This window comes from Paractinoplanes brasiliensis (assembly GCF_004362215.1).
In the GTDB taxonomy this organism is placed as follows: Bacteria; Actinomycetota; Actinomycetes; order Mycobacteriales; family Micromonosporaceae; genus Actinoplanes; species Actinoplanes brasiliensis.
The window spans coordinates 6348271-6405941 of sequence record NZ_SNWR01000001.1; the positions used below are offsets into that span (position 1 = coordinate 6348271).

Annotated in this window: 26 protein-coding genes and 1 pseudogene (1 of these 27 running past the window's edge); 15 read left to right on the forward strand and 12 right to left on the reverse strand. The window is 72.2% G+C overall.

Annotated features, from left to right (window positions below; translation table 11 throughout):
- The 5 genes in view from C8E87_RS28730 to C8E87_RS28750 are tightly spaced (at most 43 nt apart) and all read left to right on the forward strand, a layout consistent with a single transcriptional unit that may run on beyond the window.
- On the forward strand, nucleotides 1-4776 hold the final stretch of the coding sequence (locus C8E87_RS28730) for a non-ribosomal peptide synthetase (protein WP_133875962.1). It extends 6195 nt beyond the left edge of the window; 4776 of the gene's 10971 nt are visible here — the last part of the coding sequence; the start codon falls outside the window, past its left edge; its stop codon occupies nucleotides 4774-4776.
- Nucleotides 4777-4780: 4 nt separating this feature from the next.
- Nucleotides 4781-17377 (forward strand): non-ribosomal peptide synthetase, encoded by a 12597-nt coding sequence (locus C8E87_RS28735; protein ID WP_133875963.1) that lies wholly within the window; start codon nucleotides 4781-4783, stop codon nucleotides 17375-17377.
- A gap of 43 nt (nucleotides 17378-17420) precedes the next feature.
- Nucleotides 17421-18713, forward strand: coding sequence for an MFS transporter (locus tag C8E87_RS28740; RefSeq protein ID WP_133875964.1), 1293 nt, complete (start codon nucleotides 17421-17423; stop codon nucleotides 18711-18713).
- A complete protein-coding gene (locus tag C8E87_RS28745; protein ID WP_133875965.1) occupies nucleotides 18710-19750 on the forward strand; it encodes a MupA/Atu3671 family FMN-dependent luciferase-like monooxygenase in 1041 nt (346 codons plus the stop codon). The genes C8E87_RS28740 and C8E87_RS28745 overlap by 4 nt, the downstream gene beginning before the upstream one ends.
- Nucleotides 19751-19771: 21 nt before the next feature.
- Nucleotides 19772-20716, forward strand: a complete 945-nt coding sequence (locus tag C8E87_RS28750) for a TauD/TfdA family dioxygenase (protein WP_133875966.1) — start codon at nucleotides 19772-19774, stop codon at nucleotides 20714-20716.
- Between the two features lie 57 nt (nucleotides 20717-20773).
- Here the strand turns inward: C8E87_RS28750 and C8E87_RS28755 are convergent, their stop codons facing one another.
- The 5 genes and pseudogenes from C8E87_RS28755 to C8E87_RS46830 all read right to left on the reverse strand — a co-directional run.
- Complete coding sequence (locus C8E87_RS28755; RefSeq protein ID WP_133875967.1) at nucleotides 20774-22498, reverse strand: AfsR/SARP family transcriptional regulator; 1725 nt, start codon at nucleotides 22496-22498, stop codon at nucleotides 20774-20776.
- A gap of 345 nt (nucleotides 22499-22843) precedes the next feature.
- Nucleotides 22844-23626, reverse strand: coding sequence for a thioesterase II family protein (locus C8E87_RS28760; RefSeq protein WP_133875968.1), 783 nt, complete (start codon nucleotides 23624-23626; stop codon nucleotides 22844-22846).
- Nucleotides 23619-24839 carry a cytochrome P450 gene (locus tag C8E87_RS28765; protein ID WP_133875969.1) on the reverse strand — a complete coding sequence of 407 codons (1221 nt, stop codon included), beginning with the start codon at nucleotides 24837-24839 and terminating at the stop codon, nucleotides 23619-23621. The genes C8E87_RS28760 and C8E87_RS28765 overlap by 8 nt, the downstream gene beginning before the upstream one ends.
- Nucleotides 24836-26518, reverse strand: a complete 1683-nt coding sequence (locus tag C8E87_RS28770; protein WP_166661274.1) for a non-ribosomal peptide synthetase — start codon at nucleotides 26516-26518, stop codon at nucleotides 24836-24838. The genes C8E87_RS28765 and C8E87_RS28770 overlap by 4 nt, the downstream gene beginning before the upstream one ends.
- Nucleotides 26519-26639: 121 nt before the next feature.
- A pseudogene (locus C8E87_RS46830) lies at nucleotides 26640-26807 on the reverse strand (MbtH family NRPS accessory protein); the annotation flags it as partial.
- Between the two features lie 188 nt (nucleotides 26808-26995).
- Between C8E87_RS46830 and C8E87_RS28780 the strand changes: the two are divergent.
- Both C8E87_RS28780 and purU read left to right on the forward strand, forming a co-directional pair.
- Nucleotides 26996-27217 carry an MbtH family protein gene (locus tag C8E87_RS28780; RefSeq protein ID WP_133875971.1) on the forward strand — a complete coding sequence of 74 codons (222 nt, stop codon included), beginning with the start codon at nucleotides 26996-26998 and terminating at the stop codon, nucleotides 27215-27217.
- A complete protein-coding gene (gene purU, locus C8E87_RS28785) occupies nucleotides 27217-28080 on the forward strand; it encodes a formyltetrahydrofolate deformylase (protein WP_133875972.1) in 864 nt (287 codons plus the stop codon). Before C8E87_RS28780 ends, purU begins: the two co-directional genes overlap by 1 nt.
- Nucleotides 28081-28130: 50 nt before the next feature.
- Here the strand turns inward: purU and C8E87_RS28790 are convergent, their stop codons facing one another.
- The 3 genes from C8E87_RS28790 to C8E87_RS28800 form a co-directional block, all read right to left on the reverse strand.
- Nucleotides 28131-29591: a glycosyltransferase family 39 protein gene (locus C8E87_RS28790; protein ID WP_133875973.1), complete on the reverse strand. Its 1461-nt coding sequence runs from the start codon at nucleotides 29589-29591 to the stop codon at nucleotides 28131-28133.
- A gap of 122 nt (nucleotides 29592-29713) precedes the next feature.
- Nucleotides 29714-30862: a pyridoxal phosphate-dependent aminotransferase gene (locus C8E87_RS28795; RefSeq protein ID WP_133875974.1), complete on the reverse strand. Its 1149-nt coding sequence runs from the start codon at nucleotides 30860-30862 to the stop codon at nucleotides 29714-29716.
- Nucleotides 30859-40941, reverse strand: coding sequence for a non-ribosomal peptide synthetase (locus C8E87_RS28800; protein WP_166661275.1), 10083 nt, complete (start codon nucleotides 40939-40941; stop codon nucleotides 30859-30861). Before C8E87_RS28800 ends, C8E87_RS28795 begins: the two co-directional genes overlap by 4 nt.
- Before the next feature lie 219 nt (nucleotides 40942-41160).
- On the opposite strand from C8E87_RS28800, the gene C8E87_RS28805 reads away from it, so the two are divergent.
- Genes C8E87_RS28805 through C8E87_RS28820 form a run of 4 tightly spaced genes read left to right on the forward strand, consistent with a single transcriptional unit; the run spans nucleotide 41161 to nucleotide 44701 of the window.
- Nucleotides 41161-41991: an aspartyl/asparaginyl beta-hydroxylase domain-containing protein gene (locus C8E87_RS28805; RefSeq protein WP_133875976.1), complete on the forward strand. Its 831-nt coding sequence runs from the start codon at nucleotides 41161-41163 to the stop codon at nucleotides 41989-41991.
- A gap of 28 nt (nucleotides 41992-42019) precedes the next feature.
- A complete protein-coding gene (locus tag C8E87_RS28810; RefSeq protein WP_133875977.1) occupies nucleotides 42020-42793 on the forward strand; it encodes a hypothetical protein in 774 nt (257 codons plus the stop codon).
- A complete protein-coding gene (locus tag C8E87_RS28815; RefSeq protein WP_133875978.1) occupies nucleotides 42790-43530 on the forward strand; it encodes an SDR family NAD(P)-dependent oxidoreductase in 741 nt (246 codons plus the stop codon). The genes C8E87_RS28810 and C8E87_RS28815 overlap by 4 nt, the downstream gene beginning before the upstream one ends.
- Nucleotides 43531-43570: 40 nt before the next feature.
- On the forward strand, nucleotides 43571-44701 hold the full coding sequence (locus tag C8E87_RS28820) for an SIS domain-containing protein (protein ID WP_166661276.1): 1131 nt from the start codon (nucleotides 43571-43573) through the stop codon (nucleotides 44699-44701).
- Between the two features lie 99 nt (nucleotides 44702-44800).
- Here the strand turns inward: C8E87_RS28820 and C8E87_RS28825 are convergent, their stop codons facing one another.
- Nucleotides 44801-45841, reverse strand: coding sequence for a glycosyltransferase family 2 protein (locus tag C8E87_RS28825; RefSeq protein ID WP_133875980.1), 1041 nt, complete (start codon nucleotides 45839-45841; stop codon nucleotides 44801-44803).
- 337 nt (nucleotides 45842-46178) lie between these two features.
- Between C8E87_RS28825 and C8E87_RS28830 the strand changes: the two genes are divergently transcribed.
- The 4 genes from C8E87_RS28830 (at nucleotide 46179) to C8E87_RS28845 (ending at nucleotide 54948) form a co-directional block, all read left to right on the forward strand.
- On the forward strand, nucleotides 46179-46529 hold the full coding sequence (locus C8E87_RS28830) for a hypothetical protein (protein WP_133875981.1): 351 nt from the start codon (nucleotides 46179-46181) through the stop codon (nucleotides 46527-46529).
- Between the two features lie 294 nt (nucleotides 46530-46823).
- A complete protein-coding gene (locus C8E87_RS28835; protein WP_133875982.1) occupies nucleotides 46824-50981 on the forward strand; it encodes an nSTAND1 domain-containing NTPase in 4158 nt (1385 codons plus the stop codon).
- Between the two features lie 123 nt (nucleotides 50982-51104).
- On the forward strand, nucleotides 51105-52274 hold the full coding sequence (locus tag C8E87_RS28840; protein WP_133875983.1) for an FIST signal transduction protein: 1170 nt from the start codon (nucleotides 51105-51107) through the stop codon (nucleotides 52272-52274).
- A gap of 13 nt (nucleotides 52275-52287) precedes the next feature.
- The gene (locus tag C8E87_RS28845) at nucleotides 52288-54948 is read left to right on the forward strand and encodes a putative bifunctional diguanylate cyclase/phosphodiesterase (RefSeq protein ID WP_133875984.1); all 2661 of its coding nucleotides are present in this window, start codon (nucleotides 52288-52290) and stop codon (nucleotides 54946-54948) included.
- A 184-nt stretch (nucleotides 54949-55132) separates the two neighbouring features.
- Here C8E87_RS28845 and C8E87_RS46455 read toward each other — a convergent pair whose 3' ends face one another.
- The 3 genes from C8E87_RS46455 to C8E87_RS28860 are packed head-to-tail and all read right to left on the reverse strand — an operon-like array spanning nucleotide 55133 to nucleotide 57533.
- The gene (locus C8E87_RS46455; RefSeq protein WP_275409175.1) at nucleotides 55133-55708 is read right to left on the reverse strand and encodes a TetR/AcrR family transcriptional regulator; all 576 of its coding nucleotides are present in this window, start codon (nucleotides 55706-55708) and stop codon (nucleotides 55133-55135) included.
- Nucleotides 55709-55731: 23 nt separating this feature from the next.
- On the reverse strand, nucleotides 55732-56667 hold the full coding sequence (locus C8E87_RS28855) for a hypothetical protein (protein WP_133875985.1): 936 nt from the start codon (nucleotides 56665-56667) through the stop codon (nucleotides 55732-55734).
- A complete protein-coding gene (locus tag C8E87_RS28860) occupies nucleotides 56664-57533 on the reverse strand; it encodes an NAD(P)H-binding protein (protein WP_133875986.1) in 870 nt (289 codons plus the stop codon). The genes C8E87_RS28855 and C8E87_RS28860 overlap by 4 nt, the downstream gene beginning before the upstream one ends.
- Nucleotides 57534-57671: the final 138 nt, after the last annotated feature.

Genomic DNA, 57671 nt, shown 5'->3' on the forward strand with positions numbered 1-57671 from the left:
TCCGTGCTGGGTGTGGAGCTCGGGGTCCGGGACCTGTTCGAGGCCCCGACGGTCGCCGCGCTGGCCGAGCGGGTCGCCGGCGCGCCCGGCGCACCGGCCCTCGCCCTGCCGCTGCCGCGTCCCGAGCGGCTGCCGTTGTCGTACGCGCAGCAGCGCCTGTGGTTGATCCACCAGATGGCCGGTCCGGACGCGACCTACAACATCCCGATCGTGCTGCGGCTGAGCGGCGACCTCGACGTGGCCGCGCTGCGGTCCGCGGTCCGCGACGTGATCGAGCGCCACGAGAGCCTGCACACCGTGATCGGGCACGACGGCGGCGGCACGGACGGCCGGCTGATCGTCCGGCGCGACGCGGAGGCCGGTCTGACAGTGGCGCCGGTGGCCCCGGACGAGCTCGAACCCGCTCTGGGCGAGGCCGCTCGGGCCGGGTTCGACCTCACCACCGACCTGCCGGCGCGGTTCCACCTGTTCACTCTCGCGCCCGACGAGCAGGTCCTGCTCATCGTGCTGCACCACATCGCGGGCGACGGCGAGTCGCTGCCGATCCTCGCCGGTGACCTCGCGGCGGCGTACCGGGCGCGGCTCGCCGGTGACGCTCCCGGGTGGCCGGAGCTGACCGTGCAGTACGCCGATTTCGCGGTGTGGCAACGCGAACGGCTGGGTGTGGAGTCCGACCCGGAGTCCGAACTGGGCCGTCAGCTGGCCTTCTGGCAGGAGTCCCTGGCCGGCCTGCCGGACGAGCTGGTGCTTCCCGCGGACCGCCCGCGGCCGCTGGGGGCCCTGCACCGGGCCGGGCGAATCTCGTTCACTGTGCCCGCCGCCGTGCACGACCGGATCGTGGCGCTGGCCCGCGAGTGCCGGGCTACGCCCTTCATGGTGGTGCAGGCCGCGCTGGCGGTGCTGCTGTCCCGGCTCGGCGGGGGAGCCGACGTGCCGATCGGGTCGCCGGTCGCCGGGCGGCGCCACGACGCGCTGGCCGGCGTGGTCGGGTTCTTCGTCAACACGCTGGTGCTGCGCACCGACGTGTCCGGCGATCCGGCCTTCGCCGACCTGGTGGCGCGGGTGCGGGAGTTCGACCTGGCGGCGTTCGAGCACCAGGACGTCCCGTTCGACCGGCTCGTCGAGGCGATGCGGCCGCAGCGCTCGGTGTCCCGGCACCCGCTCTTCCAGGTGGTCCTCACGTTCGACGAGGCCGGCGGCGACGCGCTCGCCGCGGTCTCCGGCATGCCCGGCGTCACGGTGCGGCCGGGCGAGGTCGAGCTGGGGGTGGCCAAGTTCGACCTGACCTTCGCCCTCACCGAGCAGCACGACGACGACGGCCGCCCGGCCGGCTGCGCCGGATCCCTGGAGTACAGCGCCGACCGGTTCGACCCGCTGACCGCCGAGCGCCTGGCCAAGCGTCTGGTGCTGCTGCTCGAGCAGACGACGGGCCGGCCGGGCAGCCGGGTGTCCTCGTTCGACCTGCTGGTCGACGACGAGCGGACGAACCTGCTGGAAACCTGGGCCGCCGCCGAACTGCCGGTCCCGATCGCGTCGGTGCCCGAACTGGTTGCCCGCCACGCGGCCGAGCGTCCGGAATCGGCGGCTGTGCGGTTCGACGGCCGCACCCTGTCCCATGGGGAGCTGAACACGCGGGCGAACCGGCTCGCCCACCGGCTGCTTCGCCTCGGGGTCGGCCCGGAGTCCCGCGTGGCCGTGCTGATGGACCGTTCGGAGCACCTGGTGCCGACCCTGCTCGGGATCGTCAAGACCGGCGCCGCGTACGTGCCCCTCAGCGCGGCCAACCCCGACGGTCGCCTGGAGTGGCTGCTGAGCAGCGTCGGAGCGGGCTTCCTGCTGGTCGACGAGCCGAACCGGGCCCGGGCGGAGGGGCTGAACACCGATGTCACCGTGCTGTCCGCCGACGTCGAGCCCGCCGCGTCGCTGCCGGACACCGATCCGGCCGTCGCGATCTCACCCCGGTGCCTCGCGTACGTGATGTTCACGTCCGGCTCCAGCGGTCAGCCCAAGGGCGTCGCGATCACCCACCTCGACATCGCGGCGATGGCCGGCGACCGGTACTGGGACGACGTCTCGCAGCGGGTGGCGATGCAGTCCCCGCACGCCTGGGACGGCTCGGTCCTGGAGATGTGGGTTCCGTTGATCCGCGGCGGATGCGTGGTCGTGGCCCCGCCCGGCGACGTGGACGTCGACGTGATGGCGAGGCTCATCCGCGAGAACGACGTCACCTCGATGTTCATGACCACCGGCCTGTTCCGGGTGATCGCCGAGGAACAGCCGGAGGCCTTCGCCATGGTGCGCCAGGTGGCGGCCGGCGGCGACGCGCTGCCCGCCGCCGCGGTGCGCCGGGTCCTCGAGCACGCGCCCGCGGCCCGGGTGGTCAACGCGTACGGGCCGACGGAGGCGACGGCCATGTGCCTGGCCTACACCGCCGCTCCGGAGCTGTCGGGCACCTGGCCGGCCGCGGTGCCGATCGGCCGGTCCGCCGACAACATGCGCAACTACCTGCTCGACGAGGGGCTGCGCCTGGTCCCGCCGGGCGCGGTGGGCGAGATCTACACCGCCGGGGCCGGGGTCGGCCGCGGCTACTGGGGCCGCCCCGATCTGACGGCCGAGCGGTTCGTCGCCGACCCGTACGGCCCTCCCGGTGAGCGAATGTACCGGTCCGGAGACCTGGCCCGGTGGAACGCCCAGGGGCAGATGGAGTTCATCGGCCGCGCCGACGACCAGGTGAAGGTGCGGGGCTTCCGGATCGAGCTGGGGGAGATCGAGGCGGTCGTCGCGGCCGCGCCGGGCGTGGTGTCCTGCGTCGTCGTGGTGCGGGAGGACCGGCCTGGCGAGAAGCGGATCGTCGCCTACGTGGTGCCCGGACCGGGCTACGACGTCGGCCGGCTGCGCACGATGATCGTGCGCAACCTGCCCGACTACATGGCGCCGGCCGCGATCGTCGAGCTCACCGAGCTGCCGATGAGCGGGATCGGCAAGCTCGACCGCCGTGCCCTGCCGGCGCCGCAGTTCGGCTCGGAGGCCGGCCGGGCACCCGAGACCGCCGCCGAGCGGCTGCTCGTTCCGTTGTTCGCGCAGGTCCTGGGCCTGGACGAGGCGGCTGTGGACGTCGACGCGGCCTTCTTCGACCTGGGCGGCGACAGCATCATGGCGATCCAGCTGGTCGCCGCGGCCCGCCGGGCCGGTCTGGAGATCACCGCGACCGACGTCTTCACCTATCGGACGGTGGCGGAGCTGGCGGTCGTCGCCCTCCCGGCCGGCACGGCCGAGGCCGAGCCGGTGGCGGAGGCGATCGGTGAGTTCCCCGCCTCCCCGGTCATGCACTGGCTGGCCGAGCGCCGGGCGCCGATCCGGCGGTTCAACCAGTCCACCCTGCTCTGGTCGCCACCGGCGGTGACCCTGGAGGCGCTGGAGGCCACGGTCGCCGCGGTGCTGCGGCGGCACGACAGCCTGCGGATGCGGGTCCGCATCGCCGATCCGGGCGACGCGAACACCTGGACCTGCGTCGTCCCCGAGCCGGACAGGGAACCGTCCGGCCCGCACGTCACCCGCGTGGACGCCACCGCGTTCGGCGACGACGACCTCGACGCCGCGCTCCGCGAGCACGGCACGGCCGCGCTGGAGCGCCTGTCGCCCGAGGACGGCATGCTGCTGCAGGTCGTCTGGTTCGACCGCGGGAACCGGCCCGGCCTGGTCCTGGTGGTGGCCAACCACCTCGCCGTCGACGGGGTGTCCTGGCGGGTCCTGCTGCCCGACCTGGTCGAGGCGTGGCAGGCCGTCACGCGCGGGCGGGAACCGGTGCTCGATCGCGCCGGCAACTCGCTGCGCCGCTGGTCGCGGGCCTCCGCCGAGCTGGCGGCGACGCCCGCGACGCGGGCCGAACTGGAGCACTGGCTCGGTGTGCTGCGCGGCGGCGCCCCGCTCGGCTCGCGCCCGCTGCAAGCCGGCGCCGACACCGTGGGCACGGCCGGCGTGCTCGAGCGGGACCTCCCGGTCGAGGTGACCCGGCACGTCCTCACCACGGTGCCTGCCGTGGTGGGCACGGGGGTGAACGACGTCCTGCTGGCCGCCCTCGCGATGGCGATGGCGCGCCGGGACAACGACCGCGGGGCGCCGCTGCTGGTCGAGGTGGAGGGACACGGGCGGACGGATCCCGCGTTGCCCGGGATGGACCTGTCCCGGACGACCGGCTGGTTCACCGCCCTGCACCCGGTGCTCCTCGACACCGGCGGGGTGAACCTGACCGAGGCGTACGCCGGTGGGGTGGCCGCGGGCTCGGTGCTCAAGCACGTCAAGGAGCAACTCCGCGGCGTGCCCGGCAACGGCCTGGGCTACGGCCGGCTCCGGTACCTGCGGCCGGACACCGCGGCCGCGTTCGCCGGGGCCGGGCACCCGCCGATCGGGTTCAACTACCTCGGCCGTTTCCTGGCCGACGAGACCGGCGACTGGTCGGTCGCCACCGGGCTGCCCCGCCCGCCGGGCGAGGAGGCGGACACGCCGCTCGCCCACGTCATCGAGATCAACGCGTCGGTGACGGAGACCGCGGACGGCCCCCGGCTGACCGCCTCGTGGAGCTGGGCCGCCGCCGTCCTGCCGGAGTCCGCCGTCCGTGAGCTCGCCGACGGCTGGATCGCGGCGCTGACCGCACTGGCCGAGTACGCCCAGCGGCCCGACGCGGGTGGCCTGACGCCGCACGACCTCGCCGTGCCGGGCCTGACACAGACCGAGATCGAAGAGTTCGAGGACGCCCTCGCACCGGACTGGGAGTAACGACGTGACCCGACAGACCCGTACGGTCGACGACATCCTGCCGCTCTCCCCGCTGCAGGGGGGTCTGCTGTTCCACAGTGTCTTCGACGAGTCGGCGCCGGACATCTACACGGTCCAGTCGACCTTCCACCTGACCGGCCCGCTCGACGCGGACCGGGCCGCCCGAGCCGCCGACGCCCTGCTGCAGCGCCACGCCAACCTGCGGGTGGCGTTCCGCCAGCGGGCCAACGGCGAATGGGTGCAGCTGGTCGCCACCCGGGTGCGGCGGCCGTGGACGGAACTGGACCTGAGTCACCTCGCCGCGGAACAGGCCGACGCCGAGGCGCGCGCGGCAGCGGTGGCCGACCGGGAGCGCCGCTTCGACACCGGGCGCCCGCCGCTGATCCGGTTCCTGCTGATCCGGCTCGGCGACCTGAGTCACCGCCTGGTCCTGACCGTCCACCACACCCTGCTGGACGGCTGGTCGCTGCCGACCCTGCTCCAGGAGTTCTATGCCCTCTACCTGTCCGGCGGGGACCCGCGCGGGCTGCCCCCGGTTGTGCCCTACCGGAGCTACCTGGAATGGCTCGGGCGGCAGGACACCGGCGCCGTCCAGGCCGCGTGGGACGACATGCTGTCCGGTCTGGCCGCACCCACCCGGGCGGCGGCCGGCCGGGCCTTCACCCCCCGGGATCCGGGCCGGGCCCAGTTCGGCCTCTCCCCGGCCGCGACCGCGGCGCTGACCGCCCGGGCCCGCGCGGCCGGGGTCACCGTCAACACGGTCGTCCAGACCGCCTGGGCGCTGGTCCTGAGCGGGATGACCGGCCGCGACGACCTGGTGTTCGGCGTGACGGTCAACGGCCGTCCGGCCGAGCTGCCCGGCGTCGAGTCGATGGTCGGCCTGTTCATCAACACGCTGCCGCTGCGGGTCCGGATCCGGCCCGGACAGACCGTCGGCGACCTGCTCACCGAGGTGCACCGGCAGCAGGTCCGGCTGACCGAGCACCAGCACGTCGGGTTGTCGGAGATCCAGCACCGCGCCGGCCTCGGGCCGCTGTTCGACACCTCCGTCGTCTTCGAGAACTTCCCGTTCGACGACTCGACCGGCCTGGCCGCGGACGCCGACGCGCTGCGGGTGACCGGGGCGGAGAGCCATTCCGCCAACCACTTCCCGCTGAGCCTGGTCGCCATGCCGCAGGACACCTTGCGGTTCAAGCTGTTCCACCAGCGGGAGCTGTTCGACGACGCGGCGGTCGCCGTCATCATCGACCGGTTCCGCCGGGTGCTGGACGAGGTGGTGAACCGGCCCGGCCAACCGACCGGCCGGGTCGAGCTGATCACGGCCGCCGAGCGGGAGGAGTCGCTGTCGTACGCGATCGGCCCCGTGCCGCGGACGAGCGGCGGCACCCTGCCGGAGCTGTTCACCGCCCAGGCGCGCCGGACCCCGGACGCCCCCGCGGTGCTGGCCGGCGGCCGCTCGCTGACGTACCGCGAGCTCGACGCGCGGGCCAGTCACCTCGCCGGTGAGCTGATCCGCCGGGGGATCGGGCCCGGCCGTACGGTCGCTGTGCTCCTGCCACGCGGCGTCGAGCTGGTGGTGGCGCTGCTGGCGGTGGCCAAGTCGGGTGGCGCCTACGTTCCCGTCGACCCGGCGTACCCGGCCGGCCGCATCGCCGCGATCCTGCAGGGGGCGGCCCCGCGGCTCGCCGTCGCCGAGCCCGGCACGGTTCCCGAGGGCCTCGACACGCTGGCGGTCACCGACGCCGAGGCCGGCTCGTTCACCGTCGCGCCCCGCCCCCACGACCCCGCTTATCTGATCTTCACCTCCGGGTCGACCGGAAAGCCGAAGGGCGTCGTGGTCGAGCACCGGTCGCTCGGCGCCTACCTGACCCGCGGCCGCACGGCGTACCCGGACGCGGCCGGAACCGCCCTCGTCCACTCGTCGGTGGCCTTCGACCTGACCGTCACCGGGCTGTTCATCCCGCTGGTCAGCGGGGGTTGCGTGCACGTGGCCGAGCTCCCGGACGCGACCGGCGGGCCCCGGCCCACCCTCCTCAAGGGCACGCCCAGCCACCTCGCGCTGCTGGACACCCTGCCGGACACGGTCTCACCGTCCGGCACGCTGATCCTGGGCGGTGAGGCGCTGCGCGGCGAGGCGGTGCGCGGCTGGCGCGAGGCGCACCCCGAGGCGCAGGTCATCAACGCGTACGGGCCCACCGAGGCGACCGTGAACTGCCTGGAGCACCGGATTCCCGCCGGCGCCGAGGTGGCGGACGGACCTGTGCCGATCGGCCGGCCCTTCGCCGGCGCCCGCACCTACGTGCTCGACGCCGCGCTCCGGCCGGTCGCATCGGGCGTGCCGGGCGAGCTGTACGTCGCCGGCGTGGTGCTCGCCCGTGGTTACGCCGAGCGTCCCGACCTGACCGCCGAGCGGTTCGTCGCCGATCCGTTCGGCCCCGCCGGCGAGCGGATGTACCGCACCGGCGACCTGGTGCGGTGGCTCCCCGAGGGTGCGCTGGAGTACGTCGGCCGCGCCGACGACCAGGTGAAGCTGCGCGGCTTCCGGATCGAGCCGGGCGAGATCGAGGCGGTCGCGGCGGCCTCTCCCGGGGTGACCCGGGCGGTGGTCGTCGTCCGCGGGGAGGGGGCGGACCAGCAACTGGTCGCCTACCTGACCCCGGGCACGGTGGGCGCCGACGCGGTGCGCGCGCACCTCGCCGCGGCCCTGCCGGAGTACATGGTGCCGGCCGCGATCGTGGTCCTCGGCGAGCTCCCGCTGACCCCGAACGGGAAGGTCGACCGCGCGGCCCTGCCGGCCCCCGAGGAGATCGTCCGGATGGCGCCGGTGCGGCGCGGCCCACGGGACCCCCGCGAGGAACTGATCGGCGAGTTGTTCGCCGGGGTCCTCGGCCGTGCCGCGGTCGGCCCGGACGACGATTTCTTCGCGCTGGGCGGCCACTCGCTGCTCGCCATCCGCCTGGTGAGCCGGCTGCGCTCGGCGCTGGGCACCGAGATCGGCGTACGCCACGTCTTCCAGAACCCCACCCCGGCCGCGCTGGCCCGCTCGATGGGCGAGGGCGGCCAGGCCCGCCCGGCGCTGCGAGCCGGCGCCCGCCCCACCAGGGTGCCGCTCTCCTACGGTCAGCAGCGCTTGTGGTTCCTGCACCGGCTGGAGGGCCCGAGCCCGGTCTACAACCTGGCCTCGATCATCCGCCTGGACGGCCCCCTGCGGATCGACGCGCTGCGGGCGGCGTACGGCGACGTGATGCGCCGGCACGAAAGCCTGCGTACGGTCATCGAGCAGGACGACAGCGGCGCGTTCCAGGTGGTGCGACCGGCCGGCGAGCCGGACCTGCCGGTGCTGCGGGTCACGGAGGAGGAGCTGGACCAGGCCCTCGCCGAGCACGCCCGGTACGCCTTCGACCTGGCCCACGAGTGTCCACTGCGGCTGACCCTGTTCGAGCTCGCCCCCGACCGGCACGAACTGCTGGTCCTGCTGCACCACATCGCCGGCGACGGCTGGTCGACGCCGTTGCTGGCCCGCGACCTGACCCGGGCGTACACCGCGCGGGTGGCCGGGCACGAACCCGGCTGGGCCGCCCTGCCCGTCCAGTACGCCGACTACACGCTCTGGCAACGCGAGCTGCTCGGCGCCGAGGACGACGAGTCCAGCGTGGCCGCCCAGCAGCTCGGCTACTGGACGAAGGCCCTGGCCGGCCTGCCCGAGGAGCTGGATCTGCCGTTCGACCGGCCGCGCCCGGCCGTCGCGTCGTACCGCGGTGGCGACGTGCCCCTGCGGCTGCCGGCCGATGTGCACCGGCGGGTGGCCGAGCTGGCCCGGACCCGCAACGTGACCACGTTCATGGTCGTGCAGGCCGCGCTCGCGGTGCTGCTGTCCCGGCTCGGCGCGGGCGCCGACATCCCGCTCGGCACACCGGTCGCCGGGCGGCTCGACGAGGCGCTGGACGACCTGGTCGGCGACTTCGTCAACACCCTCGTGCTGCGCACCGACCTGTCGGGCGATCCGACGTTCGCCGAACTGCTGACCCGGGTACGCGAAGCCGACCTGGCCGCGTACGCCCATCAGGACCTGCCGTTCGAGCGGCTGGTCGAACTCCTCAACCCGGTGCGCTCGCGGTCGCGTTCGCCGCTGTTCCAGACGATGCTGGCGTTCAACAACAACAGCCAGCAGGGCAATGCCGAGGCGATCGCCCAGCTCGCCGACCTCACCGTCACCACCCGCGGCGTGGGCAGCGGCGCGGCCAAGTTCGACCTGGCCTTCAACCTCCGCGAGCAGTTCGCGGCGGACGGCACGCCCGACGGCATGACCGGCATCCTGGAGTTCGCCACCGACCTGTTCGACCGCGGCTCGGCCGAGCGGCTGGTGGCCCGGTTCGGTCACGTCCTGGCCCGGCTGGCCGCCGATCCCGAGCTGCGGGTCGGCCACGTCGACGTGCTGCTCGACGAGGAACGCACAACGGTGCTGGAGGGCTGGAACGCCACGGAGACGCCGCTCGCCGCCCGCTGGCTGCTGGACCGGATCGAGCAGCAGGCCGCCCGGCGCCCCGGCGCGCCGGCGGTCGAGGCCGCGGACGGAACCCTCAGCTACGCCGAGCTCAACGGGCGGGCGAACGCCTTCGCGCGGTTGCTGCGAGAGCGCGGGGCCGGGCCGGACAGGTTCGTGGCGGTGGCCCTGCCGCGCACGGCCGACCTGGTTGTCACCCTGCTCGCGGTGCAGAAGGCGGGGGCCGCCTACCTGCCGATCGACCTGGGCTACCCGCCCGAGCGGGTGCGCCTGATGCTGGCCGCGGCGGCGCCGGTGACGATCGTGACCACCACCGGGCTGCGGCCCGGGTTGCCCGGCACCGACGTGCCGGTGATCCTCCTGGACCGGGAGGACACCACCGGCCACGCCCGTGACGACCTCGACGTGCGTACGCCGGGCGGGTGTGCCGCGTACGTCATCTTCACGTCCGGATCGACCGGCGTGCCCAAGGGCGTCGTGGTGAGCCGGACGGCGCTGGACAACTTCCTCGCGGCCATGGCGGCTCGCACCCGGATGGGCGAGGACGACCGGCTGCTGGCGGTCACCACCGTCGGGTTCGACATCGCCGGCCTGGAGCTTTATCTGCCGCTCGCGACCGGCGGGACGGTGCTGGTGGCGACCCGCGAGGACGTCCTCGACACCGACGCGCTCCGGGCCGCGCTCACCGGCCGCGGGGCAACCGTCGTGCAGGCGACACCCACGCTCTGGCAGGCGGTCGCCGGGCGGGACGCGTCCGTGCCGGCCGGGCTGCGGGTGCTGGTCGGCGGGGAGCCCCTGCCGCCGTCGCTGGCGGTGACCCTGTCCCGGCACGCCGCGAGTGTCCTGAACGTCTACGGCCCCACCGAGACCACGATCTGGTCGACCGCGGCCACTGTCGACGGCCCGACGCCCGGCATCGGGCAGCCGATCGACAACACCCGGGTCTACGTGCTCGACGCCGCGCTGCGCCCCGTGCCGCCCGGTGTCGTGGGCGAGCTCTACATCGCCGGCTCGGGGCTGGCGCGCGGCTATCAGGGCCGGTCGGCGTTGACGGCGGAACGGTTCGTCGCGGCCCCGTACGGACCGCCGGGAACCCTGATGTACCGCACCGGCGACGCGGTGCGCTGGACCGCCGACGGCCGGCTCACCTTCGTGGCGCGCACCGACAGCCAGGTGAAGGTGCGCGGCTTCCGGATCGAGATCGGCGAGATCGAGTCGGTGCTCGCCGCCCACCCGGACGTGACCGCAGCCGCGGTGGCCGTCCGGCCCAACCCGGCGGGGGAGCGCAGGCTGGTCGCGTACGTCGTCGTGGAGCCGGAGACCGCGCTCGCCGACCTGCGCAAGCATCTGTCTGAGACGGTGCCCGAGTACATGGTGCCGGCGACCTTCATGGTGCTCGACGCGCTGCCGCTGACGCCGAACGGCAAGGTGGACCGGAAAGCGCTGCCCGACCCGGTCGACCAGTCCGTGCCGTCCGGGCGGCTGCCGCGCTCGCCGTACGAGGAGATTCTGTGCGAGCTGTTCGGCGAGATCCTGAACCGCCCGCAGGTGTTCATCGACGACGACTTCTTCGTCCGGGGCGGGCACTCGCTGGCCGCGATGCGCCTGGTCAGCCGCATCCGCTCGGTGCTCGACGTGGAGCTGCCGATCGGCACGCTGTTCGAGTCGCCGACCGTGGCGGGGCTGGCGGCGCACCTCGGCGAGGCCGCCGCGCAGAGCACCCCGCTGGTCGCCGGGCCACGCCCGCCCCGGCTGCCGACGTCGTTCGCGCAGCAGCGGCTGTGGTTCCTCAACCAGTTCGAGGGGCGGCACAGCCCGACCTACAACGTGCCCGCGGCCCTGCGGCTCACCGGATCCCTGGACCGGGATGCGCTGGCCGCCGCCCTGGCCGACGTGGTGTCCCGGCACGAGGCGCTGCGCACGGTGTTCGGCGAGGACGAGCAGGGGCCGTACCAGCAGATCCTGGCGGTGGCCGGCCCGACCCTCACCGTCGAGCAGGTCAGCGAGGACGACCTGCCGGCGCGGTTGACGGCGCAGGCGCGGCAGGGGTTCGACCTGTCCGGTGAGATCCCGTTGCGTGCCCACCTGTTCGACGTCGCCGCCGGGGAGCACGTGCTGCTCCTGGTCATGCACCACATCGCCGGCGACGGCGGCTGGTCGATGCCGCTGCTCGTCCGCGATCTCGCTGTGGCCTACCGCGCCCGGTCCGCCGGCGCGGAACCCGGCTGGCAGCCGCTGCCCATCCAGTACGCCGACTACACCCTCTGGCAGCAGCGGCTGCTGGGCTCGGCCGACGACCCCGCGAGCGAACTGTCGCGGCAACTCGGCTACTGGCGTACGGCCCTGGCCGGCGCGCCCGAGGAGCTGACCCTGCCGGTGGACCGCACCCGGCCCGCCACCTCGGCCAACCACGGCGGCGAGGTCCGTTTCGAGATCCCGGCGGAGCTGCACGCGGGGCTGGAGGAGCTTGCCCAGCAGCATCGGACGAGCGTCTTCATGGTCATGCAGGCCGCGGTCGCGGTGCTGCTCTCGCGGGTCGGCGCGGGCGACGACATCCCCATCGGCACGCCGACCGCGGGCCGCACCAACGAGGCCCTCGAACAGCTCATCGGCTTCTTCGTCAACACCCTGGTCATCCGTACGGACCTGTCCGGCGATCCGGGCTTCACCGAGGTGCTGGCCCGGGTCCGGGAGACCTCGCTGGCCGCCTACGCCCACCAGGACGTGCCGTTCGAACGCCTGGTGGAGGAGCTGAACCCGGACCGGGGCCTGGCCCGGCACCCGTTGTTCCAGACGATGGTCACCTGGAACAACACGCGGCACCGGCCGGAGGACGTCACCAACCTGCCGGGACTGGACCTGCGGGTGACCGAGGTCGGCACCGGGGTCGCCACCTTCGACCTGCTCTTCGCCTTCACCGACGTGCGCGGCGAGAACGGCGTGCCGACCGGCGTGAAGGCCCGGCTGGAGTTCAGCACCGACCTGTTCGACGAGTCCACCGTGACCCGCCTGGCCGAGCGGCTGGTGCGCGTGGTGCGGGCGGTCGTGGCCGATCCGGCGCGGCCGGTGCACCGCATCGACGTGCTCGAGGACGCCGAGCGCCGGCTCGTGGCGGCGGTCAACGAGACCGCCCGGGCGCTGCCCGCGGCCTCACTCGGGGAGCAGTTCGCCCGTCAGGTGCTCCGGACGCCGGACGCCGTGGTGGTGTCCACGCCGGAGCGCGACGTCACCTACCGGGAGCTCGACGCCTCGGCCGACCGGATCGCCGCCGAGCTGGCCCGGCACGGCGTGGGCCCGGAGCAGATCGTCGGGGTCGCCCTGACGCCCGGCGCCGGCCTGGTGGCGGCCCTGGTCGCGATCCTCAAGACCGGGGCGGTGTACCTGCCGCTCGACCCGCAGCACCCGGCCGGCCGGCTGGCCGTCGTGCTGGCCGAGGCCCGGCCGCGGGTCGTCGTCACCACGTCCGGCACTGCCGCCGGGCTCCCCACCGGGGACGTCCCGGTGGTGCTGCTCGACCGGGAGCTGCCGGACGCGCCGCCGCAGCGCACGCCGCCCGGGTTGTCCCTGGACCACCCGGCCTACGTCATCTACACCTCCGGGTCGACCGGCCGGCCGAAGGGCATCGTGATGCCGGGCCGGGCGATGGTCAACCTGCTCGCCTGGCACCGGGAGGAGGTGCCGAGCCCCGACGGCACGGTGGTCGCGCAGTTCACCGCGATCAGCTTCGACGTCTCGGTGCAGGAGATGCTTTCCGCCCTGCTGCACGGCAAGACGCTGGCGGTCTGCCCGCCCGACGTCCGGCGCGACCCGCGGGAGCTGGCGCGGTGGCTCCGCGCGCGCCGGGTCGGTGAGCTCTACGCGCCCAACCTGGTCGTGGACGGCGTGCTGGAGGCGGCCGGCGAGATCGGCGACGGCCTGCCGGAACTGCGGCACGTCGTGCAGGCCGGCGAGGCGCTCACGCTGCGGGAACCCGTACGGGCGCACCACGCGGCCGGTCGTGCCAGGCTGCACAACCACTACGGCCCGGCGGAGACCCACGTGGTCACCGGTTACACCCTGCCCGCCGACGTGGCCGAGTGGCCGGCCACGCCCCCGATCGGCCGGCCCATCGGCAACACCCAGGTGTACGTGCTGGACGCCGGGTTGTCGCCGGTGGCCCCCGGCGTGGTCGGCGAGCTCTACATCGGCGGCGCGAACCTGGCCCGCGGCTATCTGCGGCAACCGGAGATGACGGCCGAGCGCTTCCTGGCCGACCCGTACGGTGTTCCAGGCGCCCGGATGTACCGCACCGGTGACCTGGCCCGCCTCACCCCGGACGGTCTGCTGGAGTACGTCAGCCGCTCCGACGATCAGGTCAAGCTGCGCGGTCACCGCATCGAGCTCGGCGAGATCGAGACCGCCCTGGCCGATGCCCCCGGTGTGCTGCGCGCGGCGGTGATCGGCCGCGAGGACCGGCCGGGCGACAAGCGGATCGTGGCCTACGTCGTACCGCGGGACGGCTCCGACCTCGACGAGGCCTCGCTCCGCCGGCACCTCGCCGCCTCGCTGCCCGACTACATGCTGCCGTCCGCTTTCGTCGCGATGGACGTGCTGCCGCTGACCCACAACGGCAAACTGGACCGGCGCGCGTTGCCGGCGCCCGTTCACCACGCCCCGGTCACCGGCCGGGGGCCGCGGTCGCCGCAGGAGGAGATCCTGTGCGACCTGTTCGCCGACATCCTGCACCGGCCCGCTGCCGGTATCGACGACGACTTCTTCGCGCTGGGCGGGCACTCGCTGCTCGCCACCCGGCTGGTCGGCCGGATCCGCTCGATGTTCGGCGTCGAGGTCGCGGTGCGTCAGGTGTTCGAGACCCCCACGGTCGCCGGCCTGGCGCAGAGCCTGGGGGATGCCGGAGCGTCCCGCGAGAGGGTGCGTCCGATGCCGCGGCCGGAACGGCTGCCGCTCTCGTTCGCCCAGCAGCGGCTCTGGTTCCTCCACCAGCTGGAAGGTCCCAGCCCGACCTACAACCTGGCGAGCGCGCTGCGGCTGACGGGCGCGCTGGACGTGGGGGCGCTGCGGCTGGCCCTCGGCGACGTGGTGGCGCGGCACGAGAGCCTGCGTACCGTGTTCGCCGCCGACGGTGACGGCCCGCACCAGGTCGTTCTCGACGCGGTGGAGCCGGCTTTGCCGGTGGTGCCGTGCCGCGACGACGAGGTGGAGGCCCGGATCGCCGAGGCGACCGCCCACGGCTTCGACCTGGCCCGGGAGATCCCGGTCCGCGCGGTCCTGCTCCGGCTCGGTCCCGACCGGCACATCCTCGTCGTCGTCCTGCACCACAGCGCCGGCGACGGCTGGTCGGTGCCGGTGCTCGTGCGCGACGTCGCGGTGGCCTTCGCCGCCCGGTGCGACGGCGCCGCCCCCCAGTGGCCGGTGCTGCCGGTGCAATACGCGGACTACACCTTGTGGCAGCGCGGCCTGCTGGGCGCCGAGGGTGACGAGGACTCGGAGCTGTCCCGCCAGCTGAGCTTCTGGCGGGGAGTGCTGACCGGCCTTCCGGACGAGGTTCCGTTGCCGCTGGACCGCGCTCGGCCCGCGGTGGCGTCGTACCGCGGCGGGCGGGTGCCGCTGACCGTGCCGGCCGCGGTGCACGCCGGTCTGGCCGAGCTGGCGGCCCGGCACAGGGTCAGCGTCTTCATGGTCGTGCAGGCGGCGGTGGCGGCGCTGCTGTCGCGGCTCGGCGGCGGCGTCGACATCCCGATCGGGTCCCCGGTGGCGGGCCGTTCCGACGACGCCCTGGAGGACCTGGTCGGGTTCTTCGTCAACACGCTGGTGCTGCGGACGGACCTGTCCGGCGACCCGTCGTTCGCCGAGCTGCTGTCGCGGGTCCGCCAGGCCGATCTGGCGGCGTTCGCGCACCAGGACGTGCCGTTCGAGCGGGTGGTGGAGGCGGTCAACCCGGCCCGTTCCACGGCGCGGCACCCGCTCTTCCAGACCATGCTGATGTGGAACAACACTCCGGAGGGGGACGGCGACAAGATCTCGCTGGCGGGCCTGACCGCCCAATCTGTTCCGGCCCCGGCCGGCGGGGCGAAGGTCGACCTGAACTTCAACCTCTCGGAGCGGCGGGGCGCGGACGGCGAGCCCGCCGGGCTGGGCGGCACCCTGGAGTTCGCGCTGGACGTGTTCGACGCGACCACCGTCGAGCGGTTCGCGACGTGGTTCGTGGGGTTGCTCGAGCAGGTGGTGGCGGCGCCGGAGGCCCGGGTGGGCGGTCTGCGCCTGGGCTCCGCCGAGGAGTCGGCGCGGCTCCTGGCGGCGGGCGTCGGCGTGCCGTCGGTGGTGCCGCCGGGATCGTTCGCCGACTGGTTCGCCGACATCGCGGGCCGCACGCCGGCGGCCCCGGCGATCGAGTGCGGCGACCGGTCGCTGTCCTACGCGGACCTGGACGCGGCGGTGAACCGGTTCTGCCGGCGGCTTCGCGACGCCGGGGTGGGCCCGGGCTCGTCGGTGGGAGTGGTCCTGCCCCGGTCGGTGGAGCTGGTGGTGGCGCTGCTGGCGGTGAACCGGGCCGGTGCGGCCTATGTTCCGGTCGACCCGGGACATCCGGCCGAGCGGGTGAATTTCGTGCTGGCCGACGCGGAGCCGACCGTGGTGGTGACGAGCCGGGCGACCGATCCGGCGGCCACCCCGGACGTTCCGCGCCTGTTCGTGGACGACGCCGTCCCGCGGCCGCGGAGGCCGCTGGAGGACCCGGCGATCGCCGTGCCCGGTTCGGCGCCGGCGTACACGATCTACACGTCGGGCTCGACGGGCCGTCCCAAGGGTGTGGTCGTGACCCGCGACGGGGTCGCCAACTTCCTGCACTCGATGGCTGACCGGTGTGGCGCCGCCCCCGGGGACAGGCTGGTCGCGGTCACCACCGTGAGCTTCGACATCGCGGTGCTGGAGCTGTTCCTGCCGCTCGTGACCGGCGGGACGGTGGTGCTGGCCACCCAGGACGTGGCGGGCGACCCGGTGCCGCTGGCGGCGCTGGTGCGGGCCTCGGCCGGCGCCCCGGGTTCGCTGCTGATGCAGGCGACGCCCGGTCTGTGGCGGGCCCTGCTGGAGGTGGATCCCCAGGTCGTGGCCGGTGTTCGGGTCCTGGTCGGCGGTGAGGCGCTGCCCGCCGATCTGGCCGGACGGCTGGCCGCGTCGGCCGGTTCGGTGTGCAACATGTACGGGCCGACCGAGACGACGGTGTGGTCGACGATGTCGGCTGTGCGCGCCGGCGAGGCCCCGGACATCGGCGGGCCGATCGGCAACACCTCCGTCTACGTGCTCGACGAGAGCCTGCAGCCGGTTCCGTCCGGGGTGCCGGGCGAGCTGTACATCGCCGGCGCGGGTGTGGCGGCAGGCTACCGGCGCCGGGCGGGGCTCTCCGCGGGCCGATTCGTGGCCGATCCGTTCGGGCTGCCCGGCTCACGCATGTACCGCACGGGAGACGTCGTCAGGTGGCGTGCGGACGGCCGGCTGAGCTTCGTGGGCCGGGCCGACGACCAGGTGAAGGTGCGCGGGTTCCGGATCGAGCTCGGCGAGGTCGAGTCGGTGCTGCTGGGGCACCCCGAGGTGGCCAGGGCGGTGGCGGCGGTACGGGACGAGCGCCTGATCGGCTATGTCGTCCCCGTCCCGGGGGCGGTGCTCGACGGCGCCGAGCTGCGGGAGTTCGCGGGACGCTCGGTGCCGGACTACATGGTGCCGGCGGCGATCGTGGTGATCGACGAGGTGCCGCTTAACCCGTCGGGCAAGGTCGACCGGCGTGCCCTGCCGGCGCCGGAGAGGCGGACGGGTACCGGCCGGGCCGCGGCGAACGAGCGCGAGGAACTGCTCTGCGCGATCTTCGCGGATGTGCTCGGGCTGCCGGAGGTCGGTCCCGAGGACGACTTCTTCGCCCTCGGCGGTCACTCCCTGCTCGCCGCGAAGATGGCCGCCCGGGTCCGCGAGCGCATCGGCGTGGAGGTGACGATCCGCACCATCTTCAGCCGGCCGACCGTGGCGGAGCTCGCCGTCTGGTCGCAGGCCGAGGCCGGTCCGGTCGCCACGGCGTCCCGCCCCGCTCTGCGAAGGAGGAACGCCTGATGAGGCATAGGAAACGTATAGAGGGCGCGGGCAGGGTCGGCGCATGACGGTGCTCGACGGCACCCGCGACGACGAGATCCGCCGGCGCAGCCGCGACTTCACTCTCCTGTGGACAGGCAACTGGCTGCAGTACTTCGGATCCCGGATGAGCGCGGTCAGCTATCCGCTGCTCGCCCTGGCCGTGTCCGGCGGGTCGGCGCGGGCGGCCGGCTTCGTGGCGACCGCGGCGGTCCTGCCGTACGTGGTGTTCCAGCTGCCGGCCGGGGTGCTCGTCGACCGGTGGGACCGCAAGCGGGTGATGGCCGTCAGCGCGATCGGCCGCGTGGTGGCCCTCGGCGCCGTGGTGGCCCTGCTGGGCCTCGGGCTGCTCACCATGCCGGCGCTGATCGTGCTGATCTTCGCGGACGTGAGCTTCGCCGTCTTCTCGGCCCTGGCCGAGCGCGCCTCGATCCCGTCCATCGTGCTGCCGGAAAGGCTGGGCAGCGCGATCTCGCAGAACGAGGCCCGGGGCCGGATCGCCGGGTTGATCGGCGGGCCGCTCGGCACGGTGCTGTTCGCCTGGGCACGCTGGAGCCCGTACGTCGTGGCGGCCGCGGGCGCCGCCGTCGCCGCGCTCAATGTGCTGTTCATCCGCAGCGACTGCGGTTCCGGGACGGCTCGGCCCCAGCGCCACCTCGTCCGCGAGCTGGCCGACGGGCTGCGGTGGGTGCGCAACCACGCGTTCCTGCGAGCGGCGCTGCCGCTGGTCTCGCTGAGCGGCGGGCTGCTCCAGATCGTGAGCCTGGCCCTGATCGTGGTGCTGGTCAAGGAACAGGGCCACAGCGCCTCCTCGGTGGGCCTGGTGCTGGGGATCAGCGGCATCGGCGGCGTGCTGGGCGCGCTGACGGCGAACTGGTTCATGGCCCGGGTGCCGTTCTCGATGCTGTTGATCGGCGGCTTCGGCGCCTGGGCCGCGCTGGCCGCCGTGATGGCCTTCGTCACCGATCCGATCGGCCTGGGCGTCCTGTTCGCGGCGATGAACGCGGTCGGGGCCGTGTTCGGCGTGGCCGCCGGGGTCTACCAGATGATGCTGACCTCGGCAGACATGCAGGGACGGGTGGGGGCCATCGCCGGCCTGGTCACCGCCGGGGGCTCCAGCCTGGGCGCGTTCGCCGGCGGCTTCCTGCTCGATCAGGCCGGCGGAGCGACGAGCATCCTGCTGGCCGGCGCCGGCATCGCCACCGTCGCGCTGGTGGCCACCGCGATTCCCGCCATGCAGCACGCCGGCCTGATCGACGCGCCACCGGCGCCCGCCGGCGACATCCGTGATGAAGAGAAGGAGCCGGACAAGGTATGAAGCTGAGTTTGTTCTACTTCGCCCACGACAGCGCGTCACCCGGTCAGGCCGGCCGCTACGAGCTGCTGCTGCGCGGCGCGGAACTGGCCGACCGGGCGGGGCTCGAAGCGGTGTGGACCCCCGAGCGGCACTTCGACCAGTTCGGCGGCGCCTACCCCAACCCGTCGGTGCTGGGGGCGGCCCTGGCCGTACGGACCCAGCGCATCGGCATCCGCGCCGGCAGCGTGGTGGCGCCGTTGCACCATCCCCTGCGCATCGCCGAGGAGTGGTCGGTCGTCGACAACCTGTCCCACGGCCGGGTCGGAATAGCGTTCGCCTCCGGCTGGAACGCCGTGGACTTCGCGCTCCGCCCGGAGAACTACGCCGAGCGCCGGACAGCGGTGCGCGACACCGCCGAACAGGTACGCCGCCTGTGGCGCGGTGAGACGATGCCGGCGGTGGACGGTCTCGGCCGCGCGGTCGAGGTCCGTGCCTACCCGCCGCCGGTCCAGCCCGAGCTGCCGGTCTGGGTCACCTCGGGCGGGTCGGTGGAGACGTTCCGGGCGGCCGGGCGGATGCGGGCCGGCCTGCTCACCCACCTGCTCGGCCAGAGCCTGGAGGAACTGGCGGGCAAGATCGCCGAGTACCGGAGCGCCGCACGGCAGACCGACCCGGGCTGGTCCGGTCACGTCGTCCTGATGCTGCACACCCTGCTCGGCGACGACCTCGAGCAGGTGCGGGAACTGGTCCGTGACCCGTTCACCGCCTACCTCAAGAACTCGGCGAACCTGACCGCCAAGTCCTTCCTCGGCAAGGACGTCGACCTCGCCGAGCTGAACGCCGCCGACATGGACTACCTCGCGGCTCGTGCCTTCGACCGTTACTTCGAGACCGGAGGCCTGTTCGGCAACCTCGAACGGGCGGCCGAGCTGCTGCCGCAGATCAGCGCCCTCGGCGTCGACGAGATCGGCTGCCTGGTCGATTTCGGCGTCGACAACCGGGCCGTCCTGGACGGCATCGAGAAGCTCGGCAAGCTCAACGCCATCGCCGGCGGATAGCCACCACAGATTGGAGACGTCATGGACACGGCCGTACCCACCGGCACCACCTGGTCGCCCCACGAGATCACCGAGTCGATCGCCGGCACCGCGGACCTGCCCGGCTGGCTCGACGAGCTCGGCCCCGACGGGCTGGCCGGCCTGCTCACCGAGCGGAAGGCGCTCGTCTTCCGAGGCTTCGGGCTGACGCCGCAGTCGGTCGAACCGGTGCTGTCACGGCTGCTGCCGAACCGTCTGCCGTACGTGCACGGGAACTCGCCCCGCACCCGGGTGAAGGGCAACCTGTACACGTCGACGGAGTATCCGCAGCGGTTCACCATCTCGATGCACAACGAGCTGAACTACGCCCGGCGCTGGCCGGCACGACTCGCGTTCTACTGCGAGAAGGCGGCGGAGGCCGGGGGAGCGACGCCGGTGGTCGACGGCGAGCGGTGGCTCGAGGCGGTCGGCCCCGAGGTGCGTGAGGCCTTCGCCGGCGGCGTCCGTTACATCCAGAACCTGCACGACGGCTACGGGCTCGGCAAGAGCTGGCAGGACACGTTCGAGACGGACGACCGCGCGGCCGTCGAGAAGTTCCTCGCGGAGTCCGAGGCGGAGTGGAAGTGGGGTCCGGACGGCATCCGGATCACCCAGGTGCGGGCCGCGACCACCGTCCACCCGGTGACCGGCGCCGAGGTGTGGTTCAACCAGGCCGATCAGTGGCATCCGGCCGGGCTCGGCGACGAGACCTCCACCGAGCTGTACGACATCCTGGAGCCCGACGACTTCCCGCAGTACGTGACGTTCGCCGACGGGACGCCGATCCCGGATCGCTTCGTCGAGCGGATCCGCGACGCCGGGCTGGCGAACGCGGTCGACGTGAACTGGCGGGAGGGTGACGTGCTGGTGATCGACAACGTTCTGGTCGGGCACGGCCGGCGTCCGTTCGAGGGCACCCGCCGCATCCTGGTGGCGATGACGGACTGATGTTCTTGAGGCATCGACTCGGCGGCCCACGCCCGGTGGGCCGCCGAGTTCCGCCGGTCAGCAGCCGGTCGAGCGGGCCATCTCCATGGCCAGCAGACGGTTCAGCGCCGTGATCCGGAACCGGGAGGAGCCGTCGGCCGCCATCGACACCGAGTAGACGATCTGCGCGTCCGCCAGCAGCTCGAGGCGTTGCTCGGTGTCCGAGAGCCGAGCCGAGTTGCCGGACAGCATCTGGGCGTCGAAATCCTGCACCGCCACCCCGCCGATCTCGGCCAGGAGCGCCTGGGCGGCACTCGGCAATCGGTGCACGGCCGACATCAGGGAACGCCGGACCGTCTGCTGCCCGTACGACAGCTCGTCGAGCCGCCGGGCCGGGTTGGCCAGCCGGGCCGCCAGGTCGCTGACCGTCCAGTGCGACCGGGCCGCGAGCTTGGCGCCGGCTATCCGGAGGGCGAGCGGCAACGAGTCGCAGAATTCGACCACGGCCCGGGCCGCCGGCAGGTCCTGCATCACGGCGTCCTCGCCGCCGACCTCGGCCAGCAGCCGCACCCCGTCCGAACTCGGCAGGGGGCCCAGCGTCACGGTGTCCTTGCGGGCCACGCAGGGCAGATGGTCGGGGCTGGTCATGATGATCGCCGAATGCGGGCCGTTCGGGACGAAGAGCTCGACGTTCTGCTCCTTGATCACGTTGTCCAGCACGACGAGGATGCAGCGATCCTGACAGGCGGACCGGTACAGCTGGATCAGCTTGGCAAGATCGGCGCCGGGTTCGACGTCGCGGCCGAGGCCCTCGAGCAGCCGGGTCAGGACCTCCTGCGGCGGGTAGGGCTGCCCGTCGGCGTTCACCGCCTCGGTGAAGACCACCCCGTCGGTGAACAGGTCGGTGCAGTTGTGCGCCGTCCGTACGGCGAAGGCGGTCTTGCCCGACCCGATCGGCCCCGTGACCAGGAACCGGAAGGGCGTGGTGCGCGACGCCTGCTGGCGGGCAGCGACGATGGCGCTCTCGGCGGACTGCAGTTCGGGTTCGTGCCCGATGTACGGGTCGACGTTCGGGGGGAGCAGGACTGTCGTCGGTCTGGCCTGCGCCGTGACGAGCACCGTCTCGTCGCGGACCGGCCGCTCGGCGGGATCGCCGTTGAGGGCCGCCTCGTACGCCTTGGTCATTTCCGGCCCCGGGTCGACGCCGAGCTGGTCGGCCAGCAGCTGCCGGCCGTCGTGATAGGCGAGAAGCGCCTCGGCCTGCCGGTTGCTGCGGTGCAGGGCGACGATGAGCTGGGCCCGGAACTGCTCGCGCAGGGGATGGCGGGTGACCAGGCTGTTGAGCTCGGGAATCAGGCCCGCGTGCCGGCCGATCGCCAGCTCGGCGCTGATGCGGTGTTCCTCGGCGTTGACCAGCGCTTCCTCCAGGGGCGGCCGCTCGAGCTCACCGAGGTGGTCGGTGACATTGGCCAGCGGTCGCCCGCGCCACAGGGCGGTCGCCGCGCCGAGCTTGGTGGCCGCCGCGTGGAAATCGCCGTTGGCGAGAAGCTGCTGGCCGCGGCCGACCAGATTCTCGAACTCCGTGACGTCGAAGAAGCAGTCACGGATGTTGAGCTGGTAGCCGCCGTGCGAGCGGACCAGACTGACCTGGTCGCCGAGTTGTTTTCGCAGCTTGTAGATGTAGGTGTAGATCTGGGCCTGACGGCTTGTCGGCGGCGACCACCCCCACAGGTGCGAGCTGAGTGTCTCGTAGCTGACGGACCGGCCGCGGGCGAGCACCAAGGCGCCCAGGACGGTGTTCATCTTGCAGCCGGAGAGCTTGACAAGGCCTTTCTCGTTGTAAACCGCAACTGGCCCCAGTACGCGGAACTCCACTTAAATTGCCCCCGTGTAGAAATCGTTGGTTTCTACGCCGAATCGCACGCGACGATGTTCCGCGCTATGCGTTCGGATATTAACAATGGTAAATTTTCTCCTATATTTTCTCTATAAGGCCATATAAAAAGCCGTTTTCTCCCTTCGTGAGCGTAGTAGCGCGATCACCCACCGTCCACTCTGGATCGAGTATCACTCATGCGCCGGTGAATTGTCCGGCCGTTCGGTGATTGACATATAGCCGACTGGAGGTTGTGGGGCTGAGGTCCCGCCTCACCCTATCGAGCCTTCCGTCTCGATGAGAGTGTCGAGCGCCACACCAGCCGCCGGTCCGGCCTGGAGGTAGAAGTGACCACCCTCGAACTCCTGGACCGGCACCGGCCGGCCGACGCCGGCCGCCCAGCGCGCCCCTTCCTCGCGGCTCAGGGAGGTGTCGCCTGAGCCGAACCAGAACTGGTAAGGCACGGCGCCGCCGCCGGCCGGGGGCTGCCGATAGGTGTCGGCCAGGTGAAGGTCGTGCCCGAGCAGGGTGACCGCGTGGTCCCGGACCTCCGGGTCGGCGAGCAGGCCGGCCGGGATGCCGCCGAATCTGTCCAGGTCGGCCAGCAACGACTCCCGGGTCCGGGCCTGGAACGGACCGTCCGGGAAGGTCGCCAGCGCGGCCGCGGTGGCCGGCGCCTTCGCGGCCGACACGACCACCGCCCGCACCCGCCGCCGGTGCTCCGCGGTCATTTCGTGCAGGACACTGTGGGCGATGAGCGCGCCCAGACTGTGACCGAGCACCACGACCGGGCGGTCGATCAGCGACAGGACGGCCGGCAGCAGCCCCGACACCGCGTCCGCGAAGGACTTCGCATGCGGTTCCCGGGCCCGGTTGCCCCGCCCCGGCAGCTCGATCAGCACCGGTTCGCTCAGCCGCGAGAGCGACCGGGCGAGACCCGAGAACGACATGGCCGACCCCGCCGCATGGTGGAAGATCAGCAGCCGTACGGGCGCCTCCGGACGCTCCATGACGAGGTGCCCGCCGGCCAGGCGCAGCGCCACCCGGTCAGTCACGCGTCACCGCCAGGGGCATCCGGGTGATCCCCAGGATGAAGTTGGAGCGCAGCCGTGCCACGTCCCCGGTGGGCGTGAACCGCAACCGGTCGTCGAGCAGCCGGCCGAACAGGGTCTTGAGCTCGACCTGCGCCAGGATCGCCCCGATGCACCGGTGGATGCCCATGCCGTACGAGAGATGGCGGTTGGGCGAGCGCTGCGCCAGGAACCGCCCCGGCTCGGCGAACTGCCGTTCGTCCCGGTTGGCCGAGACGTTCCACAGGGTCACCGGGTCGCCGGCCCGGATCGTCCGGCCGCCCAGCTCGGTGTCGGCCAGGGCCACCCGCTGCACGTACGCGTTGGTGGAGCTCCATCGCAGCATCTCGTTGATCCCGTTCTCCAGCTGGTCCGGCCGGCGGATCAGCACGTCGCGCTGATCCGGGTTCTCGATCAGAGCCAGCAGCCCGCTGCACGCGGTGTAGGACGACGTCTCGTTGCCCCCGACGGCCACGTTCATGCAGTTGTAGAGGATGTCCTCCTCGCTGAGCGGCCGGCCGTTGACCTCGGCCCGGGACAGGATGCTGATCAGGTCGTCGCCGTCGCCGTCGCGGCGGTCCCGCAGCAGCTCGGCGAAGAACTCGAAGATCTCGGCCTGGATCGTGGCCAGCCGCAGCCGCTCGTCGCCGGTGGTGTCGACGAGAACCGGGTCCCGGAAGCCGATCATGCGGCGGGTCATGCCGATGAGGTCGTGCGCCTGCTCGCGCGAGACCCCGACCATGGCCATCACCGCGGCGGCCGGCAGCTCCGTGGCGATCTCGGTGGCGAAGTCGCAGCCGCCGTCGGCCAGCGCCCGGCCGACGGCCGCGTCGACCAGACGCTCGACCTGGAGCCGGATCCGTTCGACCATCTCGGCGCGGAAGGCCTGGTGCATCACCTGGCGCAGCATCCGTTGCCGGGGCAGGTCGGAGGAGACCAACATCCGGCCGGACGAGGTGTCGGACTTGCTGTGCAGGGACCCGCCCAGCATCGCCCCGCCGGTCGAGCTGAGCACGTCGTGGTCGCGGTAGGCGGCGGCGACGTCGTCGTAGCGGGTGAGCACCCAGAAGCCGCCGCTCCCGCCCGGGGTCGGGTGCCAGTGGACCGGATCGTTGTCCCGCAGCCAGGCGAGCTGGGCGTGATGCCCCTGGGCGGCGAAGGTGTCCACGTCGGTCAGGTCGATCGTCACCGTGGTCATATTGTGAGCAGCTCCTTGCGGCTACGGATCAAGGCGGCCAGGGCGGACAGTTCGCTGGTGGACAGCACGTCGAAGGGTTCGAGCCGGACGTCGAGCTCCTTGACGATGCGCCGCAGCAGCCGGAAGGCGAGCAGGGAGTTGCCGCCGAGGGCGAAGAAGTCGTCGGTGGCGCCCACCCGCTCGACGGCCAGCAGTTCCTCCCACAGATCGGCGATGTAGAGCTCGATGTCGTCGCGGGGGCGCACCCAGTCCTCGGCCCGGCGCAGGTGCTCGCGCGCCAGGCGCCGGAGTTCGTCCAGGTCGCGCTTGCCGTGCCCGTTGGCCGGGATCTGCGGCACCCGCAACACCGAGCTGGGCACCATGTAGTCGGGCAGCACCTCGGTCGCGTAGGCGCGCAGCTGTTTCGGGGCGAGCCCGTCGTACGGCACCACCAGCGCGACGAGGTGCCGGTTGTCGTCCTCGCCGACCACCACGACGGCCGCGTCGCGGACCTCGGGGTGCCGGCACAGCACCTGCTCGACCTCGCGCGGCTCGACCCGATAGCCGCGGATCTTGACCTGGTCGTCGGCGCGGCCGAGAAATTCCAGGGCGCCGTCGGGGCGGCGCCGGGCCAGGTCGCCGGTGGCGTACATCCGGCGGCCGTCGCCGGCCCACGGGTCGGGCAGGAAGCGGCCGGCGGTCAGGGCCGGCTGCCCCAGATAACCCCAGGCCACCCCGGGCCCGCCGGCGTACAGCTCGCCCACCTCGCCGTCGGCGACCTCGTCGAGCCCGGGGCCGAGCAGGTGGATGGTGCCGCCCGCGAGCGGGCGCCCGATCGGGACGGTGCCGGCGTCCGCGGCGACGTCGGTGATCCGGTGCGCCGTGCAGGCGGTGCTGACCTCGGTCGGGCCGTAGAGATTGGTGAAGCTTCCCGCGAACGCCCCGCCGAGCAGTTCCCGGCAGGTCGCCGGCTGGACGACGTCACCGCCGGTGTGCAGGATCCGCAACGACGCGAAGGCGTCCCTGTCCTCGCGGACGACGTGGTTGACCGCCATGGTCGGCACCAGCATCGCGGTGACCCGCCGGCGCCGCAGCACGTTCTGCACGTCGCCGCCGATCAGGTCGGGCATGCGCGGCAGCACCACGACCTGGGCCCCGGCGGCCAGGGTGCACCAGGTCTCGAAGTGGAACGCGTCGAAGGACAGGCTGGACACGTGACCGACCCGGTCGTCCGCGGTCAGCGCGGGCAACGTCGGGTTCACGGCGAAATGGACCAGGTTGCGGTGTTCGAGCACGATGGCCTTGGGCTGCCCGGACGATCCGGACGTGAACATGACGCAGGCCGGCTGGGCGGGCGAGACCGGGGGCAGTGGATGCTCGGCGGCCGCGCCGGGCGGGCCGGGCTCCGTCAGCTCCAGCACGTCGATCCCGAGGCCGGTGAACCGGCCGCCCCACCCCGGCTCGGTGACCAGCAGGGCCGGCTCGCTGCGCCGGATCATCATGTCCCGGCGGGCGTCCGGGTACTGCGTGTCCACCGCGGCGTACGCGGCGCCGGCCCGCAGGATGCCCAGCATCACCACGAAGACCTCGGCGCCGCGGTCCAGGTGGAACGCCACTCGGTCGCCGGGAGCCACGCCACGCCGGCGAAGGACCCCGGCGAACGCCGCGGCGCGGGCGTCGAGCTCGGCGTACGTCGTCACCCCCGCCGTCATCGCGGACGGCCGGCCTGTCCGGCCCGCGGGCGACGGCCCTGGCGAACAAGCTGACAATGGTCTCCCCGCCGGCGTCGCCGGGCCGGGGCGCCGGAGCGGAGCCGGGCGAGCCGGCCGGCCAGCGGCGTTCGATCTCGGCCAGGCAGCCGTCCCGGGTGCCGCTGTACGGGTCGGCCTCCCAGCCGCCCGGCACCGGCCTGTTCGCCGGCCACAAGGCGGGACGTCGATCGCGATCGACGACGATCAGATACGGCGAACCTAACGTCTCATCGGTCATTTCTCGGACCCTCTCCGGACAGCCGGTCGTGTCGGCGTCGGGCGACTGCTGGCCGCCGTCGTTCTCGGTATCCGCGCGACCGTCTCCGGTGGGCCTATCCCTTAGCTATGCGGCCGAAGTCATAGGAACCGTGTAGGGGATTGCCGCACGGTCGATCCGACAGTCCCGACGCATGTGAGGTGTTCGACGTGCCGAATCCGTTCGAGAACGAGGACGCGGAGTACTTCGTGCTCATCAACGACGAAGGACAACATTCCCTCTGGCCGGCGTTCGCCGAGATCCCGGCCGGTTGGCGCGCGGTGCACGGGCAGGACTCCCGTGCCGCGTGCCTCGAGTACGTGGAGAAGAACTGGACCGACATGCGTCCCCTCAGCCTGGTGCGCGAGATGGACGCGGCCGAAGCCTCCTGATGACGACCGGTACACGGCATGCGCTGCGACTGCTGATCTCCGGCCCCGACCGGCCGGGGATCATCAGCGGCGTCACCGGATACCTGTACCGGCTGGGCGCCGACGTCACCAGTTCCGACCAGTACACGTCGGCGCCCGGCCCGGGCACCTTCTTCCAGCGCCTCGCGTTCACACTGCCGGCGGCAGCCCGAGGGACCCTGGTCTCCACCTTCGGGCGTGAGGTCGCCGAGCCGTTCGGCCTGACGTGGCGCCTGGTCGACGCCGCACAGCCGAAGCGGGTGGCGATCCTCGCGTCCAAGGCCGACCACTGCCTGGTCGACCTGCTCTGGCGGATGCGGCGCGACGAGCTGCCGATGCGGGTCGAGCTGGTCGCCGCCAACCATCCCGACCTGCGTGCCACGGTGGAGCAGCACGGCATCCCGTTCCACCACGTGCCGTCGGTGCCCGGCAAGCCGGAGGAGTCGGAGAGCCGGCTGGCCGATCTGCTCGGCGACCGGTGCGATCTGATCGTGCTCGCCCGCTACATGCAGGTTCTCACCGGCGAGTTCCTGACCAAGGTGGCCGTACCGCTGATCAACATTCACCATTCGGTCCTGCCCGCCTTCGCCGGCGCGCAGCCGTACACCCGGGCCTACGAGCGCGGGGTGAAGCTGATCGGGGCCACGGCCCACTACGTCACCGAGGAACTGGACTGCGGTCCGATCATCGAGCAGGACGTGGCCCGGGCGTCACACCGCGACGACGCCGCCGCGCTGGCCCGCCTCGGCGCGGACGTCGAACGCACCGTGCTCGCCCGAGCCGTGCGATGGCATTGCGAGGACAGGCTGCTCCGGCACGGAAACCGCGTGCTGGTCCTCTCGTGACCGGAACGTGAAGCCGCCTCCACCCGACGGGTGGAGGCGGCTTCCGGCCGTCAGCCCCGGTCGTAGCGGATCAGTCGCAGCGCGCCGGTGTCCCAGCGGCCCCGCTCCTGATATTCGCCGCGCAGCACCTGCGTCTTCCAGGGCTCCATGCTCTTGAGGGGGTCGGCGTCACCCCACTGCCAGCGCACCACCCAGATGCGGCCGGCGGCGGAAAGCGCGGCCGGATCCGTTCGCTCGACGACCTGATAGGGCCGCCGGGCGTCGTACGACCCGGTGGCCAGCACGTCCCGCGGCCGGATCCGCTCGGGCACGTAGTAACGAAGGGCCTCCCGCGGCGACCACTCGTCGGAGTCGACGAACACGACGGCGTCGCCGGAGCGGTATTCCCGCTCGAAGACCTGCCGCATCCGGTCGCCGTCGAAACCGAGATGCCCGCCGCCGGACCGGGCGGCCAGGTGCGCCGGCAACCCGGCGAGCAGGACGACCGCAACGAGCACGCCACCGAGCACCGCCCGCACCGAGGCCAGGGGCCGGGCGGCGGCGATCACGAACGCCGGGAAGCTGAACAGGACGTACCGGGGGTGCCAGAGGTTGGGCCCGACGACGGTGACCAGCATCAGGACGGCGGCCGGGGCGAGCGCCCAGGCGATCAGCGGCCCGCGCCACTCGCCGCCGCGGAACCAGCCCCAGACGGCCAGTCCGATCAGGACGGCGCCGGCCGTCACACCGCCGCCCAGGGTGTCGAGGAACCCGCCGACGTCCCGTACGGAGATCTCCGCCAGCCAGTCCACCTGGGCGGTCTGGCCGGCGCCGGCCACCGCCAGCGGGGCCGTCACCGCGATCGCCGCCCCGGCCGACAACGCCCACCGGACCCGCAGGGCGCGGTCGCCCCGGCGAACGAGGAGCAGGTGGGCGATCAGGATCAGCAGGGTCATCAGGTGGAAGCAGCCGGCCAGGGCCAACGCCACCGCGTAACCCGCCCACGCCGCCCGGGATCGCTCCCGCGTGACCCGCAGCAGCAGGTAGGTCGCAAGAACGGCGAACAGGACCGCGATCGCGTACGGCCGTGCCTCCTGCGCCGTCCGCGTCGTCACCGGCACGAAAGCGAAGAGCAGGGCGGCGACGACACCCGCCCGCTGCCCGAAGAGGCGCTCGGCCAGCATCGCGGTGCAGCCGGCGGCCGCCGCGATCGCCAGCACGCTCGGCAGCCGCAGCGCCAGCTCCGAGGTGCCGGCGACCGTCGTCCAGGCATGCATCAGCACGTAGTAGGGCGCCATCGTGACGTCCTGGACCTCGAAGATCCGGAACATCTCGGCCCAGGACCGGCCCACCGCGGAACGGGTCGCCAGCTCGTCGGCCCAGAGCCCGGGAGTGCCGGCGCCGATGAGGGCGACGATGGCGGTGAGCAGGGCCGCTCCGACCGGGGCGGTCAGGGCGGGCAGCGACTGGCGGACCGGCGGACGCTCGGTCGCGTCCGGGACGACGAGGGGTGGGCGTTCGAGCTGGGACACTGCGGCACCTCCGCGGGACGGACCGGATGGTCGCGGCCCGCGCGAGAGTCGTGCGGCGCCGGCCGGGCGTTCAGCACAGCCGCCGCGCCTAGCGGGGTTCTATACCGTGGCCGGCCGCGCGTTCACGGCCGGAGCATCCGGGCCCCCGCCGCGTGCAAGGTGGAGAACGCCTTGCAGAAGGCGAACCGGACGAGGTCACGGCCGCCGGTCCGGTCGTGATAGAACGCGGAGCCGGGAAGGGCCGCCACCCCCGGCCGCCGGATCAGATCCTCGCACCAGGTCACGTCGTCGCCCGGGCACCGGGCCATGACGAAGTACCCACCGTCCGGCACCGCCACCTCGAGCCCGGTCCGGCGCAGGTAGTCGAGCAACAGATCGCGCCGGACGGCGAATCCCCTTGCCAGCTCGTCGAAGTAACCCGAACGCGGGGCGTCGTCGAGCATCGCCGCCACCGCCTGCTGCAACGGGGACGGCGCGGCGAAGGTGACGAACTGGTGCACCCGCCGGATCGCGTCGGTGACGGCGTGCGACGCGAGGGTCCAGCCCACCCGCCATCCGGTGACGCCGAACGTCTTCGACGCCGACGAGATGATCACCGATCGTTCCCGGCACTCCGGGACCGACGACACCCGCCGGTGCGCCCGCCCGTCGTAGATGAGGTGCTCGTAGGTCTCGTCGCAGACGAGGTAGGCGTCGTACCGCTCGGCCAGCTCGGCCGCCCCGCGCAGCTCCTCGGCGGTGAACAACCGCCCGCTGGGGTTGCCCGGAGTGTTCAGGAAGATCAGGCGGGTGCGGGGGTTGCACGCCGCGGCCAGCCGTTCGAGGTCGAGCACGAAGTCCGGGAACGTCGTGGGCACGAACCGGACCACACCGCCGGCCGCGACCACGCTGGGCGGATACGTCTCGTAGTACGGCTCGATGACGATCGCCTCGTCGCCCGGTTCCAGCAGCGCCGCGGCGGTCGACCAGACGGCCTCGGTGGCTCCCGCGGTGACGGTCACCTCGGTGTCCGGGTCGTACGTGACGCCGTACCGCATTTTCGCGTGGGTGGACACGGCAGCGCGCAGCGACGCGAGACCGGGGCTGGGCGCGTACTGGTTGATGTGCTGCCGCATGGCGGTGGCGGCCGCCTCGACCAGCGCGGGCGGGGCCGGGAAGTCCGGGACGCCCTGAGCCAGGTTGATCACCCGGTGCTCGGCGGCGAGGTCGCTCACCCGAGAGAACATCGAGATCCCGAAGGGCCGCATGACGGTGCGCAACGGTGTGGTCATGGCGCCAGCGCCTTGGCCAGGATCGCGCCGATCGCCGCCACCGCCTCGGGCCGGGTGAACATGCCCTCGTGGTCGGAGTCGATGTCGTGATCGTCGATCAGCCCGCGGACGTACGGCTGCCAGCGGGCGCTGTCCGCGACCTTGACCCCGCCCGGGGCAGCCGAGAAGAACAGCACGTCACCGCGGTAGAGGCCGGGCTCGAAGGCCCGCATCAGCTGGACGTTGTTGACGTAGATGTCCAGCATGCGGACGATCTGGTCGTCGGTCAGGTCCGCGAAGGCGTTGTTGTAGGTCCGCAGGTGCGCGAGGTAGCGCTCCATCGGGAAGGCGCCCTCGACCAGCTCCTCCTCCTCGAACGGGAAGCCCACCGCCCGCATCTGCTGAGCGACGATCTCGCTCGTGCTGAGGCGCGGCGACTCCTTGCCCTGCGGGTGGGAGTCGACCAGCACGAGCAGGTCGACCTCCTCGCCCTGCTCCTGCAGCAGGGTGGCGATCGCGTGCGCCGCATGGCCGCCGAACGACCAGCCCAGCAGGCGGTAGGGCCCGTGCGGCTGCACCTTGCGGATCTCGGCGAGGTAGTCGGCCGCCATCTCCTCGACCGTGGAGGGCAGCGGCTCGACCTCGGCGATCCCGCGCGCCTGCAGCCCGTAGATCGGCTGCTGGGGATCGAGCTGCGCCATGAGCCCGGAGTAGCACCAGCTCGCCCCCGAACCCGCGTGCACGCAGAACAGCGGTGTCAGCTCGCCCCGCGCGCGCAGCGGCAACATCGTGCGCAGCGCGGCGCCCGGGTCGTCGGGCCGGGTGGTGGCGAGCGCCTCGACCAGCTCGGCCACTGTCGGGGACTCGAACAGCGTGCGCACCGCGAGGTCGAGGCCGAGCACTGCCTTGACCCGGCGGATCAGGCTCGCGACGAGCATCGAGTGGCCGCCGAGCTCGAAGAAGTTGTCGTCGACCCCCACGTCCTGCACCTTGAGCACCTCCGCGAACAACCCGCAGAGGATCTCCTCGCGGGCGCCGTGCGGTGCCCTGCGCCCGGCCCGCGACGGCTCGGCGGTGACGTCCGGCAGGGCGCGGCGGTCGAGTTTGCCGTTGACCGTGAACGGAAGACTGTCGATCGGCACGATGACCGACGGCATCATGTAATCCGGCAGCGCGCTCTGCGCGTGGGCCCGGAGCTCGTCCACGCCGAACTCGGCGCCGCCGGCCGGAACGACGTACGCGACCAGCCGCTTGTCGTCGGTGAGCAGCACCGCCGCCCGGACCACCGACGGATGACCCCCCAGCACCTGCTCGATCTCGCCCAGCTCGATCCGGAAACCGCGCAGCTTCACCTGATGGTCGGCGCGCCCGACGAAATCGAGCAGGCCGTCGGGCCGATGGCGGACGAGGTCGCCGGAGCGGTACATCCGGGCGCCGCGCCCGTCGAACGGGTCGGCCACGAACCGCTCGGCGGTCAGGCCGGGACGGTTGTGGTAGCCGCGGGCCAGCCCGGCCCCGGCGATGTACAGCTCACCGGTGACGCCGACCGGCACCGGCATCAACCCCTCGTCCAGCACGTACAGGCGGGTGTTGTCGACCGGCCCGCCGATCGGCGGAACCGCCGGCCAGTCGGCGACGTCCGAAGGCAGCGGCCAGGCCGTGACGACCTGTGTCTCCGTGGGCCCGTACTGGTTGTGCAGCTGGTTGCCGGGCCACCGCGAGTAGAACCGGCGTACGTGCTCCCGCAGGGTCAGCGCCTCGCCGGCCTGGGCCACCAGCCCGAGCGCCGACAGGTCCTCGCCGTACTCCTGCGCCGCCTCGAACACCGCGTCCACGACGAGATTGGGGGACAGCAGTTCCTGTACGCGGTGGCGCGCCATCCACGCCGCGAGCTCGCGCGGGTCACGGCGGATCTCCTCCGGGCAGGCGACCAGCGACTTGCCGTACAGCAGCGCGGACAGCATCTCCTGGACCGACACGTCGAAGCTGACCGCCGCGAACTGGGCGGTGACCGTGCCCGGGCCGCCCGGCACGGAACGGTTGTGCCACTCCAGCACGTTCACCATGGCCCCGGTGGTCATCACCACGCCCTTGGGCCGGCCGGTCGATCCCGACGTGTGGATGACGTACGAAGGGTGCAGCGGCGACAGGCGGCTCGTCCGTTCGTCGTCCCGCACGTCGGTCGCCGGCCGGGTGAGCTCTCCGCGCACGTCGATCCGGGCGCCGGGACCGGCCGGCAGCGACAGCCCGCCCAGGTCGGTGGTGAGCACGGCGGCCGGTGAGACGTTCTCGAGCATGTACGCCACCCGGGCCGGCGGCAGGTTCGGATCGACCGGGAAGTAGGCCGCGCCCGCCTTGAGCACCGCCATCAGCCCCGCGACCAGCTCCGGCGATCGGGGCAGCACGACCGCCACGAAGTCCTCCGGGCCGACACCGTGCTCGATCAGGGCCCGGGCCAGCTGGTTCGCGCGGGCGTTGAGTTCCTCGTACGTCCACGTCACCTCGCCGAAGCTGACGGCCGGCGCGTGCGGCGCCCGCGCCACCTGTGCCTCGAACAACGCGGGGAGGGTGGCCGTGGTGACCTCCCGTCCGGTGTCGTTCCACTCGGTCAGCAGCCACCGGCGTTCCTGGTCGGTCAGCAGCTCGATCCGGCTGATCCGGCGGTCCGGCTCGCCGGCCACCGCCGTCAGCGCCTGCGTGAGGCGGACGACCAGCGACTCGGCGGTGGACCGGTCGAACAGGTCGGTGCTGAACAGCAGCTCGCCGTGGACCGGGCCGGCGTCGGCGCCGGCGAACAGCGCGAAGGAGAGGTCGAACCGGGCCACGCCGGTGTGGACCGGCCGGTCGGCCACCCGGAGTCCGCCGAGGTCGCCGGGGGCAGTACGCCCGGGTTCCTGCTGCTGCCAGAGCAGCTCGGTCTGGAACAGCGGATGGCGGGCCAGCGAGCGGGCCGGGTTCAGCTCCTCGACCAGCCGCTCGAACGGCACGTCCTGGTGCGCGTACGCGTCGAGGTCGACCTCCCGGATCCGTCCGAGGAGTTCGGTGAAGGTGGGATCCCCGGTGAGGTCGCACCGCAGCACCAGGGTGTTGACAAAGAACCCGACCAGCTTGTCCAGGGCCGTGTCGGCACGCCCGGCGATGGGGGTGCCGATCGGGATGTCGGTGCCCGCCCCGAGCCGGGACAGCACCACCGCCAGCGCCGCCTGCACCACCATGAAGGCGGTGGTCCCGGTGCGGGCGGCCACGTCGAGCAGCCCGGCGTGCAGGGACGCGGGCAGGTCGAACCGCACCACCTGCCCGGCCTGGGTGCCCCGGGCCGGGCGGGGACGGTCGGTGGGCAGCGAGATCTCCTCCGGCAGCCCGGCGAGCGCCCGGCGCCAGTAGGCGAGCTGTCCCTCCTGCTCCCCCTCGAGCAGCCCGCGCTGCCACAGCGCGAAGTCGGCGTACTGGACCGGCAGCGGTTCCCAGTCCGGCTCCCGGCCGGCCCGGCGCGCCCCGTACGCGCTGGTCAGGTCGTCGGCGAGCACCGGCATCGACCAGCCGTCGCTCGCGATGTGGTGCATCAGGAGCAGGGCCACCCACTCGTCGGGGCCGGTGCGGAACACCGACATCCGGATGGGGATCTCGCGGGACAGGTCGAAGCTGTGGCGCGCGGCGGCCCGGAGGTCGTCGTCCAGGTCGGTCGCCGGCGCGACGCTGAACGGCGGCCGCACGTCGTCCAGGACGATCTGGTGGGAGCCGTCGGCGTCGTCGGCGAAGACGGTCCGCAGGCTTTCGTGCCGGTTGACGACGTCGCCGAACGCGGCCTCCAGCGCGGCGAGATCGAGCTCGCCGGTCAGCCGCAGCGCGGACGCCAGGTTGTAGGTGGGCGTCGGCCCTTCCATCCGGTGCAGGAACCAGAGCCGCTGCTGGGCGGAGGAGAGCGGCACCCGCTCCGGGCGCCGTCCGGCCGCCAACGCCGGCCGGGCGCCCCGGGCGTCGCCGATGACCGCCGCGAGCTTCGCGACCGTGCTCGCCTGGAACAGGTCCCGCACGACGATCTGGACGCCGAGGGTGGTGCGGATGCGGCTGGCGAGGCGCATGGCGAGCAGGGAGTGGCCGCCGTGGGTGAAGAAGTCGTCGTCGATCGTGATGGCGGGTTGGCCGAGGGTTTCGGCGAACAGGGTCTGGAGGATGCGTTCGTGGGCGGTGCGGGGTGCGCGTCCGCTGGGGGCGGTGGTTTCCGGTGGTGGGGGTAGGGCTTTGCGGTTGAGTTTGCCGTTGTCGGTGAGGGGGAGGTGGGGGAGTTCGATGGTGGTGGTGGGGAGCATGTGGTCGGGGAGGGTTGTGGCGAGTTGTTGTCGGATGTGGTGGGTGGTGGTGGGGGTGGTGGTGACGAGGTAGGCGATGAGTTGGTGGTTGTGGGTGGTGATGGCGGCGGCGGTGATGTGGGGGAGGTTGGTGAGGGCGGTTTCGATTTCTTGGGGTTCGATGCGGTGGCCGCGGAGTTTGATTTGGTTGTCGGTGCGGCCGAGGTATTGCAGGGTGCCGGTGGTGGTCCATTGGGCGAGGTCGCCGGTGCGGTACATGCGGGTGCCGGGTGGGCCGTAGGGGTTGGCGGTGAAGCGTTGGGTGGTGAGGGTGGGTTGGTGGTGGTAGCCGTGGGCGAGGCCGTGGCCGGCGATGTAGAGGTCGCCGGGGGTTCCGGGTGGGGTGGGTTGGAGGTTGTTGTCGAGGATGTAGGTCTGGGTGTTGGTGATGGGTTTGCCGATGTGGGGTGGGGTGTTGTGGTGGATGGGGGTGGTGGTGGACCAGATGGTGGTTTCGGTGGGTCCGTACATGTTGTGGACGGTGGGGGCGTGGTGGGTGAGGGTTTGGGCGAGGGGTGGGGGTAGTGCTTCGCCGCCGACGAGGATGTGGGTGTTGGTGAGGGTGTGTGGTCGTTCGGTGGTGATGGCGTGCCAGAGGCTGGGGGTGGCTTGCATCATGGTGATCTGGCCGGTGTCGAGGATGTCGCACAGCGCCGCCGGGTCACGGGCGGTGTCCTGATCGGTCAGCACGACCGCCGCGCCACAGACGAGGGGCAGCAGGAGTTCCAGGCCCGCGATGTCGAAGCCGACGGTCGTCACGGCGAGGAGCCGGTCGCCGGTGGTGAGCGGGAAACGCTCGCGCATGTCGTACAGGAAGTTGTCCAGCGCAACCCGGGGCACCACGACACCCTTGGGCCGGCCCGTCGAACCGGATGTGAAGATCACGTACGCCGGAGCCGAACCCGGGACCCGCACGTCCGGGTTGGCCGTGTCGCCGCCGGGGTTGTGGATCGGGGTCGACAGCGTGAGCACGGGTGCGACGTCGTCCAGCATGTAGGCGACCCGGTCGGCGGGGTAGTTCACGTCGATGGGCAGGAAGGCGGCGCCGGTCTTGAGCACCGCCAGCACCGACACCACGAGCTCGACCGAGCGGGGCAGGGTCACCGCCACGAACTCCCCGGGGCCGGCTCCGTCGGCGATCAGAACCCGGGCGACCTGATTGACGCGGGTGTTGAGCTCGGCGTAGGACACGACCTGGTCGCCGAAGATCACGGCGGGTGCGTCCGGGGTGGTTGACACGGAGGATTCGAACCAGTCGACGAAGGAGCCGGTCGGCAGTTCTGCGGCGGTGTCGTTCCAGCCGGTGAGGGTTTGGTGTCGTTCGTCGGCCGAGAGCAGGTCCCAGCGGGTCACCGGGGTGCCGGGGTCGGCGGCGGCCAGTTCGAGGACCCGCAGGAACCGCTCGACCAGCACCTCCACCGAACCACGATCGAACAACTCGGTGGCGTACTCGACCTTTCCCGTCAGGGCGGTGCCGTCGCCGCTGTCGCCGAGAGCGAACCGCAGGTCGGTCATGACGGCGCCCGTGCCGGTCGGCTCGCCGGCGACGGTGAGATCGCCGAGCCTGTCCGCCTGCCCCAGGGCCGCCTGCTGATCGACGTTGTTGAACGCCAGCATCACCTGGAAGAGCGGGTGCCGGGCCATCGAGCGGGCCGGGTTGAGCACCTCGACCAGCCGCTCGAACGGCACGTCCTGATGCTCGTACGCGGCCAGGTTCGCCTCCCGGACCCGGGCCAGCAGCTCGGGGAAGGTCGGGTCGCCGGACAGGTCCGTCCGCAGCACCAGGATGTTCAGGAAGAACCCGACCAGATCCTCCAGCGACTCGTCGGTGCGCCCGGCGATCGGGGTGCCGATCGGGATGTCGGCGCCCGCGCCCAGCCGCGACAGCAGCACCGCCAGCGCCGCCTGCACCACCATGAAGATGCTCACGTGCTGCTCGGCCGCCGTCCGGTCGAGCGCGCGCCGCAGCTCGGCCGGGATGACGAACGGCACCTCGTCGCCGTGGTGGCCGGCCTGGAGCGGGCGGGGCCGGTCCCTCGGCAGCGCGAGCTCGTCGGGCAGGCCGTCCAGCGCCTGACGCCAGTACGACAGCTGCCGCGAGATCGGGCTGTCCGGATCCTCCTCGGAGCCGAGAACCTTCCGCTGCCACAGCGTGTAGTCGGCGTACTGGACCGGCAACGGCTTCCAGTCCGGCTCTGTCCCGGCCGTACGGGCCGCGTAGGCGGTGAGGAGGTCGCGGACGAGGACCGGGGCCGACCAGCCGCCGTCGCCGGCGATGTGATGCAGGACCAGCACGAGGACGTGCCGGTCGGCCGCGAGCCGTAGCACGGTGGCCCGCAGCGGTGGCTCCTCGGCGAGGTCGAACCCGCGCCCGGCCACCTCGCTCACCCGCTCGGCCAGCTCACGCTCGGCCACCGGCAGGACCGGGACGGCTGTCCGGACCGAGGGCAGGACGAGCTGGTGGGAGCCGTCGGCGTCGTCGGCGAAGACGGTGCGCAGGGTCTCGTGCCGGTCGGTGACATCAGCGAACGCGGCCTCCAGCGCGCGGACGTCGAGCGGGCCGGTCAGGCGCAGCGCGACCGGCACGTTGTACGCCGGGCTGAGCCCGTCCAGCCGGTTGAGGAACCACAGCCGCTGCTGGGCGAACGAGAGCGGAAGCCGCTCCGGGCGGGGACCGGCGGTCAGCGGGGGCCGGGCGCCCGCCGCCGAGCCGAGGGCCGCCGACAACCCCGCCACCGTCGGGGAGTCGAACAACTGACTGATCTCGAGCTGGACGCCGAGGGTGGTGCGGATGCGGCTGGCGAGGCGCATGGCGAGCAGGGAGTGGCCGCCGTGGGTGAAGAAGTCGTCGTCGATCGTGATGGGCCGGCCGAGGGTTTCGGCGAAGAGCGTGCAGAGGACTTGTTCCTGCGGTGTGCGCGGCGGTCGCCCGGTGGGCGGGGTGTTCGTGGTGTCGGGAAGGGGTAGGGCTTTGCGGTTGAGTTTGCCGTTGTCGGTGAGGGGGAGGTGGGGGAGTTCGATGGTGGTGGTGGGGAGCATGTGGTCGGGGAGGGTTGTGGCGAGTTGTTGTCGGATGTGGTGGGTGGTGGTGGGGGTGGTGGTGACGAGGTAGGCGATGAGTTGGTGGTTGTGGGTGGTGATGGCGGCGGCGGTGATGTGGGGGAGGTTGGTGAGGGCGGTTTCGATTTCTTGGGGTTCGATGCGGTGGCCGCGGAGTTTGATTTGGTTGTCGGTGCGGCCGAGGTATTGCAGGGTGCCGGTGGTGGTCCATTGGGCGAGGTCGCCGGTGCGGTACATGCGGGTGCCGGGTGGGCCGTAGGGGTTGGCGGTGAAGCGTTGGGTGGTGAGGGTGGGTTGGTGGTGGTAGCCGTGGGCGAGGCCGTGGCCGGCGATGTAGAGGTCGCCGGGGGTTCCGGGTGGGGTGGGTTGGAGGTTGTTGTCGAGGATGTAGGTCTGGGTGTTGGTGATGGGTTTGCCGATGTGGGGTGGGGTGTTGTGGTGGATGGGGGTGGTGGTGGACCAGATGGTGGTTTCGGTGGGTCCGTACATGTTGTGGACGGTGGGGGCGTGGTGGGTGAGGGTTTGGGCGAGGGGTGGGGGTAGTGCTTCGCCGCCGACGAGGATGTGGGTGTTGGTGAGGGTGTGTGGTCGTTCGGTGGTGATGGCGTGCCAGAGGCTGGGGGTGGCTTGCATCATGGTGATCTGGCCGGTGTCGAGGATGTCGCACAGCGCGGCCGGATCACGCGCCGTGTCCCGGTCGGCCAGGACGACGGTTGCGCCGACCGTCAAGGGCAGGAACAACTCGAGCCCGGCGATGTCGAAGCCGATGGTGGTGACGGCAAGCAGCTGATCCCCCGCGGCCAGGGGAAGCTGCCGGCGCATGGCGAACAGGAAGTTGTCGAGCGCCGCGCGGGGGACCACGACACCCTTGGGCCGTCCGGTGGATCCCGACGTGAAGATCACATAGGCCGGGGCGGCGGCGGGCACACGCCGGGCCAGGTTCGTGGGATCGCCGCCCTCGTCGAGAACCGGTTCGGAGAGCGTCAGCACGGGTGCGACGTCGTCGAGCATGTGGGCGACCCGGTCGGCGGGGTAGTTCACGTCGATGGGCAGGAAGGCGGCGCCGGTCTTGAGCACTGCCAGCAGCGATACGAGCAGGTCGACCGAGCGGGGCAGGGTCACCGCCACGAACTGTCCCGGGCCGGCGCCCTTGTCCGCCAGGATCCGCGCCGTCCGGTTGACGCGGGTGTTGAGCTGGGCGTAGGACACGACCTGGTCGCCGAAGATCACGGCGGGTGCGTCCGGGGTGGTTGACACGGAGGATTCGAACCAGTCGACGAAGGAGCCGGTCGGCAGTTCTGCGGCGGTGTCGTTCCAGCCGGTGAGGGTTTGGTGTCGTTCGTCGGCCGAGAGCACGTCCCAACGGGTCACCGGGGTGCCGGGGTCGGCGGCGGCCAGTTCGAGGACCCGCAGGAACCGCTCGACCAGCACCTCCACCGAACCACGATCGAACAGGTCGGTGGCGTAGGTCAGGGAGCCCGGGATGCCGGCGGGTGCGCCGGGGCCGGCGTGCCGCTCCCCGAAAGTGAAGGACAGGTCGAACCGCGCGATCCCGGTGTCCGCCGGGAAGGGGGACACCCGGGCGCCCGCCAGCCGTCCGACGGCGTCGTGCGCCGCGCTCTTGTCGATGTTGTCCCAGGTGACGAGGGTCTGGAAGAGCGGGTTGCGGGCGGCCGCCCGCGGCGGGTTGAGCACCTCGACCAGCCGCTCGAACGGCACGTCCTGATGCTCGTACGCGGCCAGGTTCGCCTCCCGGACCCGGGCCAGCAGCTCGGGGAAGGTCGGGTCGCCGGACAGGTCCGTCCGCAGCACCAGGGTGTTGACGAACAGGCCGATCAGATCCCGCAGGCCCTCGTCGGTGCGCCCGGCGATGGGGGTGCCGATCGGGATGTCGGCGCCCGCGCCCAGCCGCGACAGCAGCACCGCCAACGCCGCCTGCACCACCATGAAGACGCTGACCTGCCGGGCGCGCGCCAGCTCGGCCAGCCGGGTGTGGACGTCGGCTGGAACCGAGAAGGTGACGGTGTCGCCGCGGTAGGACGGGACCGTGGGGCGCGTCCGGTCCACGGGCAGGTTCAGCTCCTCCGGAAGCCCGGCCAGCGCCGTGGACCAGTACCGCAGTTGCCGGGAGATCAGGCTGTCCGGGTCGTCCTCGGCGCCGAGGACCTCCCGCTGCCACAGCGTGTAGTCGGCGTACTGGACCGGCAGCGGCTCCCACTGCGGCTCCTGTCCCGCGCCGCGGGCCGCGTACGCCGTCAGGAGATCGCGGACGAGCAACGGCTGGGACCACCCGTCACCCGCCACGTGGTGCACGAGCAGCAGGAGGACGTGCTCGTCGGCGCCGAGGTCGAAGAGCGTCGCCCGGATCGGCAGGTCGGCCGTCAGGTCGAACGCGAAACCGGTCGCCTCGGCCAGCCGGTCCCCCACCTCGTCCTCGCAGGTGCCGACGACGGTCAGCCGGGGCCGTGCGCCCACGTCCTGCACCACCTGGTGGGCGGTGTCGGCGGCGGCCGCGAACAGGGTGCGCAGGGACTCGTGCCGCTCGACCACGTCGCCCAGCGCCGCGTCCAGGGCGTCGCGGTCGAGCTTCCCCGAGATCCGTAACGCCGTCGGGATGTTGTAGGTGGGGCTGGGCCCCTCCAACTGGTGCAGGAACCACAACCGACGCTGCGCGAACGAGAGTGGGATCACGGGCTCTCCTCTTGCTGTGAAGGTCATGGCCACCGGAGCCCAGCTCCTCGCGCGCGAGTCACCGCGCCGGCCGGAACCGCAGTCTCCGGACGCCCCCTATCCGCCTTCTATAGCGGTCCGGCGCGCGTGCTTATAGCTGACGCATAGGCGTCGGAAAAACAATCCGGGACACGTCCGCTCAGGTGCGGAGCAATTGTGCTACGGCAAGGAGGTGGGCCGATGAGCGGTCGGAAAGCGGAACTCGTGGAACAGGTCGCCCGAATCCGGGATCTCGATCTTCGTCTCCTCGACCGGGTCAGTCGAGAGGCGCTCACGCTCGATCGGAATTGGATGGTGGAATACGCGCGCTGGCAGAGCGGAAACTGGCAGACCATGTCGCTCTACAACGACAGCGGCGATCCCAGCGACGTTGCCATCCGCGACTGCGAGGCACGCGAGACAACCGTGCTGGAGCACATGCCGGCCACGCGTGAGCTGCTCCGCTCGTTCGGGCTGAAATACATGTGGGTGCGCATCGCGCGGCTGCCGGCGAACACCTTCCTCTGGGAGCACAGCGACTACCGCGACCTGGCTGACCTGGAGCGGCACCGGCTGCACATCCCGCTGCACACCAACCGATCGGCCACGCTGACGCTCGGCGGCGCCCGGGTCCACCTCGGTTACGGCAGCCTCTGGCGCCTCGTGCCGACCAACCGGCACGGCGCCTGCAATCTGAGCGGCCCGGACCGTCTGCACATCATCATGGACTGTTATGCCGACGACACGTTCCGGGATCTCACGTCGAACCTGACACTCGACGACAACGACATTCAATGGTTGCCCGAGGCGACCGACGGCGAAATCTCGGCGCATCTCGACGAGGCCGTCGCTCTCGGGAAACTCGGCTACCACCAGGCGGCCGAACATTCGCTGCTGAAGCTCTTTTATCAGTACTCCATGCCCGAGGGAATGGGCTACGACCTCGTCATCCGCGCCTACGAAATGATGGGTGAGCATGCCCGGGCGGAACAGTGGCGACTCGAGAAGAAGGTAAAGCTCTGCCTCGCCTGAGTGCGAGCCGTTCCTTGAAGGAGAGTCCGTGACCCAGCAGTTGACCGACCTCGGCGCGACCGATCCACCCGCCCATCTCGAAGAACTCGTCGCGGGACTCGAACCCGGCGGTTCCGTCACCCGGGTGTACGACCGCGGGCGCCACCCCACCGGCAGGCAGATCGACGCGGTCGTGGTGGTGCGCGACGCCAGGTTCGCCGACTTCGTCCCGGTGCTGGACCCGCTGATGATCCACACCTTCGGGGCGATTCTGCCGGGCTGGCACGACCTCTCGGCAGCCCCGGCGGACGGCGCCCGCTCGGTCCACCTGGTGGCCCGCGGTGACGCCCTGCTCCGATGGCGTCTGCAGGTGATCCCGGAGGGCGCCGGAGCGTCGGGGCCGGCCGGCCACCCCCGGCCGGCCCCGACGACGGAGAATCACGTCGCCGAGGTCCTGGTACGCCTGCACGAGGCACTCGAGAGAACCGGCGAGGACAGGATGCTCGCCGCGTACGAGCAGATCTCGCTCGCCCTCGACGCCCTGGCCGCCGTCACCTGGTCGATGATCGGCACTGCCGGGGCCGGCCGGGGCTGGGCGGAGCTCGACGAGGCGCTCGCGGCAACAGTGCTCGGCCGGCGGTGCCTGACCGCGCTGCGAGACCTGACCTCCGCGGGAATGCCGGCGGGTGTCCGGGAGCTGACCGGCGTCATCGCCGACATCCTGGCCGTGGTCGAGCTGACCGCGCCGGAGGTCGCGCAGCGGTGGGCGGGGCCCCTGGACTCGTACCGCCGGTATCTGGGGATCTGGGACCGGACCCGATGACCCGTCCGCTCGCGCTGATCACGGGTGGCTGCAAGGGCATCGGGCTCAGCTTCAGCGACAGGCTGCTGCGGCGTGGCTACCGTGTGGTCGCCTTCTACCGTGCGGACGAGGACGCGGCCGCGGCTGCACGGAAGCAGTTCGGCGACGGCTTCACCGCGATCGCCGCCGACGTCTCCTCGGCGGCCGCCGTCAACGCTGTCGCCGAGCAGCTTCACGACGAGCACGGACCGGTGCGGGTTCTCGTCAACAACGCCGGCCGGAACATCGACCGCCCCTTCCTCGAGCTGTCGGCCGAGGACTGGGAGCAGGTCATCGCCACCAATCTCTCCGGCCCGTTCCACCTGACCCGGGCGGTCGCGCCCCGGATGCTGGCGGCCGGCGGTGGCGTCGTCGTCAACATCGGCGCCACGACGGGCATCCGCCCGCGGGTCAACGGCGCGAACTACTGCGCCAGCAAGGCCGGCCTGTTGCACCTGACCAAATGCCTGGCGCTCGAGCTCGCGCCCACGATCCGCGTCAACTGCCTCATCCCCGGCATGATCGACACCGAGGAGATGCGAACGCGGTTCCGCACTGACGAACCCGGGCCGCGTGCCGCCCTGCTGGCGGAGATACCGCAGGGACGCATCGGCGCGACCGAGGAGATGGCGTCCGCGCTGGAGTTCCTGGTCGGCGACGAGTCCCGGTACATCACGGGTCAAAAGATCATCGTCGATGGCGGCCAGTTCATGTGGTGAACGGGCCGCCGTGTGCCCAACCGGAGGGGAAAGGCTCAACATGCAGTCACGACTTGATCGGTACGAGCAGTTTCTGGAGAAGGGGTATCGCGCGGGGTTCCGCAAGTCGCAGGAGTACTCACTGGACGAGGTGACCCCCGAGCTCGCCGAGCGGATGGCGAGCGGCTTCTTCACCCGGATCGTGTTCACCGGGATGGGATGCTCGGCCATCGTCTCCGACATCGTCCGCGCCTTCCTCCGCGAGATCGAGGCCGAGGTGGAGGTGCACGTCTTCAACGACTACGACTTCACCCACCTGGTGCCGGAGTCCGTCATGGCCGACGAGCACACGCTGTTCGTGATCAGTTCCTACAGCGGTCACTCGGTGGAACCCGTACGGGTGCTGCAGGCGCTGGAGGACAAGCATCACCGCACCCTGCTGCTCACCTCCGGCGGACGGCTGGCCGAGCTGGGCCGCGCCTCCGGCGTGTCGATCGCGAAGTGGGAGCTGACCGAGCCGGACCGGGAGTACCCCCTGTTCCACGTCGGCCAGTACTTCGCGATCCTGCTCGACATGTTCTTCCGCATGGGCCTGATCAGTCAGGACCGGCGGGAGGAGGTCGCCGCCATCCCGGAACACCTGGACGCGAACTTCTCGCCCGAACTGCGCGAACTGGCCCGGACGGCCGCGGCCCGCAGCGAGAACGCCAACGTCATCATGGTCGGCTCCCCGAAGTGGCACGAGAGCCTGCTGAAGCTGGCCAAGATGCACATCAACGAGATGGCGATGGCGCCGATGACCCGAAACTACTTCCACGAGTTCTGCCACAGCGAGGTGGCCACGCTGTCCGACCCGGCACGGCGGCACAGCCTGGTCGTCTTCATGGACAGCGACGACGACGCGTACACGACCCAGAAGATGCGCGACCTGGTGCGGCTGCTGACGGCGGACGTTCCGCAGAACCGCAACGTCGAGGTGACGGTCGTCGAGATGACCGAGCCGACCTTCATGCGCAAGTACTTCACCGCGCTGGAGTTCGTGCAGCACATGTCCCTGGCGCTCGGCCGGCACTACGCCACCGAGTCCCGCGACCTGATCTCCGAGGCGGCGGGGAACCCGTGGTACCACAGCACCACGATCGAGCGGGACGAGTCGTCGGCCGAGACCGAGGGCGCGCTGATCGGGCGCTGAGCCGGAGCACCACAACAAGGGAGAGCCGTCATCGGCTCTCCCTTGTCGGCGTTCGGTAAACAGATGAGCCGGGGCCGAACCCCGGCTCATCCGATGTGGTCAGCCCCGAGGGGCGATCTCCTTGATCAGACGACGGACGAAATCCATCCGCTCGCTGTCGTGCCGCAACAGGTAGTCCCGGAGCCGGTCGGCATGCCAGTCGGTGGTGCACTGCAACGGCTTCACCACCCGGAACTCACCGTCCTCGGGCACGAACTTCAGATCCTGGAGCATGCCGATGCTGGTGTCCTTGGCCAGCGCCTCCAGCCGCTCCACGATCATGTCGATGGTCACCTCGGCCGGCATGCACAGCTCGCCCAGCTTGGCCCGGTCGACGTGGAACTCCGTCGACGCGGCACAGAACATCGCCCGCAGCTCGTCCTGAACCTCCGGGACCCGCAGCCGCCGGGTCAGCTCGTCGCAGGCGCTCTCGTCGGGCAGCGCGCCCAGATCGATCCAGTACTTGAGCTCCTTGCGGTGGCGCAGCGAGTTGTCGCTGAGGTACATCACCACCGTCCGGTCGGGGAGCGGCGTGAAACGCTCGCCGGCGTCGGCCAGGCGCAGCCACATGTCCCAGTCCTCGAACCCGTTCTGATCGGTGGTCCAGCCGCCGACGCTCTCCGGCAGCCCGCGGACGTGACCGACCCGGCTGGGCTCGTAGATCGGCCACAGGAGCTGCAGGTCCGGATGCCAGACCAGGTTCAGCACGTCGGTGCGGTACTGCTCGACGCCTTCCTGGTTCACCCCGAAACTGGCCGTGGACACCAGCCGGGCCCCGGACTCGAACGCCCGCTGGAGCACCGCCAGATGATCGGGCATCCACCGGTCGTCGTCGTCCAGGTAGGCGATGGCCGGAGCGGTGGAGATGGCGAGCCCGTCGTTGCGCGGGCCGCCCGCCTGCCCGTACCGCCGGCTCCGGATCAGCTGCACCCGGGGGTCGGTGTACGAACGGACCACGTCGTCGGTGTCGTCCGTGCTCCCGTCCGAGACGACGATCAGGCGCCAGTCGGTGAAGCTCTGCGCCAGCACGCTGTCGATGGTCGGCCGGATCGCCTCCGACCGGTTCCACGACGCGCAGATGATGTCGATCGCTGCAACCAATGCCGGTCCTCTCCCGCGTCCTCCGAGTGTCGACCGCCAGGGTCACCGCGCGCCCTATCCCGGGCCTACGACGTCGCGCCATAGCATTTCTGTAGGGCGACCGGCCACAGTCACCGCGGGCCCGCCGGCACGATCCCGAACCAGCGGGCCGCGGCATCCGCGAACCCGGCGCGAAGTCGAGCAGGACGCCGGCGCCGGCACGCCCGCACATGCCGTTCGGCCCCTCCCTCTACCGGGGCGGGTTCACTGATCGGTCAAAGTTTTATTTGACAAGTAAATGTGATGTTGGAAAGGGTGACATCGAAGCCGATCACTAGGATGTTTCGAAGGGACGAAGATGCGCCTCATCGCCAAGCGAACCGCCGGCCTCGCCGCCACCCTGGTCACCGCGCTGTCAGTCACGCTGTCGGCCTCACCCGCGTCGGCCGCCGAGCCGGTCCGGAACCCCGACACGGGGCTGGTCTTCTACTCCTCCAACCCGACCCAGGTGGTCGGCCGGCAGGCCGCCCCGGACGACGTGTGCCGCCCGATCCCGGCCGGCGCGACCTGGGCGATCGACTGGTACAACGCCTTCCCCAACGGCGTCGGGGGCTACACCACCGCCGACTGCAGCGGCGCGCCGCGCTTCTACGTCGACTCGTTCCACAGCTGGCCGGCGAACTTCCTGCTGTCCTACAGGGCGCTCTGACCGCAGCCACTCGCTCATCGCCCGTTTCCGCCTGTCGAGGTTGATCTCGGCGATCGCGGTCTCCGGCGTCGTGCGCATGTGATCGGTGGCGAGCTCGCCGATGCCCCTGGTGCAGCCACCGAAGTGGACGGACGGTTCGCTGCGCTGCGGCCGGAGCGTCCGGGGCAACCCGGCGTTCACCTCGGCGACCAGCTGACATTCGGGGTCGATGAAGGGAATCGTGGCGCGGCCGCGCATGGTGTCACGTCGATGCCAGGACCACGCACAGTGGACGGTTCGTGACACCATGAGCGGGTGCGGAACACCGACGCCACAGCTCCGGCGGAGCGCGCCCAGGCCGGCATCCGCAGCTGGATCCGGCAGGCCGGCGCCGGCTTGCGCACGGCCACCCCGTACGGCATTGTCGCGATCCTCGCCGCGTCGGCGGTCGCCCCGGTCGCCGGCGCCGCGCTCGGGGCGCCCGCCGAGTACGCGACCGCGCTCGACCAGCTCGGCGGCATGGGCAGCAATTACCTGTCCGACACGCTCGCCGCCGCGGCCCGCCGGCTGCGCGACGACGAAACCGGCCCCGTGGCTTGGCGTGAGGCGGTCGCCGCCGAGTTGCTCGCCCGGCTGGAGGCCGGCGACGAACAGGCCGCGGCGCTGCGCGACGAGGTGGCCGCGCTGCTGCACGAGGTGGACGCGGTCGGCGTCGCGCTGCGGGCCGCGGACGAGCGCGGGCAGCAGGCCCTGGCCCTGGTCTTCGGCGCGCTGGGCGAGGACGTCGGGCGGCTCCAGGTGCTCGCCGAGGACGCCGCGCAGACGCTCGCGGACATTCAGCGGCAGCTCGCCGAGCAGGGACGCACGCAGCGCCAGCACACCGACCTGTTGCGGCAGTCGCTGGTCGCGGTGGCCCAGTTGCGCCAGGCGGTGCTGCGCGGCGTGCCGGAGCCCGACGCGGAGCCCGCAACCGGCGGTGCGGAACCGGGCGAGGCGGCCTCCCCGTATCCCGGTCTGACCAGTTTCCGTTCCTCCGACGCCCGCTGGTTCCGCGGCCGGGAGTCTCTGATCGCCGAGCTGCTCGGCCGGCTCAGCGAGCACCTGCTGGGTGGCCCGCCGGTGGTTGTCGTCGGGGTGTCCGGGGTGGGTAAGTCGTCGCTGCTGCACGCCGGGGTGCTCCCGGCGATCGCGGACGGCAGCCTCGGCGAGGACAGCGGCGCCTGGCCCTGGCTGGTGATGACACCCGGCTCCGCACCGCTGGCGGAGCTCGTGGGCCGCACCGCCGGTCTGGCGGACGCCGACCCCGCCCAGGCGCTGGCCGCCGTCCGCGACAACCCGGCCGGCTTCGGCGAGCTCGCGGCCAGGGCCGGCGGCGACGGCCGGCTGATCATCGTGGTCGACCAGTTCGAGGAGTTGTTCACCCAGTGCCCGGACCAGGCGGAACGCGCCGCGTTCGCGGCGGCGATGGCCGCCGCGACGCCCGCCTTGGTGCTGCTCGCGGTGCGGGCCGACTTCTATCCGCAGTGCACCGAGCTGGCGGCCCTGGTGCCGATGCTCGCCGGTCAGGTGGTGGCCGGCCCGCTGCGGACCGCCGACCTGCGCCGCGCGATCCGTGAACCGGCCACCGAGGCCGGCCTGACAGTCGAGCCGGGCCTCGAGGAGTTGCTGCTGACCGACCTCGGCGCGCCCGGCTATCAGCCGGGCGCGCTGCCGCTGCTCGCCCACGCCCTGCGCGCGACCTGGGAACGCCGCGAGGGCGAGACAATGACGGTCGGCGCGTACCGCCGGACCGGAGGGATTCGCCGTGCTGTCGCCGAGACCGCCGAGCACATTTACGCCGGTCTGGACGAGGCGGGCCGGGCAGCCCTTCGGGCGGCACTGCTGAGCCTGGTCACCATCGTGGACGATGTACCGGTCCGGCGTCGTTCCAGCCTGCAGGAGACCGAACTGACGGTGCTGCGCCCGATGATCGAGGCACGCCTGGTCACCACCGGCCGGGAAACCGTGGAGATCAGCCACGAGGCGCTGCTGACCGGCTGGCCCCGGCTGGCGTCCTGGCTGGTGGAGGCGCGCGAGGAGATCCTGCTGCGGCAGCGGCTCGGCCAGGCGGCCGCCGAGTGGACGGCCTCGGGTGAGGACGCGGACGCGCTCTATCGGGGTGCGCGGCTCGCGACGGCGCGCGAGTGGGCCGCCGGCCGTGACGACCTGCCCGGCGTGCAGCGACGTTTCCTGGCGGCGTCGGAGGCCGCGGCCCACGCCCACGAGATGGCGCAGCGGCGGACCAACCGGCGGCTGCGCCGGCTGGTGGCCGGGCTGGCGGTCGCCCTGCTGCTGGTGGTGACCGGCGCGGTGGTGGTGTGGCGCCAACGGGTCCAGGCCGACCTGGAACGCCGGGAGGCGACGTCGCGGCAACTCGCGGCGGAGGCCCGGACCGACTTCTGGAGCGATCCGGACCGGTCGGCCCGCCGCTCGCTGGCGGCATGGCAGTCCGCCCGTACGCGGGAGGCCCGCAGCGCCCTGCTTCAGGCCCAGCACACCGCGGTCGTCGGCCGACTCGGCTCCGAATCGGGCGCGTTCAGGGTCGCGGTGAGCGCCGACGGCCGCCTCGTGGCCGTCGGGTTCCAGGACGGGCGGGTCCAGTTGTGGGACAGCAGGAGCCAGCAGCGGGTCGGCCCGGAACTGCGTCACCCGGCCGACAGACAGGGCGGCACCGGCCCGAACGCCGACCGGCCGGCCAGGCTGATCTCACTCAGCTTCTCGCCGGACGGCCGGTTCCTGGCCGGCGGCTCGCTGGCGCTGGAGAACGGTGTCGCGATCTGGGAAGTGCCCAGCGGAACGCTGCATCGGACCTTTCCGGGGTTCGGCGCTGTCGCCTGGCTGCCGGACGCAACCGCTGTTCTGGCCAGGCGCCCCGACGTGAATCCGGCCGGGCAGATCGGCGCCTGGGATCCGGCGGACGGCCGGGCACTCGCGTCGATACGCACCGGCGTGCCGGTGGTCCTCGACTTGGCGGTGAGCCAGGACGGGAATCTCCTGGCAGTCGCCGGCGACGACACCGGCGAGATCATCCGTCGGGCCGACGGGCGCAGGCTCGCCGAGTTGGGATCGAAGGTGCACTCCGTCGGCTTCGCCGCCGACAACACCGTGTTCAGCGCCGGAGTGGACGGCCCGGTGCGGGCCTGGCGGCCGTCCACCGACTGGCGGCCGGTCACTTTGAACGACGTGGGAACCGGTGACACGAACGCCCGTCTCGCGGTCAGCCACGACGGCACCGCGATCATCGGTGGCGACCGGCCCCGGGAGGTTCTTGCTCTCACCCTGGGCGGCCCTCGCCTGCCGGTGACCGGTTTCCCCAGCGTCCCGTCCGATCTGGCGCTCTCCGGTGACGACCGGCTGCTCGTCCTCGTCAGCCAGACCGCCCCGCCGCACCTCATCAGGCTCGGCGATCAACAGCTGCCGCACCCGCAGCTCGTCGGTCATCTCGCCTTCGACCCGGCCGGGCAGAGGCTCGCCACCGGCAGCAACGATCCGGCGATCAGGATCTGGGATCCGCGAACAGGGTCGCTGCGCGACACCGTCACCGTGCCCGGCGATGCCGACCCGCTGGGCCTGGCCTACGCGCCGGACGGTTCGCTCGCGGCCGCCTTCGCGGACGGCCGGATCCGGGTCTTCGACGCCGCCCACCGGCCACGTCGCACGCTGACGATCCCACCGGAGCTCTACCCGGGGGACGTCGCCTTCTCACCGGACGGGTCGCTGCTGACCGTTCTGACGAGCCACCGCGACCCGGACGATCAGGGCACTTCGAAGATTCAGGAGCGCGACGACCCCGACGTCGCTGTCTGGGACGCCCGGACCCTCCAGCCGCGTGCTCCGCTGAAGCTGCCCGGACACATGTCCATCGCCCAGGCCTTCACCCCGGACGGACGGTACCTGCTTGTCGGGTCGAACCGGAGCCCGGAGCGCGGCGGGCAAGACGCGGCGATCTGGCGGTACAGCCTGCCTGACCTGTCACTGGTCGACCGGCGGGACATGCCGGGAAGCTCGGTGGTCGAGCTCGCGGTCAACCCGGACAGCACCATGGTGGCTCTCGCGCACGGGCGCAGCGCGCCGATCCTGCGCGTCGACGGGCTGACCCCCGCCGGAACCATCGGCGAACATCCCGTGCCGCTGTCCCGGGTGGCCTGGTCACCGGACGGCCGCACACTGGCCACCGCGACCGACGACAACTCCGACTTCGCCAGGCTGTGGGACACCGGCAGCGGCAGCCTGCTGGCCGAGGTGCGCGCGAACGGCAGCCCGCACGGACCGATCGTGTTCTCCCCGGACGGCAGCACCTTCGTCGCCGGCACGGGGGACTGGACGGTCACGCAATGGCTCCTCGACCCGGACGACGCCGTACGGCGGGTGTGCGCCATGCTCGTGCCCGCCTCCCGGCACGGTGGCGAGGAACTGCCCGGCCAGTGCCGGTGATCGCGGGCTCAGGACCGGGGAGGGTGGCGCGGCGGCCGGACGGTGACGGTGGCGCCCCCGCGTCCGGAGTTCGGACCTTCCCACTCTCTTAAGGTCGGCCCGTCGGCGGCCGATGTCCCGGGTATGACGAGAATGCCGGTCGGAACGGCCCGCAGCAGCCACGAAGACGCCACCACCGCGGGGTCCGCCGCCGCCCGTGCGGCCCTGGCCGGGCTCGACGGCGCCGACCCCGACCTGGTGATCGTGTACGCCTCGATCCGGTACGACCTGGCCGCGCTGCTCGCCGGCATCCGCGCCGTCACCGGGGAGACGCCACTGATCGGCGCCACGACCAGCGGGCAGTTCACCGAGGGCGAGTTCATCCCGCCCGGCCCGGCGGTCAGCGTGATGATCCTCGGCGGGGGCCGGTACCAGTTCGGCACGGCGGTCGTCGGCGGCATCAGCGACGACACCGTCGCGGCCGGCCATGACCTGGCCCGGCGGGCTCTCGGCGCCGCGGGTCCGGCGACTGCCCCGCACGGCGCCCTGCTGGTGCTGGCCGACGGCATGGCGGGTGACATGCAGGGACTGCTCACCGGGATGCACCGGGTCACCGGCGCCCGGATCCCGGTGGTCGGCGGGGCGGCCGGGGACGACCGCACGTTCGCCGGCTCGTCGGTGTTCCACGGCGGCGAGGTGGTCGCCAACGGCGCCGTCGCGGCCTGGATCGGCTCGGAGCATCCCCTGCGCGTGGTGTCCGGGCACGGCTGGCAGCCCGAGGGCCTGCCCATGCTGGTCACCCGCGTCGAGGGGCAGGTGGTGCACGAGATCGACGGTCGCCCGGCCATCGAGGTCTACCGGGAGGTGGTCGTGGACGACGCCCCGGCCGCGGTGCCCGAGGGCGCCCGCGTCGACTGGCGCACAGCACACTCGTTCGGCCTGATCGAGCCGGACGGCACACAGGTCGTCCGGGGCGCGTACGTGGACGAGCACGGCGCCCTGCGGACCTTCACGCCGCTCCCGGAGTACTGCGCCGTGCAGATTGTCTCCGCCGACCAGCAGAGCCTGCTCGAGGTCATCGACGAGGTGGTCGAGGACGCCCTCAGCGACATCGCCGACCCGGCCGTGATGCTGACGTTCAGCTGCATCGCCCGGCTGGACCTGCTGCGCGACCGCGAGGGCGAGGAGGCCGCCCGGCTCCACAAGGCCAGCGGTTCCGTCGCCACGTTCGGCTTCTACACGTACGGGGAGTTCGCCCGGTCCGTCAGCGTGTCCGGGTACCACAACGCCACCATCACCGCACTGGCCCTGTGAGCGGGGAACACCGATGGACAAGACAGCGTCCGAAGACGCGCTCAGGGAGAAGCTGGCGGGCGCCACCGCGGCCGCGGCCGACGCGTACCGGCAGACCTCGCGCCTGATCCGGGTGCTCACCGTGCTGGGGCAGCCGTCCTCGCCGACCGAGCTCGTGGAGCGCACGCTCGCCGTGCTGTCGCAGGTCTACGCCGCCGACGTCACCGTGTCGGCGCGGGTCGTGGCCGGCCGCCTCCAGCTCACCGGCAGCTGCGGCATCCCCGAGGGCGACGCCGCGTACACCGACGGCTGGCCGCTCACCGGGGCCGGGGCGGAGGCCATCGCGGCCGGGCAGGCGATCGCGCGTACGGGATCCGCCCTTGACCCGGAGGCCGACTTCCCGCCCTCGCTCGCCGGCCTGGCGCCCGCCTCGGCCGTCTGGGTGCCGGTCGGCGAGAACGGCACGGCCGACGAGCTGCTGATGATGTTCCGCTCCCGCCCCGACGGCTTCCCCTCCGCCGACCTGCCGGTGCTGCGGTCCGTGGCCTCCCGGCTCCGGCTCGCGGTGCAGGCCCGCCGCCGCACCGCGACCGTGGAGACCCTGGCCACGCTCGGGCACCGCCTCACGAGCTACCTCGACCTGCCGACGCTGTTCGACCAGGCCGCGCGGCTCTTCCCGGGACTGGTGGGCGGGGTCGACGGCGGTGTGGCGACGATCGAGAACGGCGTCGCGACGCTCGCTGCGGCCACCGGTCACGACGTCCTGCCCGCCGGGTACTCGCTGCCGTGCGAACAGATGTGGGGCTGGCCGGCCCTGAGCGCCGGTGAGACGTACACCGGCGTGCACACCGGGTTCCCGATAGGCGGTTCGGTGCTGGCGGTGCCGGTGATGCGCGACGGCAGCCCCACCGCCGTGCTGTACGCCTTCCGCCGCGACAGCGTGCCGTTCCACTCCGAGGCAGCCGAGGCGGGCACCTTCTTCGGCACGTACGTCGGCGTCGCGATGAACAACGCCGAGCTGTACCTGGCCCTGCAGGCGAGCGAGAACTCCCTGCGCCTGATCACCGATTCGATCAGCGACCTCATCGCGGTGGTCGACGACTCCGGTCGCTTCGTGTACGCGTCGCCGTCGTACGAGCGTGAGCTGGCGCTGCCGCCGGGCCGGCTGCTCGGTGCCCCGGTGACCGGCCTGGCGCACCCGAGCGACCGGGCCGCGGTCGCCGCCGCTCTGGCCGGCCCGGCGCACACCCCGACGATCGAGTACCGGTTGCTGACCGGCGACGACCGGTGGGTGTGGGTGGAGAGCGCCCTGCGCCCGGTGGTGACCGACAACACCGTCGTGCTGTCGTCGCGGGTGATCGACCGGCGTCGCCGTCTCGAGGACGAGCTGCGCCGGCGGGCCACCCACGACCCGCTGACCGGCCTGGCCAACCGCGCGCTCACCGCGGAGCGGCTCAACGCGGCGCTCGCCCGGACGGACGCCGCCGACCACGTCGGCCTGCTCTTCTGCGACCTCGACAAGTTCAAGGACGTCAACGACCGGCTCGGCCACGAGGCCGGCGACCAGCTGCTGGTGCAGGCGGCCGACCGGCTGCGTGGCTGCATGCGCGAGGGCGACCTGCTGGCCCGGTTCGGCGGCGACGAGTTCGTCGTCCTGCTCGACGGCGTCGCCGACCTGGACGGCGTCCTCGGCGTCGGCGACCGGGTCGTGGCGGCGATGGAGGTTCCGTTCACCCTGCTCGACGAGCGGGTCGAGATCTCGGCCAGCGTGGGCGGCGTGCTCGGCGTCCGCGGCCAGGCCGACCCGGCCACCATGCTGCGTGACGCGGACGCGGCCATGTACGCGGCCAAGCACGCCGGACGAGGCCGCGCCGAGGTGTTCGACGACGCCGCCTCCCGCCGCAGCCTGGACCGGCTCCAGCTCCGCTCCGACCTGGCCTTCGCGTCCGCCCGCGGTGAGCTGGCCGTGCACTACCAGCCGATCGTCGAGCTGCGCAGCAGCCGGATCATCGGGTTCGAGGCGCTCTGCCGGTGGCACCACCCCGTACGCGGCCTGGTGCCGCCGGACGAGTTCATCCCGCTGGCCGAGGAGAGCGGGGCCATCGCCGACATCGGCGAGTGGGTGCTGGGGCAGGCGTGCCGCCAGCTCGCCGAGTGGCAGCGGCTGCTGCCCGGGGACCGGCTCAGCATCAGCGTCAACCTGTCGCCGGTGCAGCTGCAACAGGGGGATGCCGCCGCGCGTACGTTGAAGCTGATCGCGGACAGCGGCGCCGACCCGGCGGACGTGTGGCTGGAGACCACCGAGCACAGCGCCATCCGTGTCGACGTCAACGAGTTCGCCACCCGCCTGCGCGCGGCCGGCGTCCACTTCGCGCTGGACGACTTCGGCATCTCGTACTCCAGCCTCGACCATCTCAAGCGGCTCCCGGTCGAAACCGTCAAGATCGACCGCTCGTTCGTGGCCGGCCTGCCCGACACGGCCACCGACCGGGGCATCGTCCGCGCCGTGCTCGCCATCGCGGAGTCGCTGAACCTGACCGTGGTCGCCGAGGGCATCGAGACGCCGGAGCAGCAAGCGGACCTGGTGGCCCTGGGCTGCCGGCTCGGCCAAGGCTACCTGTTCTCCCGCCCGGTGCCGGCGAACGAGGCGACGGCCTTGCTGCTCACCGGAGCCCGGCAGCCCTCCGCGGCGTGACCGCCTCGGCCCGGTGCTGTAGAGACTGCACGTTCTGCTGTGCGTGGCGTGCTCGGTGACTCGGGTGAACGGCTCGCGGCCGCATTCGGCCGGGCTGCGCGCAGGAGCGGCGGATATTTGATTCGCTCGGGGAACTGGCATCGCGCCCTGACCCGGAGCGCTTGTCGGATTCCCACCACGGCGGTCAGGTGGCGGGAGGGGTTCCTTGCCGGCTGCGGCGGGCCGTTCGGGCCGGATCGGTGTCATCCGCGGTGGACGGGTGCCGGGGCTTGGCGGGCGGGACGGTCGTCCAGGGTGTGTCGGCGGCGGCGTGCAGCCCTGCTGACAGGATGCTGCTCCCCAGCAGCGCGCCCACCTGGTGCGGGCCGGCCCCGGTCAGTTCGCCGGCGACCGCGCAGAGGCGGCCGAAGCAGTCGCGGACGCGTGTGCCGATGACCGGGTCGGAACCGGCCGCGAACCCCTGCAGGAGAACGGTGATCGTGGCCCGGTCGGCCAGGAGGCTCCGGAACCCCTTCTCGAGCCCGGCAGCCGTCGGTTCCCCCTCCGCCGCCCGGCGCAGCGCCGCCTCGGCCCGGTCCGACGCCCGTTGCAGGGCCGCGCAGAAGAGCTCGCGTTTCGTCGTGAACAGGCGGACCACGTACGGCTGGGACACGCCCGCCAACCGCGCGACGTGGTGTGTCGAGGTGCCGGCGTAGCCGCCGTCGCCGAAGGCCGTGACGGCTGCGGCCAGCACCTGTTCGCGCCGTTCCGCAGCCGTCATTCTGCTCCGCCGCATGGTTGCGCTCAGTGGTTGTACGGCATCGTGGGGAACCATCCGTGCCCGAACATCGCCGGCAGCCGGATGTCCCAGTAGACGACCGTGAAGACGCCCAGCGCGATCAGCAGGGCGCCGGTCACCGCGACGGTGCGGCCGGGGCTGGTGGCCAGCCAGTCGATGACCCGGCCCCGGCTGATCAGCACGACCAGGCTGAACAACGCGGTGACGATGACGATGTTGCCGAGCGACTGCAAGATGAACGCGCCGGCGCCGTACAGCGGGTTGCCGCTGTCGACGGCCCAGTGGAACAGCTTGTTGAACAGCGGGTACGGGCGTCCGATGAGGAACCCGCCGACCAGCGCTCCGAGGGTGACGACCCGGGCGACCGGGCGCCGGGCGAACGGGTCGGGCAGCACACCCAGCGACGCCAGTCCGAGGTAGACGAACGCGAGCCCGATCAGGCCGAAGACGATCATCGACTGCCACAGCCGTACGGGTATGCCGCCGGCGGAGGCGGTCGACAACTGCGGCATCCGGTCGCCGACGAGCACGCCGACGAACCCGTACACGCCGGACACGACGACCATCCCGAGGGTCAGCCAGCCGACCGGCCGCAACAGGCCCCGGAGCCGGGTGCGGGTGGGCGAGCTGGAACTGGCCTGGCTCATCGGGCCGATCGACGCCGCCATCGCGATGTTGCAGGCGGTGAACGTGCCGGCCAGCCCGGACACGAAGGCGAAGATCAGGCCGGCTGCGGCGCCGCCGAGGGCGGTGGCCTTGGCGTCCCGCCCCAGCAGGGTGTTGGCTACATTGTCGCCGATGACGTGGTCGACGAACTCGAACGACCACAGGACGGCGAGCAGCAGGCCCGCCGCGACGCTGGCGGCGATGAGCCGTCCGCGGCGCGGGGCGGCGGCAGTGGGCAGCGGGGTGAGGATGTCCCTCTTGCCGGTGGTGGTCACCGGAAGATCTCCACGTGGTCAGCGGCCCACCGGTCGAAGGTGTACGGCGCCCGGCCGATGATCTTTTCGACGGCCGGCAGCACAGTCGCGGCCCGCTCGCGGAACTCGGGGCGGCCCAGGTTGCCCAGCGTGGTCTCGACGACCAGCGGCTGACGGCCGGCCCGGGCGGCGGCATCGCGTACGTCGGCGACCGGCCGCTCGACGAGGGTGAGCTGGTCGCCCAGCGCCGCCCCCAGTTTCGCGACGCGCTCGCCGACGGTGAGCGCCTCCGGTCCGCTGATCCGGTACGTCTGGCCGTCGTGCCCGGGGGTGGTCAGCGTGGTGACCGCGACCGCCGCGACGTCCCGCGGGTCGATGACGGCCACCGCCGCCTCGGTCTGCGCCCAGATCACGGTGCGCCGGGCCTTGACCGGTCCCGCCCACAGCCGCGCGTTCGACATGAACTCGCCCGGTCGCACGAAGGTCCAGGCCGGACCGCCGGGCCGGTCGCCGATCTGCCGGATCGCCCGCTCGCCGGCCAGGTGCCACGTGCTCACCAGGTCGTCGAAGCCGTACGCGGCCCCGATGATGGACAGCTTCACGATGTGGCGCACGCCGGCGTCGAGCGCGGCGAGGGCGAGGTTCGCGTCGTGCAGCGGGGTCTCCGGCCCGCCGCCGGTCAGCAGGAAAACGCTCTCGACGCCGGCCACCGCCGCGCCGAGCGTCTCCGGCCGGCCGAGATCGCCGCCGGCCACCTCGACGGACCGCGGGAACCCGAGGTCCCGGTCCGGTTCCCGGGTGAGGGCGCGCACCGGGCGTCCCTCCCCGACGAGTTGGCTCACCACTTCCCTGCCGACGGTTCCGGTGGCCCCGGTAACCAGAATCATGGCTTCTCCTTGCCGCGCTAGTCGCCGGATCCGGCGAGGTGGAGGGCACTTCCGTGCCATCTCGAAAGCTACGCAGATGCCGGTGCGCGTACTTCTCCCACGATGCGGAGTTGCACGAACACGGCCGGCGACCCGCCG

Bases quoted from the DNA above. Each gene is read 5' to 3' on its own strand.
- C8E87_RS28820 (WP_166661276.1), top strand. From the start codon at position 43,571: ATGCAGTCACGACTTGATCGGTACGAGCAGTTTCTGGAGAAGGGGTAT.
- C8E87_RS46455 (WP_275409175.1), bottom strand. From the start codon at position 55,708: ATGACGGCTGCGGAACGGCGCGAACAGGTGCTGGCCGCAGCCGTCACG.
- C8E87_RS28845 (WP_133875984.1), top strand. From the start codon at position 52,288: ATGGACAAGACAGCGTCCGAAGACGCGCTCAGGGAGAAGCTGGCGGGC.
- C8E87_RS28765 (WP_133875969.1), bottom strand. From the start codon at position 24,839: ATGACCACGGTGACGATCGACCTGACCGACGTGGACACCTTCGCCGCC.
- C8E87_RS28805 (WP_133875976.1), top strand. From the start codon at position 41,161: ATGAGCGGTCGGAAAGCGGAACTCGTGGAACAGGTCGCCCGAATCCGG.
- C8E87_RS28830 (WP_133875981.1), top strand. From the start codon at position 46,179: ATGCGCCTCATCGCCAAGCGAACCGCCGGCCTCGCCGCCACCCTGGTC.
- C8E87_RS28860 (WP_133875986.1), bottom strand. From the start codon at position 57,533: ATGATTCTGGTTACCGGGGCCACCGGAACCGTCGGCAGGGAAGTGGTG.
- C8E87_RS28750 (WP_133875966.1), top strand. From the start codon at position 19,772: ATGGACACGGCCGTACCCACCGGCACCACCTGGTCGCCCCACGAGATC.
- C8E87_RS28840 (WP_133875983.1), top strand. From the start codon at position 51,105: ATGACGAGAATGCCGGTCGGAACGGCCCGCAGCAGCCACGAAGACGCC.
- C8E87_RS28740 (WP_133875964.1), top strand. From the start codon at position 17,421: ATGACGGTGCTCGACGGCACCCGCGACGACGAGATCCGCCGGCGCAGC.
- C8E87_RS28795 (WP_133875974.1), bottom strand. From the start codon at position 30,862: ATGACCACACCGTTGCGCACCGTCATGCGGCCCTTCGGGATCTCGATG.
- C8E87_RS28815 (WP_133875978.1), top strand. From the start codon at position 42,790: ATGACCCGTCCGCTCGCGCTGATCACGGGTGGCTGCAAGGGCATCGGG.
- purU (WP_133875972.1), top strand. From the start codon at position 27,217: ATGACGACCGGTACACGGCATGCGCTGCGACTGCTGATCTCCGGCCCC.
- C8E87_RS28755 (WP_133875967.1), bottom strand. From the start codon at position 22,498: ATGAACACCGTCCTGGGCGCCTTGGTGCTCGCCCGCGGCCGGTCCGTC.
- C8E87_RS28745 (WP_133875965.1), top strand. From the start codon at position 18,710: ATGAAGCTGAGTTTGTTCTACTTCGCCCACGACAGCGCGTCACCCGGT.